Source organism: Gordonia sp. B8661-1 (genome assembly GCF_059427765.1).
Genome location: NZ_JCAHRL010000010.1, coordinates 56297 through 112170, shown reverse-complemented (window position 1 = coordinate 112170; position 55874 = coordinate 56297). Strand labels below are relative to the sequence as shown.

Below are 55874 nucleotides of genomic sequence, written 5' to 3'. Positions count from 1 at the left end.
CCGGTCACATTCGGCCCGCTCGCTCCGCTCCCGGCGCCGCGCCAGTCATCCGGCGTCGCATCACCGAGGCGGTACCGGACGACCACCCGATCGCCGATGAAGGGTTCCGGGTCAGCCATCGGCCAGTCAGTCGTCCTCGTCGTGGCCGAAGGGATCCTCGACCTCGCCGGGAGTCCAGCTCAGGCCAGGAACACCCCAGCCGGCCTTCTTGATGACCTTCTTCGCGGCCCGGGCGTTGCGACCGACGAGCACGTCGACGTACAGGAAACCGTCGAGATGTCCGACCTCGTGCTGGAGCATGCGTGCGAAGAACCCGTTGCCCTCGATGACGACCTCATTGCCGTCGCGGTCGGTGCCGGTGACGCGGGCCCAGTCGGCGCGTCCGGTCGGGAACTGTTCGCCCGGCACGGAGAGGCAGCCCTCGTCGTCGTCATCCGGGTCGGGCATCGTCTCGGGGATCTCGGAGGTCTCGAGAACCGGGTTGATGACCTCACCGCGGCGCCACGGTTCGCTGCGGCGGTCGGCCGGGCAGTCGTAGACGAACAGTCGTTTGCCCACACCGACCTGATTGCCGGCCAGTCCCACTCCGTGTGCGGCGTCCATGGTGTCGAACATGTCGTCGAGGAGGGTGACGATCTCCGGCGACGGCCGACCCTGCTCGTCGGTCTCGACCGGTTCGGTCGGACGATGGAGCACGGGTTCGCCGACGATGCAGATCGGGAGAATTGCCATGCCGCACAGATTACCCAGTGACGTGCGCCGTCCGGAGCGGGGACGTGGTGTGCCCCATGGTGAGCCGCGAGGAGGGATACGGCGCACTGTCGGCTCTTCGGGCGCGTCCTTCCCCCTCCGCCTTCGGTGATCGTGGTTAGATGATCAGCGAACCACACTGCTGTTATTTGTTTGCCGACCTGAATCGGCTGCACCCGGAAATGAGGGTTTCCGGGTGCGGACACGACAGGCATGGTGGGCCCGGACGACCGGGCGGCAGGCGGCAGCGGTGTGATGGGTACGAGGCGATCTTGAGGGAGCGAGATGGACGGCGCAGCTGCGCGAAGCCAGAAGCCGGGCGACAGCCCGCAACCCGCGGACCCCACACTCGATTCAACGAACTCGGCCGTCGATCCGCACGAGGTCGGACCGGATGGTCTGTCGCGTCGCGAACACGACATCCTCTCCTTCGAACGGCAGTGGTGGAAGTACGCGGGGGCGAAGGAAGAAGCGATCAAGGAACTCTTCGGATTGTCGGCCACCCGGTACTACCAGGTGCTGAACGCGCTGGTCGACCGGCCGGAGGCGCTCGCGGCCGACCCGATGCTGGTGAAGCGGCTCCGGCGCCTGCGCGCATCGCGGCAGAAGGCGCGCGCGGCACGGCGGCTCGGGTTCGAGATCACCTGAACCGAGCCGGGGCCCGTCCGGGGATGTGAGTTAAGGTTTCGGTGATGAATGCCGATCGCGAACCGAGCCGACTGCCGCTCCGGGCCGGGGCCATGCTCCTGCTCGCGGTGGCCATCGTCTGCATCGGTCTGGGCTGGCACAGCATCGCCTCCAGCGGCGATGATCCGGAGAAGCAGTTGAGCTCCGCCCAGCCCCCGACGACCTCCGCTCCTGCGACCGGGAGTCCGACCAGCTCCGAATCGGGCACGGCCTCCGGCGACTCCCCGAAATTGTGCGTGTACAACGCCGGTTCGGTCGGCGGTCTCGCCGGGGACGTGAGCGACGACCTGAAGGCGAAGGGCTACCAGATGTCGAAGCCCGGCAACCTCACGTCCAGCTCGATCACCGAGAACACGATCTTCTACGACAGCGGACAGAAGTCGCAGGCCGAGGACATCGCGAAGGCCCTCGGCGGCGACGCCAGCGTGGAGTCTCGCCCGGCGAGTTTCACCCGCTGCGCCGACGGCATCCCGGTCATCGTGGTCACGCGATGACCGGCATCCGGCGGTCGTCCCCATCGTCTTCGCACCAGCCACGCGCATGAGAATGCCGATCACCACAACTAGGAGTGACATGACCAGCACGAAGACCACCACGACCGTCCGGCGCACGCTCGTCGCCCTCGCCTCCGCGGGTCTCCTCGGTGGCGTCGTCGCCGGCTGTACTCCCAACGAGCCCGCCAGCGATACCCCCGGCACCACTCCGCCGGTGGCCACCGGCGATCAGGCTCCCGACGGTGCGGCCGACGACAATCCCGTCTCCGGCGGTGAGACCTCGGCTCCGAGCACGCCGGGAGCGACGGCGACCCTCGTCAACGCATCCGGTGCGGACATCGGCCAGGCGACCTTCACCCCCAGCGGATCGTCCGTGCGCGTCTCCGTGAAGGTGAACTCCGGCAGCGGCATCTCCGCGGGCTTCCACGGCATGCACCTGCACCAGAACGGCGTGTGCTCGGGCACCGGCGCCGAGGCCTTCACCAGCGCGGGCGGCCACCTGCAGGTCAACGGCAACACCGGCCATCCGTCGAGCGGTGACCTGGTCTCCCTCAACGTCCTCAAGGACGGCACCGGTGAGACCGTCACCACCACCGATTCGGTGAATATCGGTCAGATCACCGGGAAGTCGATCGTCATCCACTCGGGTCCGGACAACTTCGCCAACATCCCGACGCGCTACGCGCCGGCACCGGATGAGCAGACGATGAAGACCGGCGATGCCGGCTCCCGCGTCGCCTGCGGTGTCATCCAGGACGCGAAGTAGCCGGTTCCTCCGGTGACCGCCACACCGTGATCACCCGGATCGACCCCGCCCCGGTCTCGTGCTGACCCCGATCGAGTTCCACGGATCACCGGCGCCCACGCTGGGTGTCGAATGGGAATTCGCGTTGACCGACAAGGACACCGGCGACCTGTCGAACTCCGCGGCGGCGCTGTTCGAGCTGGTGTCCGAGCGGGTCCCCAGTCGTCGCGACAAGATCCACAAGGAGTTGCTGCGCAACACCGTGGAACTCGTGACGGGGGTCTGCCGCACCACCGGTGAGGCCATGGACGATCTGTCGGCCACCCTGGACGCGGTGCGTGGTCTCACCGACGAACTCGGTGTCGACCTCTACGGTGCGGGCACCCATCCGTTCGCCGAGTGGTCGACCCAGTTGCTCACCGAGGGCAGCAGATATGCCGAACTGATCGAGCGCACCCAGATGTGGGGCAGACAGATGCTGATCTGGGGTGTGCACGTGCACGTCGGAATCAGTCACCGCGACAAGGTGTTACCGATCATCGGTGCGCTGCTGAAGTATTACCCGCACCTGCTCGCGCTGTCGGCGTCGTCGCCCATGTGGTCGGGCCGCGACACCGGCTATGCCAGCAACCGGGCGATGATGTTCCAGCAGCTGCCCACCGCGGGCCTGCCCTTCCACTTCGAGCGGTGGGAGGAATTCGAGGGCTTCGTCCGCGATCAGAAGACCACCGGCATCATCGATCACCTCAACGAGATCCGTTGGGACATCCGGCCGTCCCCGCACCTGGGCACCATCGAGGTCCGCGTGTGCGACGGCGTCTCCAATCTCACCGAGCTCTCCGCGCTGGTCGCGTTCATCCACTGCCTGGTCGTGTACCTCGACCGCCGGTTGTCGGCGGGGGAGACGCTGCCGCAGATGGCGCCGTGGCTGGTGCAGGAGAACAAGTGGCGCGCCGCGCGTTACGGTCTGGACGCCATTGTGATCCTCGACGCCGAATGCAACGAGCGGCTCGTCTCCGATGACCTCGCCGACCTCCTGGTGACTCTCGAACCCATTGCCGCCGAGCTGGATTGCGTGGTGGAGCTGGCCAGGGTGCGCGACATCGTCGCCGACGGCGCGAGCTATCAGCGGCAGCGTGCCGTCTACACCGACACCGGCGACATGCGGGCCGTCGTCCACTCGGTGGTCGACGAACTGCTCTGAATGTCGTGATCTCGAGTAGGAGCCTCGCTGCGCTCGGCTCCTACTCGATCAGCGGATCGTCGCGTATCGAGACCTGAATCAGGCGACGCCCACACAGATTTCACGTGAGAGAGCCGCCGACCGGATTATCCAGTCGGCTGCTCTCTCCGGGGATTATTGTGTGGGACAACGACTGCGAACACCTCAGTCGCGGTCGCCGGACTCCATCTCGTCGCGCTCGATGAGCCCGTCCTGGGCGCGCTGCTCCTGATAGACGAGCCGGCCGATCCGGTGGGCGATCACCGGCGCGGTGATCAGCGCGAAGAGTCCGGCCAGAAGAAGCATGCCGACGTCGACGTTGCCGCGCAGCCGGATCATCGCACCGATCAGCATCAGCATCAGGCCGAAGGTCTGGGGCTTCGTCGACGCGTGCATGCGGCTCAGGGTGTCGGTGAAGCGCAGCATGCCGATCGCCGTGGTGAGCGCCATGACCGCACCGGTGATCAGCAGGACGGAGGCGATGATGTCGGGGATCATGTCTGATCGTCCCGGACTCGATAGCGGGCGATGGCGACCGATCCGATGAAGCTGACCAGGGAGAGCGCGACGATGGCCGGCACGACGGTCGAGTCGAGACTGTAGGCCGCCCAGGTGGCGAGGCCGCCCATGCAGAGCGCGATCAGGGTGTCGAGCGCGACCAGCCGGTCGAGCGTGGTCGGTCCGCGCAGTGCGCGAATGGTGGTGAGTAGCGCCGCGATCAGCAGCAGCCCGCCCACCGTGATCCAGACGTAGGTCATGACCCGCCTCCCGGTCCCGAACGATGTGCGGTCGAGTTCCGGGGCGCCTGCACGCGCTCCCGTTCGGCCTGGCTGACGTGGTGGTAGTCGTCGTCGATGCCGTGATACGGGCTCGGATGCCATTCGCTGTCACGTTCGAAGGCCCGGATGAATTCCCGCTCGACGAACTCGATCTGCTTGTGGAACGCGCGCACCCGCTTCTCGCTGCGCACGTCGAAGACGTGGACGTACAGCATGCGGCGGCGATGATCGATCTCCACGACCATGGTGCCCGGCACCAGGTTCAGATAGTCGACGGCCAGGGTCAGCACGAGGTCGGATTTGATGGCCACCCGCACCCGGATGACCGCACCGAGAGGTGGCCGTCCCGGACGGATCGCGGCCCACGCGACCTGGGCGCTCGACACGACGAAGTCCACCAGCAGACGTCCGAGCAGGACGCACACCGCGAGCGGGTGCACCCGTCCCTCGACCGGCACCCGTGGCAGCGGCAGCAGCGTGACCACCAGGATGGCGACCAGCAGCCCGGCCAGGACATTGGCCCAGGACACGGTGCCCCACAACAACACCCACACGAAGGTGAGCCAGGTGAGATGCCACAGGCGGACGGCCAGTTCACGGGAGTCGCCGGCCAGCCAGCGGGGCAGCTTGATGCGGTCGCGCAGCCACACCAGCCCGCTCACGAGATTCCAGAAGATGAACAGCAGGCTCACCCGCCACGCGGTCTTCAACCTGCGTTTGGGCGGACTCATCGGTCACCTCCCAGCACGGCCTCGATGTACACACCACGGTCCACGATGTCATTGGCGGCCCGATCGGTGAAGCCGATGATCGGGCCGGCCCAGATGGTGAGGACCAGTCCGGCGGCGACCATCGCGACCGTGGGGAGAACCATGCCGACGGGCATGCGTCCGACGTCGTCACGGTCGTCGTAGGCGATGTCGTCACGTTCGTCGATCAGCGCCGAGGGTGCACGGTCGGCCATGTCGCCCTCGGGGGCGTCGGCGCGGGGGCGCCAGAAGCCCTTGGTCCAGATACGGGCGACGACGTACAGCGTGAGCAGGCTGGTCACCACCGAACCGCCGACCAGCACCCAGGCGAGCACCGAGCCGTCCTGGACACCGGCCTCGATCAGGGCGACCTTGCCGATGAAGCCCGAGAAGGGTGGTATGCCACCGAGATTGAGTGCCGGTACGAGGAAGAGAACGGCCAGCACCGGTGACGCGATCAGACCGCCCAGACGCCGCAGGGACGCGGAGCCGGCCTGCCGTTCGATCAGGCCCACGACCAGGAACAGCGTGGTCTGCACCAGAATGTGGTGGGCCACATAGTAGATCGCGGCCGACATACCGAATTTCGAGGACAGCGCGATGCCGAAGACCATGTAGCCGATATGGCTGACGAGGGTGAACGAGAGTAGACGTTTGATGTCGGACTGCGCGATCGCACCGAAGATGCCGATCAGCATGGTGAGCAGACCGGCGATCATCAGCATGCGATCCATCGAGCCGCCGGGGAACAGCAGAGTGTGCGCCCGGATGATCGCGTACACACCGACTTTGGTGAGCAATCCGGCGAAGACCGCGGTGACCGGGGCCGGTGCGGTCGGGTAGGAGTCGGGCAGCCAGGTCGACAGCGGGAACACGGCCGCCTTGATGCCGAAGGCGACGAGCAGCACCGCGTACAGGGCGTTGCGGGTGCCGTCGGGTACATGGTCGAGGCGGGTGGCCATCTCGGCGAGGTTCAGCGTTCCGGTGGTCGCGTAGGCGAACGCGATGCCGCCCAGGAAGATCAGCGACGACACCATCGACACCATGACGTACGACGCCCCGGCGCGCACACGTTCCGCGCTCGCTCCCAGCGTCAGCAGTACGAAGCTCGCGGCCAGCAGCACCTCGAAGGACACGTACAGGTTGAACAGGTCACCGGCGAGGAAGGAGTTGCACACACCCGCCGTGAGGATCAGGTAGGTGGGCAGGAAGATGGACACCGGCTGTTGCTCGCTGCCGTCGCGGATACCCTGGCCGACCGCGTAGACGACGACGCACAGCAGCACGCTCGTCGAGACGACGAGCATCAGGGCGGCCAGCTGGTCCACGACCAGCGTGATGCCCAGCGGCCCATTGGGATATCCCTTGCCGCCCCATCCGCCGATGTTGACCGCGAAGGTGCCGTATTCGTTGGTCAGGTACAGCAGCATGCACGAGACGATGAACGCGATCGAGATGGCGCCGATGGCGATGAGTCGCTGGAAGCGGGGACTGCGGCCGCGCAGCAGGGTGAACGCGGCCGCGATGATCGGCACCAGCGTCGGCAGGACGATGAGCACCGTGATCCAGGACGGCTGCGGAACGATCCAGTCGGGCATCAGCGTGCCTCCCCGCTCGGATCGGTTGCGCCGGAGCTGTCCGTGTCATCGGAGTCGTCGTCGCTGTCGGAGACATCCTCGTCGTCGCTGTCGGAGACATCCTCGTCGCGTACGTCGGACGAGTTCTCGGGCATGAGGTCGGTTTCGATCTCGGCGGCATGCAGCAGGGCGTACTCCTCGGGCGTGAGCGGATTGCCCTGGTCGTCGAAGAGATCACCGGCGCTGGTGTCGGCCATCGTCACCGGGTCGTCGCTGCGGTCCCGGTCAGGTGCGTCGTACAGGGAACCGGACAGGATCTTCACGTCCTCGCTGTCGTCTTCGAGATCGTCGTCGTCGCGGTTGATCACGAACAGCCGGTAGACCAGGGACAGCACGAACGCGGCCACGCCCATGGTGATGACGATGGCGGTGAGCACCATGCCCTGGGCCAGCGGATCGGCGTCGGCACCGCGGTCCTGCGACGTGCTGCCCATGATCGGCGGATTGCCCATGCCGCCGGAGACCACGATGATCAGCAGGTTGATCGCGTTGCCGCACAACAGGAGTCCGAACAGCATCCGGATGAGGCTGCGTTCCATCAGCATGTACGCGCCGCAGGCGGCCATGACGCCGATGACGATCAGCAGTCCGAGGTTGACGCTCATCGAGGTGCCTCCCCCGCGGTCGGGCTGGCAGGTGCCGGGGAATTCGCGACCGTCGAGGTCTCCACGTCGAGGCGCGCGCCCAGGCTGCGCAGGATGTCGAGCACCAGTCCGACCACGATCAGATAGATGCCGAGGTCGAAGAACAGTGCGGTGACGAGCTTGATGTCACCGAGCACCGGCAGTGTCACCTCGAAGACCGCCGACGACAGTGCGGGGACGCCGAGGAACAGCGAGACCGTCGCGGTGATCGCCGAAATCGACAGTCCCGCACCGAGAATGCGGCCGGGTTCGATGGGCAGGGCCTCGCCGAGTTCGTAGCGACCGCCGGCCAGATAGCGCAGCACGAGAGCCATGCCCATGGTGAGGCCACCCGCGAAGCCGCCGCCCGGTGCGTTGTGCCCGGCATAGAAGAAGTAGACCGACAGCACCACCAGCGTCGGGAAGATCAGCCGGGTGGTCACCTCCAGGACCATCGACCGGTGCCGCGGGTCGCGGAAGTCGCTGCCGAGCAGCCACGTGGTGCGATCCGGTGGGATCGGATCGTCGTCGTCATCGGTGACGGCGTCGCGCAGGCGTGCCGCATCGGCGACACGTGGGGCAGCGCCGAATCGCCGGTTGCGGAACACCATCGACGCGACGCCCGTGGCGGCGACGATCAGCACCGAGACCTCGCCGAGGGTGTCCCACGCGCGGATGTCCACCAGCAGCACGTTGACCGCATTGGCGCCGTGTCCGAACTTGTAGGCGGCCTCCGGCAGGTCGACGTGCAGTGGCTGATCCGACCGGGCCGCCGCGGCGAACAGGCCGATGAGGACCAGCGAGGCGCCGAAGGCGGCGGCGATCGCGGCGCGCAACGGGCGGAAACCGGTGGCGTGCCGGGGTTCCGGCTCCGCGGGCAGTTTGCGCAGCACCAGCACGAAGATCACCAGTGTCAGTGTCTCCACCAGGAACTGGGTGAGCGCGAGGTCGGGGGCGCCGTAGAGCGCGAAGAGCATGCCGACGCCGTAACCGGTGAGTCCGACGACGAGGGTGGCGGCCAGACGGTTGCGCAACACGGTGGTGGCGATGGCCGCGAGCACCATGATCAGACCGATGACCACCTGCACCGGGGTGTCGAAACCGTTGATCTCCAGCCGGTTCCGCGATCCGAGGAACAGGGCGGCGATGGGCACCACGATGGCGGTGGTGAGGATGACGCCCTGGGTGATGGGGAGCGAACCGCGCTGCGTGTTCCGGGTCAGCAGGAGCGACACGGTGTCCGCACCACGCAGCGTCGCGTCGTAGATGCGGTCGGCGTTGACCAGTGGCCGGTACTGGAACAGCAGATTCCGGAGCCTGCGCACCAGCAGGAACAGCAGGGCGCCGCCGACCACGACGATCACGGAGAACAGCACCGGCAGTCCGAGACCGTGCCACATCGCGAGATGCTCGAGCTTGTGTCCGTAGGAGGGCAGGGTCGTGGCGTACGGCTCGAACAGCGAACCGATGGGGGGACTGGCGAATCCGGCGACCACACCGGCCACCGCGAGCACGACCGGCGCCGCGAGGAACATCGCGGTCGGCTTGTGCATCTTGGCGACCGCCGGACTCGGCTTGGTCCGCACCTTGCGTCCGAAGGCGCCCCAGAGGAAGCGGCACGTGTAGGCGAAGGTGATGACCGAACCGACGAGCAGCACGATGTCGATGGCGTGACCCTGCCACTCCGCGTAGGCGCCGGTGTCCCACACGGACGCGAAAGCCGTTTCCTTGCCGACGAACCCGATGGTGAACGGCAGGCCGGCCATGCTGGCGCCGGCAACCGCCGCGGTCAGGGCCAGCATGGGCGCCTTATGGCCCAGACGTGCGAGTTTTCGGACGTCGCGGGTTCCGGTGGAGTGGTCGATGATGCCCACCACCATGAACAGCGCCGCCTTGAACAGTGCGTGCGCGACGAGCATCGACAGACCGGCCATCGCCACGTTGGCGTCACCGATGCCGACCAGCACCGCCATGAAACCGAGCTGCGACACGGTGCCGAACGCCAGGATCAGTTTCAGGTCGAGTTCCCGCAGCGAACGCCAGCCGCCGAGGATCATCGTGACCATGCCGAGCACCACCACCGCGATGTGCCAGCTCGACGTGGTGGAGAAGGCCGGGGCGAGACGCGCGATCAGGTAGATGCCCGCCTTCACCATCGCGGCGGCATGCAGGTAGGCGCTGACCGGGGTGGGCGCGGCCATCGCGCCGGGCAGCCAGAAGTGGAACGGCACGATCGCGGATTTGCTGAGTGCGCCGATGAGGATGAGGACGACCGCCACGTCGACGTAGACGCCCGCCCCCGGCGGATTCGCCAGCAAATCGGAGAGGAGGTAGCTGCCGGTTCGCTCGCCCAGCATGATGATGCCCACCAGCATGGCGAGACCGCCCGCCGTGGTCACCAGCAGCGCCTGGGTCGCGGCGCGGCGCGAGGTGGCGCGGACCGCGTAGAAACCGACGAGCATGAACGACAGCACCGTGGTCAGTTCCCAGAACACGTACAGGACCAGCATGTTGTCGCTGATGACGAGTCCGAACATGGCCGCCGCGAAGGCGACCATCTCGCCGCCGAAGACGGCCACGCGGGGACGTGCCTCATCGAAGTAGTGCGCGCAATAGAAGAGCACGAGCGCACCGACGCCGAGGATGAGCACCGACAGAATCGCGGCGAGGGTGTCGAAGCGGGTGACGATGTCCATCTGCAGACCCGGCACCCAGCGCACGGTCTGCGTCGCCGGCGGTGCACCGTCCCGCGGCCAATTCGCGACGACCCAGACGAGTGCGCCCGCGGGCGCGAGAGCCAGGACATAGAAGCCGCGAGTACCCAACCAGCTGATGATCGCGGGTGCGACAAGAGCACAAATCGCGAGAGCTATCAGCACAGCGAGCAAGAGGGCACTCCGTCTTTCGGAACCGGGCGGGGTGTCATTCGGGGAGCATCCCCGGCGACTACTTTACCGTTGCACTCATGAGTCGTTTCGCCCGCCCGCTGCAGGTCGTCGCTGTTCTGTGTGCATTGGTGCTGGTGTTCGCCGGATGCGGGTCCGATGACGACAACCGTCCGCCGGGTGCGGAATTGCCGAAAGACTATCCGCTGACCCAGGTTCCGCTGATGGACGGAACGATCCTCAGTGCCACCGGCACCCGCGCCGACGGGTGGGGTGTCACCGTGCAGGCACAGGCCGGTTCCGGCAATCCCCTCGAGAACGCGGTCACCACCCTCACCGAGAGCGGATTCACCGAATCGCAGCGCACCGGCGAGGGCGCACAGAAGGTCGTGATGCTGACGGCCGCCAAGAACGGCAACACCTACTGGGTGCAGGTGGGGAGCACGCCGGGGGCGGCGGGTGGCGGATCGTCGGTGTTCTATCAGGTCAGCGTCGGCTGACCGGGCGCAAGCCGCTGGTCGAGTAGCGAGACCAAGGTCGTGGGGTTTCGATACGGCGCCTCGCTTCGCTCGGGGCCTACTCAACCATCGGTTGTGCGGCGTTCGGCGAACTCGCGAAGGTTCTCCACCTGTGCCGGGTCGAGTGACGGCCGCACCCGGCCGCGCGCCTCGGCGACGTCCTCGGCGGTGACCGTCGCCGTGTCGATGTCGCGACGCATCGCCGACAGGGCCGCCTCACGCAGCAGCGCCGAACAGTCGGCGGCCGAGTAACCGTCGAGTTCGGCGGCGAGCTCACCGAGATCCACGTCGTCGGCGAGCGGCACCGACCGGCCGGAGGTGCGCAGGATGTCCGCGCGGGCCTCGGCATCCGGCGGCGGCACGAAGACCAGTCGTTCCAGACGTCCGGGACGAAGCAGCGCCGGGTCGATCAGGTCGGGCCGGTTGGTGGCGCCGAGGACGACCACGTCACTGAGCGGTTCGACGCCGTCGAGTTCGGTGAGCAACGCCGCGACCACACGGTCGCCGACCCCGGAGTCGGTGGACTGTCCACGTCGTGGCGCCAGCGCGTCCACCTCGTCGAGGAAGATCAGCGACGGCGCGGATTCGCGGGCGCGGGCGAACAGGTCGCGGACCGCCTTCTCCGACGAACCCACCCACTTGTCCATCAGTTCGGCGCCCTTCACCGTGTGCACCGACAATCGGCCGGACGCCGCGAGTGCCCGCACCACGAAGGTCTTGCCGCATCCGGGCGGGCCGAACAGGAGCACACCGCGCGGCGGGTCGACGCCGAGCCGGGTGAAGGTGTCGGGATGCTGCAGCGGCCAGAGCACGGCTTCGGTGAGCGCCTGCTTGGTCTCCACCATGTCGCCGACGTCGTCGAGGGTGATGGAGCCGAGCGCCACCTCCGGCGAATCCATCCGCGACACCGGGCGGATGACCTCGAGCGCGCCGAGCAGGTCGTCGGTGCGCAGGGTCGGTTCGCTGTAGTCCGAGGCCGCGCGGCCCGCGGCCCGCAACGCGGCCTCGCGAGCCAGCGCGGCGAGGTCACCGGCCACGAAACCCGGTGTGCGCGAAGCGATCAGGTCGAGATCGAGCCGCCCGTCGGTGGGCACGCCGGCAAGGATTACCCCGAGCAGTCGCGACCGGGTGGCGGCGTCGGGCAGGCCGATGATCAGTTCGCGGTCGCAGATCGACGGGTCGCGCAATCGGTTGTCGAGGCGGACGGGTTCCGCGGTGGTCGCGATCAGCGCGATGCTGCCCTGATCGTCGCCGGTGCCCGAACCGGTGATAGCCGAGCGCAGTTCGTCGAGGATCAGGGCCGACACCGGTTCCGGTGCACCGTTTTCCCGGGGCGCCGGGAGCAGCGCGTCGACGTCGGTGATGAGGAGGACCCCGCCTGCGGGGCGCAGCCGCGCGATCGCCCCGGACACCGCGGCCAGCCGGGCGGAGGGTTCGAGCGCCCCGACCGTCGGGCCGTCGACGACGACCATCGGACGATCGGCGCAGACGGCACGTGCCAGTGTGGCCTTCCCGCCGCCCGCGGGTCCGGTGATGAGCACGCCGAGCCGTGGCTCGGCGCCCAGGGTGCGCAGGACTTCGGGCTGATCCAGGGTGATGGCCAGCCATTCGGTGAGCTTGCCGACCTGCGAATCGAGGCCGACGATCTCCGATACGGGCCGCACCGGCACCGTGGGTTGCTGCTCGGCCGCATCCGGGCCTGCGGCGACGTGCCCGGCCGTCTCGGCGCCGGACGGTTGTGCCGGGGTCAGGGAAGTCGCGCTGCCCGGGGGCGGCGGTGTGGGCGCGGAGCCGTCGGTCGGTGCCCACAGGGTGGCGGTGTTGGTCTGCACACTCACCGGGCCGGCGGGATCGGTCGCGGTGACCGTCAGCAGTTCGTTGGTCCACGTGATGCCGACCGACGCGGCGAGGGCGCGGGTGGCCGGGCCCGCGGCGAATTCGGGGCCCAGATCGCGGGGCAGCAGCGATACCGCGTCGCCCACCGACACCACCTTCCCGAGCAGTGCTCGCCGCAGCGTCGTCTCGTCGACGGAGCTGCTGGTGAGCGCCGACCCGGACACCGTGACCGTGGTGGCGCCGTGGACACGGACGGGCGCGAGGACCACCGTGGCGTCCTCGCGGATGCCTGCGTTGGCGAAGGTCAGGTCGTCGAGCAGGGCGATACCGGCCGGCACATCGGGGCCGGCGTCGGCGACCACGGCTGCGGTGACCCGGGCGCCGGTGATCGACACCGCATCCCATTCGCGCAATCCGAGGGCGGTGAGCACCTCGGGATGCACGCGGACGATGCCGCGCCGCGCCTCGGCCGCGGCCGGATTGACCCGAGCGGTCAGGGTGAGCTGCGTGGGGCTCGCCATCAGTGGTCACCCTTCGGTTGCTCGGTGTGCCGCACGACCATCGGCGCGGTGCGCGTCGTGTTGCCGTTGGGATTCGTGTCAGCAGCCGGGAGATCGTCGGGCACCGCCCCGTCCGTCGATGCGGTATCGGGTGCCGTGTCGTCCGGTGTCGCGTCGGTGAGGTCGGGATCCGGGACGATGCGTGCCGGAACACGCAGGCCCAGACGGGCCTGCGACTTCCCCGGCACCGGAATCCGTCGGCGCCGCGGCTGGGCGCGGGCGATCGCACGTCGCTGCGCACGCCGTTCCGCCGGCCGGTCCTCCCAGTGTTCGGGCCGGGACTGCACCCAGCGCTTGTTGCGCCACGCGAACGGGATGTGCGCGAGGTAGGCCACGATGCCGATCATCAGCAGCACATACGGGTAGGTGAAGAGCAACGCTCCGCCGATCACCACGAGAAGCAGGCCGATCGCGGCCGCGCGCCGCGACATGCTCGCGGTCTTCAGTGACGACGTCGGTACCCGGCTGATGGCCAGCATCGCGATGATCACCAGCCAGCCGCCGACGATCGGTAGCGATGTCCACCAGCCGTCGCCGAACTGCTGACTGAGCCCGATCGGCAGCAGCACCGCGACGGCCGCCGCGGGTGCGGGCACCCCGACGAAGAAGTCGCGTGTGTAACCGGGGGCGTCGTCGTCCTCGAGGAGGGTGTTGAAACGGGCCAGGCGCAGCACCACCGCGCAGGCGTAGACCAGCGTCAGGATCCAGCCGACGTCGTGACCGTCCATCAAGGACAGGTAGATGATCAGCGCGGGCACGACGCCGAAGTTGATGGCGTCGGCCAGCGAGTCGATCTCCGCGCCGATCTTCGAGGTGGCGCCCATTTTGCGGGCCACCCGGCCGTCGAGGCCGTCGAGTACGGCCGCGGTCACGACCAGAGCCATCGCGGCGTTCACGTTGCCGTTGGCCGCCACCCGGACCGCGGTCAGACCCGCGCAGATGGCCAGGATCGTCAGCGCCGACGGCACGAAGATCCGGGCTCCGGCGGCCTGTTTCGGTTCGTCGTCCCCGGCCACGGTGATCGCGGGCGGGACATGCCGCTCCACATTAGGCGACGACACCCGCCGTGGGGCATGCGTGCTCGGGCTGCGGTCGGAGCGGATGCGTTTGCGGATGGGGCGTGGTGCGCGCGGCATCGACATCACCCCAGTGTGGCGAAGACGGTTTCGGCACCCACCGCGCGCTGTCCGACCAGCACCTTCGGTGTGGTGCCCGCGGGCAGGTAGACGTCCACGCGGGAGCCGAACCGGATCAGGCCGTAGGTCTCGCCGATGGTGAGGGTGTCGCCGACGACCGGCTCGCAGACGATGCGGCGGGCGATGAGGCCGGCGATCTGTACGACCGCGATGTCCTGACCGGTGCCGGTGTGCAGGGTCATCGTGGTGCGTTCGTTGTCGCGGCTCGCCTCCGGGAGGTCCGCGGACAGGAACGCGCCCGGTGTGTGGGTCACCGAGGTCACCGTGCCGCTGATCGGCACCCGCTGCACGTGGACGTCGAAGATCGACAGGAATGTCGACACGCGGGGCAGCGGCGCGTCGCCGAGCCCGGCCTCGGCGGGCGGGACGGCCTCGTCGACCAGTGCGATCGTGCCGTCGGCCGGGGCGACGACCAGTCCCGGGGCGGTCGGGGGCACGCGGGACGGGTGCCGGAAGAAGGCGGCACACGCTCCGGCGGCGAGGAGGGCGGGCCGGGCGATCCACCGGTGCCGCCGGCCCAGCACGGCGACGGCGGCGGGTGCGGCGACGAAGGGCAGGCCCCCGCGGTGCAGTGGGGGGATCGTCTCGCGGGCCAGCTCCACGAGGTGGGCTGCGCCGCTGCTCCGCCTGTCAGCGGATGAATCCTCCGGGCGCGGACGCCTGGCCACCATCTACCTCCCCCAGTACCGATCCCGGTCGATCCGGGGTCCGCTACAGCTTAGAGCCGACGCGCGTGGGGTGTGGCAGGGCAGGCGGCAATCGGGTCACAGCACGATCACGTCGACCTCGGTGCCCGCGGGGATGGCCTCGACGTCGGCGGGGACGTCGATCAGCGCATCGGCGTGGGCGAGATAACGCAGGTGATGGGATGCGGGCGGGCCGATCGGCTCCACCCGGTCGCCGTCCAGTGTGCCGCGCAGGAACTGCCGTTTTCCGCCGGGTGAGCGGATGTCGGCGGTCAGACGCGCCCGGGTGCGGGCGCGGTCGGGTGACAGGCCCATCGCGGCGCGCAGCGGCGGACGGACGAAGACCTCGAAGGACACGAGTGAACTCACCGGGTTGCCGGGGAGGGTGACGATCGGCACGCGACGGCCGTCGGCGGCGACGTGATGGCCGCAGCCCTGCGGCATCCCGGGCTGCATGGCGACCTTGACGAACTCGACGTCACCGGTTCCGGTGAGCGCTTCCTTGACGACCTCGAAGGCGCCGGCGCTCACGCCGCCCGACGTGATGATCAGGTCGGCCGCGGCGGTGGCCTCGTCGAGGCGTGCGCGGAATGCCGCGACGTCGTCGGCGACGAAGTGCAGATGGGTGGCCACGGCGCCGGCCTCCTGTGCCGCGGCCGTCAGCATGGAGCCGTTGGATTCGTAGATCTGACCGTGCCGCAACGGTTTTCCGGGTTCGATGAGTTCCGAACCGGTGGACAGGACCACCACGCGCAGCCTCGGGTGGACCGGCACCTCGGTGATGCCCAGGGAGGCGAGCAGGCCCAGCTGCGCCGCGCCGAGCCGCGAACCGGCGGTGAGGACGGTCATACCGGCGGAGACATCGGAATCGGCTGTGCGGACGTGCTTTCCGGCCGGCACCGAGGCGACGATCGTCACCGTGTCGGGTGCCTGGGCCTCCGCTCCGGCGTCGGTGGACTCCACCGGCACCACCGCGTCGGCGCCGTCGGGCATGGGGGCGCCCGTCATGATGCGGTGTGCCGCACCGGGCTTCAGGTCCAGATGGTCGGTGCGCCCGGCGGGGATGTCGGCGTCGACCGGGAGGCGGACGGGGTTGTCGGTGCTCGCGTCGGCGACGTCGGCGGCGCGTACGGCGAAACCGTCCATCGCGGAATTGTCGAAGACCGGCAACCCGATGGGTGCGGTGACATCGGCCGCGACGACCTGCCCCAGTGCGTCGGTCGCGGTGCGATTCTCCACCGCGGGTGGCCCGAACAGGGCGGCGACGACGTTCTGATGTTCCGGCACCGATCGCATTCGCCCAGCATGCCATCCGGGTGCGCACGGCGTGCGATGCGCCGTCGGCGGGACTAAATTCGGACGGATGAGCTCGGGGATTCTGCTGGACATCGATGGGGTGCTGGTCACCTCGTGGCGTGCGCTGCCGGGTGCGGTCGATGCCGTGGCGGCGCTCGCCGAGCGGGGCGTGCCCCGGATGTTCCTGACCAACACCACATCGAAGACCCGTCAGCAGATCGCGGACGCACTCGACGCGGCGGGGTTCGCGGTGTCCGTCGACGAGATCCTCACGGCGGCCCGGCTCACCGCCCATCACGTGGCCTCGGCCCACCCGGGCAAACGCGTGTGGGTGATCAACGACGGTCCGATCGCCGAGGATCTCGGCGACCTGCCCCTGACCGACGATCCGGATGAGGCCGAGGTCATCGTGCTCGGCGGTGCCGGACCCGCGTTCGATCACGCGACGCTCTCGCGGGTGCTGCAGGCGATGCTCGACGGCGTGCCGGTGATCGCAATGCACCGGTCGATGACCTGGGCCACCGATGCGGGCCTCAGTGTCGACACCGGGGTCTATCTGCCCGGGCTCGAACAGGCGTCGGGGAAATCGATCCGCGTGATCGGCAAACCGTCGCCACTGGGTTTCCGGATGGCCGTGGAACTTCTCGGCGTGGATCCCACCCAGGTGGTGATGGTCGGTGACGATCTGCACAGCGACGTCCTCGGCGCGCAGGCCGCGTCGCTCACCGGGGTCCTCGTCCGCACCGGCAAGTATCGCGCCGAACTGCTCGACGCGCTGCGGCGCGACGAATTCGCCCCCTTCCCGGATCACATCATCGATTCGGTCGCGGATCTGCCGGCTCTGCTTGCGGCACTGGCCGACCAGCCATCCTGACGCGGCCGTACCCGGAACCGTCCATCACGCGTCGACGTCCCCGGAACGACATACGCCGTTGGTGCAGTTCGTGTTTCCCTGCCTTCGCCACGAGATCGGCCTCCGTGCACTGTTCGGAGGACTCGGCGGCACTTTCGTCGATAACCCCCGGCCGGATCTCGTCGGCCCGCTACGACGGAGCGTGAATCCTGCTCGTATACAGCGTGTTCGGGGTCCGTGAGCCGTCTGTCGCGGCGCGTCATTCCTCGATGCCAGCGAGGTTTCTTCCGTCCCGGTGCAGGAAACACATGCCCGATGAGCTCGCCGTGTTCCACCGCACGGACGGATTCGCGTAGCCGGCTACGCAGGCCGACGTTCCGGCAGCAGCAGACGCTGGTGGCAGCGGACGCCGAGGGGCCCGTCGGGTCGGGAAGTCCATGTCGCACAGCTGAAAGGAATGGCCATGACCGTCACAGAACCCGCCGAGGCCGCAGGCACCAGCGAGCCCACCATCGCAACCACCGAGATCGCCGACCGGTTCGCCACCGGGTCGGCGCCCCCGCTCGCCGACCCGTCGGCGCAGCCGTTGCCGGAGGTCGCACCCGAGCCGGAGTCGGCACTGCCTGTGCCCGACCAGAAGGCCGCACCCGGCGATGATCTCGCCACAGGACGTCCGCGCCCGGTCCCCCGCGGCGTCGGCTCCCATCTGGGCCTGCGGAAATTCCGCGACTACCTGGTCATCCCGCCGACGCTTCGCATTCCGGACGGCTACGGCGGGCACGCGCGTGCGAACGGTCATCGGACCGGTGACCCCACGGCGGTGCGCGTCGAGGCCCGGCCGGCCCGTGTGCGATTCCATCGAGACCTGCCGACGACCACGGCCTGGACGTACGAGGGTTCCATGCCCGGCCCGACCATCGAGGCCAGGCGGGGCAGTCCGGCGCGTATCGAATGGGTGAACGGTCTTGCGCATCAAGGGGAATCCGAACACCTGCCCTATGACGTGGTACGCATTCCGCCTCCCCCACGTGACGGGGCGGCCGAGGGTGCCATCGTCGCCGACGGGCGTGCCGCACTCACTCCCGGCGGTCGCGCCGAATCCCGTGGGGCCGGAGCGGATTCCTATCCCCGTCTCCCGAACACGGCCGAGTTGACCGCGGCCACCGTGGTGCACCTCCACGGAGCGCTCACCGACGGTCAGAACGATGGCTGGGCGCACAACGTCGCGGCTCCCGGTCACAGCACCCGCTGTGTCTATCCGAACAACCAGGAAGCGGCGACGCTCTGGTATCACGATCATGCGATGGGCGTGACGCGCTTCAATGTGCCTGCGGGACTTGCCGGTTTCTACCTGATCCGCGACGACAACGAGGACCGCCTGAAGCTTCCGTCCGGTCGCCACGAACTCCCACTGATGATCGCCGACCGCAACTTCGAGACGGGAACCGCGATCTCGGTCACCGGGGCCCCGGACTTCACCGGCCGGATGTTGTACAAGCAGGCCGGATTCACGACGTCGGTGAACCCGCCGACCGAGGACGGGATGTATCCGGAGGGGGAACTGCCCGTCAGCGGTCCGTTCACCATCGTCAACGGCACGGTGTGGCCGACGATGCCGGTCGAGCCACGGTGGTACCGGCTCCGAATCCTCAACGCGTGCAGTTCACGACGGCTGGTGCTCGCCCTGCACGACACCACCGATGAATCGGACGAGGCGGGCACTCCGATCCGCCCCGGAGAGCCGGGATACTCGGCGAATCGACGTCCCGCGATGGTCGCGATCGGTACCGACGGTGGCTTCCTCCCCGCTCCTGTCGGTCCGCTCGACACGCTCGCCATCGCGCCGGCCGAGCGGCTCGACGTCCTGATCAACTTCGCCGAATTCCGTGGCCGCACTCTGGAATTGCGTAACGAACTGGCTGTCATCGATGCTCTCCCGGGTGATGCCGACGCGTCGATCATGCAGTTCACCGTGTCCTCCCGGCCCTCGTCGGATCGATGGCGTCCGCCCGCGGTGCTGAACCCGGACTACGACCGCTACGTGCACCTGCCCAACGGGGATCTGCAGGTGGGCGACCGGATCATCCCGACACATGAGCACTACTGGATCGGCCTCATCCCCGCACAGGTCCGCAGCCGGAGCGCCCACCCCGAACTGTGGGAGCTGCAACCGGTGGATCCGGACGATCCCGATCAGCCGACCGAGGATGTCATCGAGGTCACCGAGTCCGACGGCTCGGTCGTCAGACTCCACGCCGTATCAAAGCTTTTCGACGATCTGAACACGATCATCATCTCGCGGGGCGCATGGGCGGTGTGGCATATCCTGCATCTCGGCGGACCAGCGCATCCGCTGCACATCCATATGACGCAGTTCCAGATGCTGCGGCGGCGCACCATGGATCTCGGCACCCCGGAGAACCCGGCGTTCGACCTGGCGACCGGAAGCACCCCGAAGCCGATCCCGATCCGCGCCGAGGGGCCGGTCATCGACCCGATCGCCGCGGGGATGAAGGACACCTGGCTGATCAACCCAGGGGAGTGGGTCAGTGTGCTCGGCGAATTCGACGGCGCCACCGGCAGTTTCATGTATCACTGCCACATCCTGGATCACGAGGACCACACGATGATGCGCCCCTTCGTCGTCCTGCCGCCCGACCTCCTGGCGTTCCACGGTGCACACGGGCGCGGGCACTCGCACTGACACGGTGGATTGTTGAGCGTTATCGCCGGGTGACCGTGCGAGCCCATTCGACCAGTGTCGGATCGGCGAGGCTCGTGGTGACGTAGTCGCCGTCGAGTGCCTTGCCGGGCTGCGATGGAACGGTGATCAGAAACGTTCCCGCGGCGCGGGCGGCTGCGACGCCCGTCGATGAATCCTCCAGTGCCACACCGTGGCGTGGATCGGCATCGAACATCTCGAACGCGCGCAGATACAGTTCGGGTGCCGGTTTCGGTTCGGTCACCTCATCGGCGGCGACGGAGACCCGGAACGTCGACCGGAGTCCGCTGCGGCCCAGTGCGGCATCGAGGAGGGCCCGTGGGCTGTTGGTGGCCACACCGAGGGGGACTCGCCCGTCCAGGAGTTCGACGAGTTCCGGTGCGCCGGGCAGTGGTTCGACGCCATCGGCAAGCTCGCGCTCCACGCGACGGGTGAGTTCGCCGACGAGCTCGGGGCCGGTACCGGGCTCACCGAAGTACTCGGCCATATCGTGGCACGCGGCCTTCAACGTGCGGCCGATCAGCAGATCCTTCTCGGCGGGACCGAAACCGAAGCCGTGATCGGCGAACAGCGACGCCTCGGCGCGTGACCAGCAGGTCTCCGTGTCGAGGAGTAACCCGTCGCAGTCGAAGACCACGGCGCTGACCTGTGCGGGAAGATCCCGCGCGCGTCCACTCTCCATCGTGGTGAATCCCCTTGTGTCCGTGCGTTAGTCCGAAAGGATGACGCCACTGACCGGTCTCGGCAACGTCACGGTACCGGAGGACTCCTGCCGCGGCGCTTCGTGGCAGGGGTTGACGAATCCAACCGTAAGCCGTAACTTACCGTTCGTGGGTACTTACCAAACAGAGGACGGGTGGTCCGCCCTGGCGGAACCGACCCGACGGCACATTTTGCAGCGTCTCATCGAGAAGCCCAGTGCGGTAGGTGAACTCGCGGATGCGATGCCGATCAGTCGGCCTGCGGTGTCGCAGCATCTGAAAGTGCTCAAGCAGGCCGGTCTGGTCGGCGACCGGGTCGCGGGTACCAGGCGGATCTATCACGCGAATCCCGCAGGCATGCAGGCACTTCGCGATGAGTTGGAGAGTTTTTGGGGCAGGGCGCTCGCCACCTACACCGAAGTGGTCGAGCGAGAATCGCAGACCGATCCCGAGGAGGGAACACCATGACGGAGAACAGCACAGTAATTCAGCCGGTCCGGGTCGACACGATCGTCGACGTACCGATCGAGCGGGCCTTCGAACTGTTCGTCACCAGATTCGACGACGTGAAGCCGAAGGAACACAACCTCATGCCGGTACCGATCGCGGAAACGGTCTTCGAACCGCGGGTCGGCGGCAACATCTACGACCGGGCCGAGGACGGCACCGAATGCCGGTGGTCGCGGGTACTCGCGTACGAGCCGCCGAACCGGCTGCTCTTCTCGTGGGACATCAACGGCCAATGGCAGATCGAGACCGACCCGGCGAAGACCAGCGAGGTCGAAGTGGTGTTCACCGCGGAATCCGACGGACGTACCCGGGTGCGGCTGGAGCATCGCAACTTCGACCGCCACGGAGACGGTGCGGCGGCGGTTCGCACCGGGGTCGAGTCCGACGGCGGGTGGCCCCTCTACCTCCGGCAGTACCGCGACACGGTCAACGGCTGACCCGAAAGAACTGCCGGCCGCATCCCGTTGGGGACGCGGCCGGCAGTCGTCGGACGTTGTGGCGACGTGTCAGGCGGCGCGGGCCGAGGACTCGGCGGCCCGCTTGATCTTGGACAGCGTCTCGGCCATCCCGAGGCGCAGTTCGGCCTCGAAGTTCGGGATGCCGCCCATGAACTTGTCGACGAGGAAGTTGGAGATCGCGGTGGTCTCGCCGTTGGCGGCCTCACGCTTCTCGGTAACGGTCACGCCGTTGGCGGACGGGGTGATCGTGTACGTCCAGACGGTGTGGTTCTCGGCGATGCGGAACGCCAGTTCCTTGTTCGGTTCGAAGCGCGTGACCTTGGCGGTGGTCGGCCACACGAGTGGCCCACGACGGTTGATGTTGATGGTGCGGGTGCCGACGCCGACCGCGCCGCCACGGATGATCATCTTCTTGCACTGGGGGCTCCACTCGCCCATCCGCTTGAGATCGGAGAGCACCGCCCACACCGCCTCGGCGGGTGCGTTGATCTCGATCGATTCCTCGATCAGTGCTTCGGCCATGACTGTTCCCCTGATGCTTGGCGATTTCGGATTCGTGTCGAATCTAAGGGCTTATTGTCGGAGCGTCAATAGCGCGCCGACAGTGGTACCGGGCGGTACCGGCGTGGTCACCGCCCCTCTGCGGGCGGTCAGACCAGGACGGCGACGGCGATCATCGCGCCGATGCCGATGAACACCGCACCGCAGATCCAGCCCGCCGGATGCTGGTCGTCGTCGAGGAGCAGCGAGCCGAGTTTGCCCGGGGTGAGCCAGTCGACGAGGACGAACGACCACATCATCACCGCGATCGCGAGGACCACGTACAGGGCGGTGTAGAGCAGGCCGCGCCACAGTTCGAGACCCGCGGAGTCGACGATGCCCGCGACCATCACCAGCGACAACCCGATCACCTCGGCGGTCGTCAGCATGACCGCGTTGCGATTGTGTTCGATCCACACGAAGCCGCGCAGACGGCCCGGGGTCACCAGGTCGAGAGCGACGAAACCGATGATGAGCAGCAGGATGCCGACGATGCTGTACGACGCGGCATCACCGAGGTTGTCGCGAAGCTGATTCATCCGGAGGTCTCCATTCTGTCCCCACCCGTCCCGGGTGATCGCTCTCGTGAGAAACACTAGCGATCACCCGGGATGCACCGGAGTGTTTGGGCGATCCGGCGCGCCGGGGACGGTCTCGGTCTCGATACGCGTCGGGCTCGCTGCGCTCGCTCGTCGCTACTCGACCGGCGATTGTCGACCGGCGTCGGGCGACTCTCGACCAGCCGGTGGCCATTCGACGATCGAGTAGGCACCGAGCGCCCATTGAGACCAGCGGGTGGCGTCTCGATGATCGAGTAGGCACCGAGCGCAGCGAGGCGCCGTATCGAGATCAGCCGACGGTGATCATGTCGTAGTCGCCGACCTGTGCGGCGAGGCTCGCGACATGGCTCTCGGCGTCGCCGAGAGTGTGGCTGATGGCCGTCAGACGGCTCATGTAGTGGGCGATCGGGTACTCGTTGGTCATGCCGATGCCGCCGTGCATCTGGATGGATTCCTGGCCGATCTTCCGGCCCGAACGCGCGATCTGCAGCTTGGCGCGCGAGGCAACCGTGGCGTCGGCGGTGCCGTCGGCCAGGGTCATCGTCGCGTACTGCGCCATGCTGCGGGCGAGTTCGAGCAGCACGTACAGATCCGCGGCCCGCTGGGTGAGGGTCTGGAAGTGCGCGAGGGTCACGCCGAACTGCTTGCGTGCCTTCAGGTACTCGACGGTCAGCTCCAGGGAGCGCTCCATCAGCCCGACGGCCTCATTGCACTGCGCGATCTGCGCGACGATCTCGGCCTCGGCGATGGCCGCGGTTGCGTCGCCGGAGCCGAGTCGGGTGGCGGCGGCGCCGTCGAAGACGATCTGGGCACCACGCCGACGATCCTGGGTCCGGTATGGGGTGCGGGTGACGCCGTCGGCGTCCGCGTCCACCAGGAAGAGCCCGATGTCGTCGCCGTCGCGGGCGGAGACGATCAGCTTATCCGCGCAATCGCCATGTCCGACAAGGGTCTTGGTGCCGGAGATGGTGCCGCCGGTGACGGTGGTGTCGACGGGGGAGAGGGGCCACCGGCTGCCGGCCTCATGATGGGCGAAGGCCACCAGCAGCTCGCCGGAGGCGACACCGCCGAGCAGTTCGGCGCGGGCGTCGCCCTCGGCTACGGCCGTCAGCAGGCTGGTCGGCACCAGCACCGCGTCGATGTACGGCTCGGGTGCCAGAGTGCGGCCCATCTCGATCAGCACGGCGGATGCCTCGATCGGCCCGGCGCCCGCGCCGCCGTCCTCTTCGGGCACGGTGAGGCCGAGAATGCCGATGTCGGCCAGCGACTTCCACACGTCGCGGTCCCAGCCGAGCGGGGTGTCGGTGACTGCACGCAGGGTCTCGATGTCGTATTTCTTGCTCAACAGATCGCGCGCGGTGTCGCGCAACATCGTCTGTTCGTCGGAGAGTTCGAAGTCCATGGAATGTCCTTGTGGGAGAAGGTTCGTCGGTGGGCGTGTCGCGGGCTACAGGCCCAGGACGGCCTTGTCGATGATCTGGCGCTGCACCTCGGACGATCCTCCGTAGATGGTCACCTTGCGGTAATTGAGGTAGGTCGGCGCGGTGAGCTGGGCCCAGACCGGGACCTCGATGTCGGCCGAGCCGTTCGGAGCGGCCGGATCGAGCTCGGCGACCGGCAGGGAATCCGGGCCGGCGATGTCGACGAGCAATTCCATTGCGGCCTGCTGCAATTCACTGCCGCGCAGCTTCAGCAGCGACGATGCCGGGTTGGGCTTGCCGTCGGCCGAGCCGGCGACGACCCGCAACTGGGTGAGTTCCAGCGCCAGCAGCTCGTTCTCGATCTCGGCGAGGCGCGCGGCGAACAGCGGATCCTCGAGGAGGGTGCCGGTCGCGGTCTTCGTTTCGGCAGCGAGCTTCTTGGCACGGGCCAGACGGGTCTTCGTGTAGCCGACGCGGGCGATGCCGCTGCGCTCGTTGCCGAGCAGGAACTTGGCCTGCGTCCAGCCGGTGTTCTCTTCGCCGACAAGGTTTTCCACAGGTACGCGGACGTCGTTGAAGAAGACCTCGTTGACCTCGTAGCCGCCGTCGATGAGCTGGATCGGACGCAACTCCACACCCGGGGTGTCCATCGGGAACAGCAGCATGCTGATGCCCGCCTGCTTCTTGACGTCCGGGTCGGTGCGCACCAGGCAGAAGATCCAGTCGGCGTACTGGCCGAGGGTCGTCCACGTCTTCTGGCCGTTGACCACGTAGTGGTCGCCGTCGCGGACCGCACGGGTCTTCAGCGATGCGAGGTCGGAACCGGCATCGGGCTCGGAAAAGCCCTGGCACCACCAGATGTCGAGGTTCGCGGTCTTCGCCAGGAAGCGTTCCTTCATCTCCGGCGAGCCGAACTGGGCGATGACCGGCCCGATCATGCCCGCGTTGAACGGCAGCAGATCGGGGACGAACGCGAGGCTCATCTCCTCGCGGTAGATGTGATGCTGGATCGGCGTCCAGTCCTTGCCGCCGTGTTCGGTCGGCCAGTGCGGGACGGCCAGCCCGTTCTCGTTCAGGATGCGCGTCGTGGTGACGATGTCATCCGGGTAGTTGAGTTTGCCTTCCGCATTGCGCTTGCGGATGTCTTCGGGGATCTCGGTGGTGAAGAAGGTGCGCAGTTCTTCGCGGAATGCCTCTTCTTCGGGACTGAATTTCAGCTGCATGGACTGAATGTAGCAGCTGACCGGAACGCTAACGCAACGATCTTTGCAATAATGGCGCGCATGACGATCGGGGAGTCCGAATACGGCCAATCCATGGCCGACCAGCAGGTACGTCCGCGGCCGGGCGGGCGGAGTGCCCGAGTACAGCTCGCCGTCTACCGGGCTGTCGGTGACCTGGTCGACGAGGGTGGCGGCAATGCTCTGACCATTCCGCAGATCGCCGAACGCGCGGGCGTGAATCCGACGAGTGTGTATCGGCGGTGGGGCACGGTGGATGCGCTACTCGGTGAGGTCGCGGTGTTCGTCCTGACCCGCGAGGAACGGATTCCGGATACCGGTGAGCTCTTCCGGGATCTGACGGAGTGGATCGCCGCTATCGCCGCGGACCTCGGCCTGCCGAACCGGCGCGCACATCTGCGTGCGATGGTGGCGGCCCGCACCGGAATCGTCGTGCAGTGTGCGTGCTGGGAATTCCGTCGCCGGCAGATCGAGGAGATGGTCGGCCGGGCCCGGGCGCGGGGAGAGCAGGTGCCCATCGAGGATCAGGTGCTCGACCACGTCATCGCACCCCTCTATCACCGTGCCGTCTTCGGGCTGCCCATCGACGGGGACCTGGCGATCGGCTTCGTCGCGGATGTGATGCGTATGGCCGCGCCGGAATCGGGCACGGTTACTCTGCCTGCATGAAGCATGTGCACGCATTTCGCGACGACTGTCTCGGGGAACTGGACGCGACCGGTGTCGCACAGGCCATCGCGGCCGGTGACTTCTCCGCGGATGAGGCGCTGACCGCCGCTCTGGGACGTCTCGATGCCGTCGAACCGGAACTGCACGGCGTCGTGGTCGACGACCGTGATCGCGCACGGCAGCGAGCAACCGAAAGTGCATTCCCCCCAGGGGTTTTCCGCGGTGTGCCCACTCTGATCAAGAACAACACGCTGTTCACCGGGATACCGACGCGGCACGGTTCGGCGGCGACCTCGGATCGTCCCGCGGATCGCAACGAGGCGTTCACCGACCAACTGCTGGCCACCGGCGTGAACATCGTCGGGGCATCCACGTTGCCGGCCTTCGGGCTGACGGCCACCACCGAATACGTCGACGGTGAGCCGACGCGGAATCCCTGGGACACCGACTACTCGTCCGGTGGATCGTCGGGCGGGTCGTCGGCGCTCGTCGCCGCGGGCGTGGTGCCGATCGCGCATGCGAACGACGGTGGCGGATCCATTCGGATCCCCGCCGCGGCCTGCGGGCTCGTCGGCCTTAAGCCCAGTCGTGGGCGGGTGGCCCAGGCTCTGGAGATGGAGTCCGCGCCCATCGATCTGGTGTCCAACGGCATCGTCTCCCGGTCGGTCCGCGACACCGCGAATTTCCTCGCCGACATCGAACGGCAGGGGCCGATGACCGATCTGCCGCCGGTGCGCCTCGTGGAGGGGCCGGGGCAGCGTCGGCTGCGCATCGGTGTCGTCACCGACACCATCACCGACAGTCCGCTCGACGCCGACACGCGAGCGACCGTCGATGCCGCCGCGGAATTGCTGAGCGGCCTGGGGCATCACGTGGAATCCATTCCGGTGCCGGTGAATCCGAGCTTTGTCTGGCAGTTCATCGACTATTGGGCGCTCATGGCGTTCTCCATCGACCACTTCGGCAAGCGGACCATCGACCCGGGATTCGACCGCTCGAAACTCGATGTCTTCACGCAGGGGCTGTCCACGAGCTTCCGGTCCCGGTTCTGGCGACTGCCCGCCACCCTCATCGGTTTGCGACGGGCGACCGCCCGCTACCGGAAGACCTTCGAGCGCTTCGACCTGGTGATGTCGCCGACCCTCGCGCACACCACCCCGCAGATCGGATACCTGGACCCGGCAGGCGATTTCGACGAGATCTTCGCGCGGCTGATGCGGTGGGTGGCCTTCACGCCGCTGAACAACGCGACCGGAACCCCCGCGATCACCCTGCCGATGGGCACCTCCGCCGACGGTCTGCCGATCGGCGTGCACCTCGGCTCCGACCTCGGGCAGGAACGTCTGCTGCTGGAGCTGGCCTTCGAAATCGAAGCGGCGCAACCGTTCGCGCGGATTCAGCACAGCTGAGGTTCATAACAAAAGTTGCCGTTTGCCGCGGATCGCGCGGCAAACGGCAACCTTTGTGGATCGACGAGCGTCGATCGGTGCGGTCGTCTAGTGGACGACTGCCTTCTCCGCACCGACTCCGGTGAGAGAACGAACTTCCATCTCCGCGTTGCGTTCCGGCGTTCCGCGCTCCGACGAGGTCAGGGTGCCGATGATGCCGAACAGGAAACCGATCGGGATGGAGATGATGCCCGGGTTGGCGAGCGGGAACCAGGCGAAGTCCGCGTCCGGGATCATCGCCGTCTTGCTGCCGGAGACCGCGGGAGAGAACACGATCAGGACGATCGTCGAGATCAGGCCGCCGTAGATGCTCCACAGTGCGCCGCGGGTGTTGAACCGCTTCCAGTACAGCGAGTACAGGATGGTCGGCAGGTTCGCGGCCGCCGCGATGGCGAAGGCCAGTGCCACCAGGAACGCGATGTTCTGCCCGTTGGCGAGGATCCCCAGGATGATGGCCATGATGCCGAGCACCACCACCGTGTAGCGCGACACGCGGACCTGGTCGGTCTCACTTGCCTTGCCGCGCTTGATGACACTGCCGTAGATGTCGTGGGCGAACGAGGCCGACGCGGTGATCGCCAGGCCGGCGACGACCGCGAGGATGGTCGCGAAGGCCACCGCGGAGATGATGCCGAGGAGCACCACACCGCCGATCTCGAAGGCCAGCAGCGGTGCCGCCGAGTTCTGCTTGCCCGCCGCGGCCATGATCTTGTCGGGTCCGACGATCGCGGCCGCACCGTAGCCCAGCACCAGGGTGAACAGGTAGAAGGCGCCGATCAGGGCGATGGCCCAGACCACCGACTTACGGGCCTCCTTGGCCGTCGGCACGGTGTAGAAGCGCATCAGGACGTGGGGCAGGCCCGCGGTACCGAGCACCAGCGCGATGGCCAGCGAGAGGAAGTTGATCTTCGACTCGGTGGAGCCGCCGTACTGTGCGCCCGGTGCCAGGACGTCACGGTTCGCGATGGCCTCGTCGGCCGAACCGCCGATGGCGTTCTGTGCCGTACCGAGGATGTCGGAGAGGTTGAACCCGAACTTCGCGAGCACGATGACGGTCATCAGCGCGGCACCCGCGATCAGCAGGACGGCCTTGATGATCTGCACCCAGGTGGTGCCCTTCATGCCGCCGATGAGCACGTACACGATCATCAGTGCACCGACGACCGCGATGACGATCGACTGTCCCACACGGCTTTCGATGTCGAGGAGCAGTGCGACGAGTCCACCCGCGCCGGCCATCTGGGCGAGCAGATAGAACAGCGACACCACGAGTGTGGAGATCGCCGCGGCCAGGCGCACCGGACGCTGCTTGAGGCGGAAGCTCAGCACGTCGGCCATCGTGAATTTGCCGGTGTTGCGCAACAATTCGGCCACCAGCAGCAGCGCGACGAGCCACGCGACGAGGAAGCCGATGGAGTACAGGAAGCCGTCGTAGCCGTAGACGGCGATGGCGCCGGCGATGCCGAGGAAGCTGGCGGCGGACAGGTAGTCGCCCGCGATGGCGATGCCGTTCTGCGGTCCGGAGAAGCCGCGGCCGCCGGTGAAGAAGTCGGCCGCCGACGAGTTGTTCTTGCTGGCCCGGATCACCACATACATGGTGACGGCGACGAAGGCCGCGAAGATGGCGATGTTGGCGACCGGGTTGCCCACTGCGGCAGCCAGATTCACCGTGGTGGTGCTGTTCATGCGTCGGTTCCTTCCATCTTCTCGCGGATCGCGGTCGCGCGGGGGTCGAGCACCCGGTTGGCGAACCGGACGTAGAGGCCGGTGATGACGAAGGTGGTGACGAACTGCAACAGGCCGAGAATCAGGCCGAGGTTGATGTTGCCCCACACCTTGGTGGCCATGAAGTCGTGCGCGAAGGCGCCGAGCAGCACGTAGATCGCGTACCAGATGAGGAAGAAGGCGCTCATCGGGAAGACGAAGGTGCGGAGGCGACGGCGCAGATCCTGGAATTCGGGACTGTGCTGTACCTCGACGAAGTCCGCGCCGGTGGGCGTATGCACGGACTCGGGTGGATGGTCGACCGTGGACACGGGCACTCCTCCTGGTTCTCGGACGGGCGGAAGTGACCGTCCTTTCTTCAGGGAGAGTAGAGAGGCGCAGGTCACACCGGGAAGCTGTGGGACAGCTCACACGCCGAAGCCCGCAGGCTGTGCGCCGGACGGTCGATTCAGGCCGACGAACGGTCGTCGGGAAGTCGTTCGACGCCGAGCCCCAGACGCTCGGGGACGTGCATCCGCGCGAAGATCCGGGCCACGTCCGGCGGCCGTGCCGACCGGGTGGCGAGACTGACCAGAATCATCGTCAGGAAGGACACCGGGACGGTGATCGCGGCCGGGTAGCCGATCAGCACCGACAACCAGCCGGCCCACAGGTCGGGGTCGACCAGGCCGGAGATGGCGACCGTCGCGGCGGCCCCGGACGTGATGCCGCCGACGATCAGTCCGGCGATCGCGCCGTAGGCGGTCAGACCACGCCACCAGATGCCCAGCATCAGCAGCGGGCACAGGGTGGAGGCGGCGACCGCGAACACCAGGCCGACGGTGCGGGACAGTTCGAGCGAGGACGCGGCCAGCGAGAGCAGGATGGGCACCGCTCCGCCGATCAGCGCGGCGGCCCGGAAGTCGCGGACCCGGCCGCGCAGGACGTCGGTCGCCAGCGCGCCGGCGATGCTGACGAGCAGCCCGGACGAGGTCGCGAGGAAGGCGGCGATCGCCCCCGCGGCCACCAGTGCGCCGAGCAGTTGTCCGCCCACGCCGCCGATGGCCGCGCTGGGCAGCAGCAGGACGGCGGCGTCCGCCGATCCGGTGATCAGCAGCTGCGGGACGTAGAGTCGGGCGAAGATGCCGAGCACGGTGGGGAACAGGTAGAAGAGCGACAGCAGCGCGATGACCGCGAGCGCGGTCCGTCGTGCCGACCGTCCGTCGGGGTTCGTGTAGAAGCGGACCAGCACATGCGGTAATCCCATGGTGCCCAGGAAGGTTGCCACGATCAGCGACAGCACCTGATACAGGGGATGGCTGTCGCCGAGGCCGCGGCCCGCGGTCAGCCAGTCCGCGCCGGTCGTCGGTGCGCGGTCGACCACCGGTGTCGCCGCGCCGGCCGCCAGCCGGAGGGTGGTGCCCGCGTCCAGCGAGTGCGTGCCCGGCCCCGGCAAGGGGGCGTCGACGACCGGCCGGTCGTCCATCGTGCCGGTCACCGTGACCCCCGCGGCATCGCTGACGGTGACCACGACGTCGGTGGTGATGTCGACGGTCGTGGCCCGGTCGACGCGCGGTGGTGCCGGGTCGCCCAGGGGTGCGGGATCGGCGGTGAAGACGGCGAGGAGGGCGAAGGCCGGTATCGCGATCGCGGTGAGCTTGAGCCAGTACTGGAAGGCCTGCACGAAGGTGATCGACCGCATCCCGCCGCCCACCACGTTGAGCACCACGATGGCGCCCACGGCGACCACCCCGGCCCAGACCGGCAGGCCGAGCAGGATGTTGAGAGTCAGTCCGGCGCCCTGGAATTGGGGAATCAGGTACAGCACGCACACCACGACCACCACCATCGTCGCGATGCGTCGCGCGGTCAGCGACCCGAGCCGGAACTCGGTGAAGTCGGGGACCGTGTAGGCGCCGGAGCGTCGCAGTGGCGCCGCGACGAACAGCAGCAGTCCCAGGTATCCGGCGGTGAAGCCGACCGGATACCACAGTGCGTCCGCGCCGTACTTCGCGACGAGGCCGGCGACGCCGAGAAAGGATGCGGCGGAGAGGTATTCGCCGGAGATGGCGGCCGCGTTCCAGCGCGAGCCCACGCTGCGGGAGGCGACCAGGAAGTCCGACGTGGTGCGTGAGAGCCGTCCGCCGTAGGCGCCGAGCGCCAGGGTGGCGAGGGCCGCGAGCGCCAGGGCGACGGCGGTCGGCCACTCGATGGTGCCGATCACCGGCATCCCGCGGTGATCGGCGGCTGCGGGTCAGGTGTCACTGTCGACCACGCCCAGGAAGTCGCGCTCGGCCTGTTCGGCGAGTCGCACGTAGAGTCGTCCGGCGATGTAGAGGATCGGATAGAGCAGCACGCCCAGCACGATCCAGTACAGCCGGATACCCGCGACCGTGACGTCGATGAGGCCGGGAAAGATGGTGCCCACCAACGGGATCGCGATGATCAGCGCGGTGACGCTGACGCCGATGCGCAGCGCGATGCCGAGTTGGGCGCGCATCAGGCCCCGCACCAGGGCGTCACCGACCTCGGTCTGTTCCTGGACCTCGACGCGCGTGCGGACCATGCGTGCACCCCGGCGCTGTGCCAGCACCACCCGTTCCCGGTGTCGCCGCTGTGCTGGCTGGTCGGCGTGCTGGTCGGGGTCGCGCCGCTGCGGCGCATGGTCGTTCACGACGGTTCGCTCCCGGATTTGAGGTCCCGCATGGGATCCCGGATGAGACGATCCTTGAGATCGCGCACTTGACGGCGGCTGACCGGCAACTCCACCGCCGGTGCGGCGCCGTTCTCGCGGATGCACACCACGGTCCCCGAACCGGCGGTACGCAGGCCGGTCACCATCGGCAGGGCCACCAGATACGAGCGGTGCACGCGGTGGAAGCCCTGGTCCTGCCATCGGGTTGCCAAGGTGGACAACGGAATCCGCACCAGATGTGAGCCCGTCGCAGAGTGCAGCCGCGCGTAGTCGCCGACTGCCTCGACCCAGGAGATGGAATCCCGCCGCACCAGTGAGGTGGTCCCCGAGAGTTCCACCGGGATCACCTCGTCCGGGCCGGGTGCGCCGGGGGCCGGGGCGGGGTGGGTTCGCGAGTCGGCGCCGGCACGCGCCGCGACGACCCGTTCGATCGCCTGCGCGAGCCGTTCGGTGCGCAGGGGTTTCAGCAGGTAGTCGACGGCGCCGACCTCGAAGGCGTCGACCGCTTTGTCATCATGCGCGGTCACGAACACCACGGTGGGAGGCTCGGCGTAGCGGGTGAGGACGCCCGCGAGTTCCAGACCCGACAGGCCGGGCATGTTGATGTCGAGGAAGATCGCGTCGACGCGGCGTTCGTTCAGTTCACGCAGGGCCTCGGTGGCGTCACCCGCGCCGTGCACCTCGGCCACCTCGGGCTGTTCGCCGAGGAGATAGCACAGTTCGTCGAGGGCGGGGCGCTCGTCGTCGACGGCCAGTACCACCAGCGACATGTCCTCGGACTCCTGACCTCAGGCGCGGATTCCCGCACGGAACTTCGGCACCCGCATACCGACCCGGGTGCCCGCATCGATGCCGGTTTCGACCACTAGACCGTAATCGTTGCCGAATGCCGCGCGCAGCCGATGATCGACATTGCTGAGACCGACCTGGGCACCGTCGGAGTCGGTGCGCTGCCGCGGATCGGAACCGTCGTCGAGCGCGTCGATGTCGCCGCTGCGCAACAGTTCCGGGTCCATGCCGACACCGTCGTCCTCGACCGTGATCACGCAGTCGTTGCCCTCGTCCCGCGCAACGATGGTGATGGTGCCGCCACCCTTGGCCGCCAGGCCGTGCCGCACGGCGTTCTCCACCAGTGGCTGCAGGGCGAGGAACGGCAGTACGACGTTGAGCACCTCGGGCGCGACCTGGAGTTTCACGTTCAGCGACGACCCGAAGCGTGCTCGTTCCAGCGTCAGGTAGCGGTCGATGTTGCGCAGTTCGTCGGAGAGCACGGTGTACTCGCCCGCCGCGCGGAAGGAGTAGCGGGTGAAGTCGGCGAAGTCGAGGATGAGTTCCCGGGCCCGATCGGGGTCGGTGCGGACGAAGGAGCCGATGGTGTTGAGCGCGTTGTAGATGAAGTGCGGGCTGATCTGTGCGCGCAGGGCGAGCACCTCGGCGCGGTCGAGCCGCGCCCGCGACAACTCCAGATCGGCCAGTTCGATCTGGCTGGACACATACCGAGCGACCTCGGCGATCGCGCCGAGCATGCCGGGTCCGGGCTCCTTCGTCGTCGCGACCACCAGGACGCCCAGCCCGGTGTCCTCGGTGATGAGGGGTTCGGCGATCAGGGTGCGGACCGCCGACTCCGGACCGCACGGGTCGTTCACCAATACCCGGCGCCGGTGCGCCTCGGCGTCGACGGCGGCACGGCCTGCGGACTCGGTGAGCCGATCTCCGGCCTGCTGGTCCTCCCGGATCGTCGGTGCGGCATCGGAGGCCAGAAGTGTGCCGTCGATGTCGTAGAGGGCGACCGCATCGGCCGCGGTCAGGGCACGCAGGTGGGGCAGTGCATCACGCGCCGACTCGGCCGTCAGGCCACCGCGCAGTGACCGCGCCGCCTGCGCCGCGGTGTGCAGGGCGAAGTGCACGGCGCGCTCGGTCGGGGTGGTGACCCCGCGACGCGTCCGCAGCAGCACCGCCACGACCACCACCGCGAGCACCACCAGGATCGCGAGTGCCACCGCGAGACTCGACATTCGTGCACCTCACTGCGTCATCGTTGGTCCGACCATGGTCGCAAACCGCGAGGCGATTCCCGCCGGAATCCGTGGCGGCGAACAATTTACTGTTCTGCAAAGGTGGTGCGACAGCGCGCAGTGCCGTTAGTCTAACTAAATGACACTGCCGTCTTTCCTTCGTAAATCCGCCATCGCGCTCGTCGCCGGACTCGGTGTGGCTCTTGCCATGCCCGCCGCGCAGGCGGATGCCCAGGCTCCCCTCAAGCCCATCGCCAAGCTCGACGCGAAGCGCTACCTCGGGGACTGGTACCAGATCGCGGCCTACCCGCAGTTCTTCAATCTGGTGTGCGCGAGGGACACCCGCGCCAACTACACACCGAAGCCCAACGGCGACATCCGTGTCATCAACAGCTGCACCACATGGCTCGGCACCCCGAACAAGATCGTCGGCAGTGCGCGCACCATCGACAAGAAGACCGGCGCCCAGCTCAAGGTCGTGTTCCCGTCCACGCCGAATCAGGGCTCGCCCAACGGCCCGGCGAACTACGTCGTCACCTATCTGGCCGACGACTACTCGCTGGCCATCGTCGGAAACCCCAGCCGCACTTCGGGGTTCGTCCTGTCTCGCACACCGTCGGTGTCGCCGAAGACCTGGCAGACGGTGCGGTCGACGATCGAGAAGCGCGGCTTCAACAGCTGCCTCTTCCTGACGACGCCGACCACCGGCGGCAACCCGAACCTGCAGCCGCTCTGCACGATCTGAGTCGCTCATGAGTGCTGATACGCAATCAGGTCATCAGCGATCGGGCAATCGGCGCTTCCGGCAAGCAGCCACGGTCGCCACACCGTTCCTCGGCGGTCCCGCGCGGATCGCCTGGGTCGGCGCCGGCACCCTCCTCGACCGGCGACGTGCCGGCCGACCACCGAAGCCGGTGCGCCGCACCCCTGTTCGGGATGAGTCGAGGCTCCGGTCGATCGCCCGTCTGGTGCTGTCGTCGTTTCTGGTCTTCGCCGGCGTCAGCCACCTGACGTGGGCGAAGAAGGAGTTCCACGCACAGGTTCCGGACTGGGTGCCGATGGACACCGACGATGTCGTCGTCGTATCCGGTGTCGCCGAGATCGGACTCGGTACCGCGCTGGCCTTCGTTCGTCGTCGACGCACGCTGGTCGGCCGCATCGTCGCGGCCTTCTTCATCGCCGTGTTCCCCGGGAACATCGCCCAATGGCGTGGGCACCGCGACGGTTTCGGCCTCGACACCGACGGGAAACGCTTCGCGCGACTGTTCTTCCAGCCGGTCCTGGTCGCCTGGGCGATCTGGTCGACCGCCGGTGCGAAGCGCCGCGGCTGAACCGGGTCAGTACACCGACCACTCGCTCTGCGCGTAACGCAGAATACGCGGATCCATCAATGTCGACGGCGGCATGGCGATGCGCTCGCGGTCGCGCGGGAACACCGCGGCGGCCGCGAGTTCGTCAGCGGTGAGGAAGCGCAGCGGCGACGGTGCATCCAGTCGCAGCGGCGGCGCGGTGTGCGCGACGAGGTGGAATCCCCAGTCGCCGAAGGACGGAACGTCGACGTGATACGGGGTGCCGTCGAAACCGGCCTCGCGCAGTGTGGAGTCGATGCACCAGAAGGACTTCGGTGCGAAATACGGTGAGCCGGACTGCACCACCGCGCGTCCGCCGTCCGCGAGGTGCGCCCGCACCAGGGCGTAGAACTCGACCGAGTAGAGCTTGGCGGTCGCCGACTCGTCCGGGTCCGGCATGTCGACGATGATCACGTCGTAGCGCTCGCGATGATCCCGCAGCCAATTGAAGGCGTCCGCGGCGACGACGTGGCTGCGTGGATCGTCCATCGCACCGCGATTGAGCGTGCGCAGCCGATCGTCGGTGCGCGCCAGCCGGATCATCTCCGGGTCGAGTTCCACGAGGGTGGCGGAGCCGACGTCGGGATAGCGCAGCACCTCCCGCAGCGCCAGACCGTCGCCGCCACCGAGAATCAGCACCGACGACCGGCTCCCCGCCATGGCGGGGTGGACGAGCGCCTCGTGGTAGCGATATTCGTCGATGGAGGAGAACTGCAGGTCCCCGTTGAGGAAGAGCCGGGTGTCCGGGCCGAGGCCGGTGCGGCGCTCGGTGATCACGATGTCCTGGTATGCGGTGCGCTCGGCCGCGACGACCGGATCGCGGAACATCGCCTGCCGCGCGGTCACCTCGAAGCGGGTGGACAGCACCAGTCCGGCGACGAGCGCGGCGACCACCGCCACCGAGGTCAGGCCGAGAGTGATCAGGCGGACGCGGGGCAGCGACCGCCGGAACACCACGAAGACCAGGAAGCAGCCGGCGACGGCATTCACGAGCCCGACGATCAGGGCGCCCCGTAACTGGCCGAAGATCGGCAGCAGCAGGAACGGGAAGCAGAGGCCGCCGATCAGCGCGCCGATGTAGTCGACGGCGAAGATGTCGGCGACCGCGCTGCCTGCGTCCTGCCGTCGAATACGTTGCAGCAGCACCATGAGGAGCGGGATCTCGGCTCCGATGAGCAGGCCGAGGACGAAGGCGACCGCCACCAGGGCCGGTGTGTACAGCGAAACGTAGGCGAACGCCGCGTACAGCATCATCACAGACAGTCCGCCGATGAGTGCGAGAGCCAGCTCGATGATCGCGAACGCCGTGACGGCGTGCCGCTGCAGGGGTTTGGCGGCCAGCGAGCCGACCCCCATCGCGAAGACCATGACGGACAGGACGATCGACGCCTGCGTCGCGGTGTTCCCGATGAGGAAGGAACCGAGCGACACCAGGGCGAGTTCGTACACCAGACCGCATGCGGCACAGATGAAGACGACGGTCAGCAGCCCGGCGCGCGCCCAGCGGTTCCGGGGTGCGACGTCGTCCGTCTCAGCGAGTGTGTCGGATGCGGTCTGCGTCAACTGATCGCGAAACCGATGATGACCGCGATGCCGATGTGCGCGGCACCGTGTACCCACACGGCCGGATGACTGTCCGGGTGGATGACGAGCTCACCCAGCTTGCCGGGGGTGGACGCGTCGATGACGAGGAAGCTGAGCACCATCACGACGAGACCGATGATCGAGTACACGATGGTGTAGAGCAGGCCTTCGCCCAGTTGACCTTCGCTGGCCCGGATGGATGCCGCCACGATGATGACGATCGAGATGAGGTTGGCCCCCACCAGGATTCCGGCGTTCCGGTTGCGGTCCATCCACAGCTGATGCCGCAGGTTGCCCGGCGTGAGTGCGTCGACCACGACGAACGACAGCAACATCAGCAGCAGTCCGACGCCGCCGTAAGCCGCAGCGCTGTAGCCGTTTTCGACGATTCTGGTGAGCACGATGTCCTCCGGTGATGTGTGGGTGGTGGTCAGGGTCGTCGGTGTGAGAAATGGTGGGCCGGAGTCACTTGCCGCCTCCGCCGGAACCTCCGCCGCGGTAATTGCTGCCACCGCCGCCGAAGTTGGGGATCGGCACCCAGAAGCCGCCGACATAGGAGTGGTAATGGTTGTAGCCGGACTGATAGTCCTTGCTCACCATCACGCGGGTCTTGTTGCCCGCCATGGGAAACAGGCCCACCAGATAGTCGCGGTACTGCAGGAACCGGGTACCCGCCACGTTGCCCGCGTTCCGTGAGTCGCCGCTGCGCCGATCTTCGGGGCGCTGGACGTCCACGAGCTTCGATTCGACGGATTCGGGTGACCCGTCGGCGACGTAAGCGGTCACGTTGGTCTCGTCCAGCGAGGGCTTCCGCTCATAATTGGCGGAGATGTACTTCCGCGCACTCGAGCCGTCCGGGTTCATCTTCACCGCGCATGAGCCGATGATGCCGAGCAGCGCGACGAGCGCGATCACGCCGATGATGATGTTGCGGACCCGGTTCAGGCCGCGGCGCGGATCGGGTTCGGGTTCGGGTTCGAAGTCGCCCGCGCCGTGACCTCCCGGCGGCGGCCCGAACGGTGGTGGCCCGAATGGCGGCGGACCGGGTGGAGGGGGAGGTCCGCCGGGCGGTGGTCCCGCGGGCGGTGGCAGTGGACTTCCGGGCGGGGGAAGGTTCCCCGACGGCGGTCCGGCAGGAGGCGGCGGACCCGATGGAGGAGGTCCGGCCGACGGTGGCGGACCCGGTGGAGGCGGTCCTGCCGGCGGTGGCGAACTCGGTGCGGGGTCGTCGTCGGGACCGGGACCTGGCGCGGGGTCACGTGGCCGATCGTCGGGCCCCTGAGGTGGCGTGGTCATCGTGTGGTCACCTCGGTGGGTTGTGCCGTGCGGTAAAGGAATTCGGATCGGGTCAGCACGACGTCGCCCGACTGCGGATAGGTGTGCCAGGTCTGCCAGCTCACCGCGGTGTCGGTCACGTCCGCCAATATCGCGGTCACCGCGAGCGGGTCGCCGGGAAAACAACCCGCAACCGCCGGACGTCCTGCTGCACTGTGCGTCTCGGCGTCGGCGAGAATCTCGCCGACGAGATCGGCGAACCGATCGCGCGGCTGATTCCGGACGACGGAGCAGAACCGGTAGCCGCGTCCGGTATGCGACGGCGGCAGCGGCGCATCGAGTTCCGGCAGGCAGGCGACCGTCTCGCTCAGGTGCCGCGGCGGACCCGCCGCGTCGTCGACATCGACGAGCACCTGATGGCTGGCCCCGAGGAGACGCAGCGACAGTCGCAGGCCGTCCGCCGCATGGTCGCGCAGGGCGAGTGCCTCGGCGGGTGATGCGGACAGCGAATAGCGGAGTTGATCGGCGCGGGTGTCGACGTAGGGCACCTGCAGCCGTGTGTGCGCTCCGGCCGGAACGGTGATCGGACTGCTCACGCTTCGGGCGCCGGATTCGACGGATAGATCCGGTAGTCGGTGCGCGCCAGCAGTTCTCCTCGCGCGCATTCCCATCCCGAACCGAAATCCTCGAAGGACAGCCGGTCGTCACCGCTGGAATAGTCGTGATAGCGGACGCTGCCCCGGGCGGACAGTCCCGTGGTGCCCGCGGAGGTGAACTCGGCCGAGCCGGCCTCGTCCGAGGTGTAACGCCGCCCCTCGAGTTCGATGGTCTGGGCACCCGGCTCCACGGTCACCCCGGAGATCTCCTGCCACAGAACCACTTCGAGGTCCGGATCATCCTCCACCGACAGCCACGCCTTGGTGCCGACGCCGGTGTCGAGGAAGTTCTCGGTCCAGACATAGCTGCCCTGGGTGAGGCGCAGGGTGCCACGGACCGCGTAGGTCTGGCCGCGGAGATCAACGAGGTCGCTCGGCTTGAGCTGACGGGGATCGCCGCGCACCGCGTCGTCGTCGGCGGAGGAGAACGGATCCCCCGGCCGGTAGGTCCGGTTCCGGAGGGCGTCGGCCTCCGCCTGTCGGGCTCGCCGATTGCCGAGGAAGTTGAAGACCACCACCACGGCGATGATGAGCAGCAGGGCGACGATCACGATGAGCAGGATGTCCACGACTCCGACGATATCGGGGATCGGCGCCCTGCGGCATAGCGGTCATCGGAACGGACGACATCCGTCGCTCGATCGCGACCGCGTCACATCCGGGACTGCCGTCCGTCGACTACGTCGTCAATGTTCGTGGGGACGTGAAGGTGAAGGTGCGTGGTTCCACGATCGGGTGGTCCGCCGAGCAGGCCAGGGCGCCGTACCGGGTGCTCGGCCCCGCTGCGGAAAGCACGGCGCGGCAACTGACGAAGCAGGGCAGCGCGCAGCTGAAGTCGGTCCTGCCGGGCGTATCGGTGACGTGGCCACAGGAGACGCACCGCTGATCATCGGTCGCGCCACGGTTTCGACAACGCTGAATCTAATCATTGTCGTGACGGCCGTGGTCGCGAACCCTGGACCCTCAGGGCGCACCCGCATCGATGTCGGGTGCGCGGACAACAGGTCGAAGGGTGAACATGGTCATCGCAGTCCAGGAGCGCGGGAGTGCGGCGCCGGTGGACGTCCCCGGAGCCGGTGCCGGCTCCACCGAGCGCACGGCCGAGCGGTCGGGTCCGGCTCGCAAACGGTGGTATCGGAGTTCGGCTCCGCTGCGGTTGCTGTCGCCGATCGCCCTGCTCGTGCTGTGGCAGATCGGCAGCACCACCGGGCTGCTGTCCGAACAGGTGCTGCCCGCGCCGTCGACGGTCGCCTCCGCGGGGCTCGAACTCATCCGCTCCGGTGAATTGGCGTCCGCGCTGCAGGCGTCCGGTCTTCGCGCACTGTACGGGTTCACACTCGGTGCGGTCGTCGGCATCGGCCTCGGCGTGCTCACCGGTCTGAGCAGGATCGGCGAGTTCGTCCTCGATCCGCCACTGCAGATGCTGCGGACGATCCCACTGTTCGGGTTGATCCCGTTGTTCATCATCTGGTTCGGCATCGACGATGCCCCGAAGGTGTACCTGATCGCGTTGGGTGTCGCATTCCCGTTGTACCTCAACACCTTTGCCGCGATCCGGCAGATCGATCCGAAGCTCGTCGAACTCGGTGAGGTACTCCATCTGACCCGCGGTGAACGGCTGCGCAACCTGGTGCTGCCGGGTGCGCTGCCGCAGATCCTCGTCGGCATGCGGCAGAGCCTCGGCATCGCGTGGCTGACGCTGATCGTCGCCGAGCAGATCAATGCGGGCTCCGGTCTGGGCTACATCGTCAACAACGCCCGTGATTTCCTGCGCACCGACATCGTGATCTTCGGCCTGATCGTCTACGGCCTGCTCGGTCTGATCACCGATGCGATCGTCCGATGGTTCGAGGTCCGCGCACTGCGCTGGCGTCCGGCGGGTGTCCGATGAGCGCGCCCCGGGTGAAAGCGGCGTCCGCGGCCCGGACGCACGGCCCGGTCGTCGAGATCACCGGACTGACGAAGTCCTTCGGCGACAACGAGCCGGTCCTGAACGGGATCGACCTGCGCGTGGACCGCGGCGAGATCGTCGCGCTCGTGGGCCGCAGCGGATCGGGCAAGTCGACGTTGCTGCGAACCATCGGCGGACTCGTCCCCGACCACGGCGGTGACGTCACCGTCGACGGTGCGCCGACGATCGTCTTCCAGGAGCCGCGCCTCATCCCGTGGCTGCGGACCACGCGCAACGTGGTGCTCGGTGATCCGCGCCGTAAGGAGCGTGCCGCCACCGAACGCGCCCGCGCCGCACTCGACGCGGTCGGTCTCGCCGATCGTGCGAACGCCTGGCCCCTGACGCTGTCGGGCGGCGAGGCGCAGCGCGCGGCACTGGCGCGGGCGCTCGTCGCCGAGCCGACGCTGCTCCTCCTCGACGAACCGTTCGGTGCGCTCGACGCGCTGACCCGGTTGTCGATGCACCGGCTGCTCCTCGAACTGTTCGACGAACACGATTTCGGTGTCCTGCTGGTCACCCACGACGTCTCGGAGGCCGTGACGCTCGCCGACCGCGTGCTCGTGCTCGATGACGGCCGGATCGCCGACGAGGTCGTCGTGGACCTGCCGCGTCCCCGTCGCGCGGCCGATCCCGAAGCGGCCACGTACGCCAACCGTCTGCTGCGCGCGCTGGGTGTGACCGAACCGGCCTTCTGAGCCACTGCCCGCGCGATCGGCCCGCTTGTCCCCACATGTGTGCCTTCTGTTCCGTATCCGTGATTCTCGAGAGAAAGATCCGTCCGTGAGATTCCGTTCCTTCCGTTCGGCAGGCCTCGGCCTGCTCGCCGCCGCCGTCCTGACCGTCTCCGCATGCGGTGGCGGCGACGACGCCGCGTCGACGGCCACCCCGACCGGCCCCGTGGACCTGTCCTCGGTGACCTTGAAGGTCGGCGATCAGCGGGCCATCTCCATCGAGGTGCTCATGAAGGCCTCGGGCAAGCTCGCGGGTGCGCCCTACAAGGTGGACTTCTCCACTTTCACCGCCGGGCCGCCGCTCGTCGAGGCCGCCAATGCGGGCGGCATCGACCTCGCCCAGGTCGGCAACACCCCCGCGGTCTTCGGCGCGGCCGCGAAGGCCAAGATCAAGATCGTCGGTGCACTGGATTCCACCGGCAAGGGCGACGCGATCCTCGTCGGCAAGGACTCCGGGGTGAAGGGCGTCAAGGACCTCAAGGGCAAGAAGGTCGCCGTCACCAAGGGCAGTTCGGCCAACGCGAACCTGCTGCTGCACCTGAAGAAGGCCGGCCTGTCGTTCGACGACATAACCCCCGTCTACCTCTCGCCCGGCGACGGGTACACCGCGCTGAGCAAGGGTGACGTCGACGCGTGGGCCGTCTGGGATCCGTATACGGCGATCGCCGAACAGGAGAAGGGCGCGCGATCCATCGCGGCCGCCGACACGGCGGGCAACGGCTACAACTTCTGGATCGCCTCGGACAAGGCACTCGGCGACGCGAGCAAGTCCGCGGCCATCGCCGACTTCCTCAAGCGCTACGCCGAGGCGACGACCTGGTCCGAGCAGCACCTCGACGAGTGGACGAACCAGTACGCCAAGCTGACCGACATCAGTGTCGACGCCTCCCGGGTCACCTGGACGCGATCGATCAAGCGCCCCACGCCGCTCAGCGACGAGATCATCGCCTCCGAGCAGGAGATCGCCGACGCGTTCACCGACGCGAAGATCTTCCCCGGGAAAGTGGACCTGAACTCGTTCGTCGACAAACGGTTCAGCCAGTAGCGATCACATGCCGCCGCGACCTTGCACTCTCCCTGGTCGAGTGCTAAAACGGAGGTTGGCACTCGCGGACCGTGAGTGCCAGGTCGGGACGGTGAGACCGGTACCGAATGACACACCGGTCGTCCGTCGCGGGCACCGAGTCCGGCCATAGATCACTAGTGTCACCCCCAATCGGAGGATCACTTACTCATGGCCAAGCAAATCGCGTTCGATGAAGAGGCCCGTCGCGGTCTCGAGCGGGGTCTCAACACCCTCGCCGACGCAGTCAAGGTGACGCTGGGACCCAAGGGTCGCAACGTCGTACTCGAGAAGAAGTGGGGCGCCCCCACGATCACCAACGATGGTGTGTCCATCGCCAAGGAGATCGAGCTGGAGGACCCGTACGAGAAGATCGGTGCCGAGCTCGTCAAGGAGGTCGCCAAGAAGACCGACGACGTCGCGGGCGACGGCACCACCACCGCAACCGTTCTCGCTCAGGCTCTCGTTCGTGAGGGTCTGCGCAACGTCGCTGCCGGCGCGAACCCGATGGGTCTCAAGCGCGGCATCGAGAAGGCCGTCTCGGCCGTCTCCGAGTCCCTCCTGAAGAGCGCCAAGGAGGTCGAGACCAAGGAGCAGATCGCTGCCACCGCGGGTATCTCGGCCGGCGACCACGCCATCGGCGAGCTCATCGCCGAGGCGATGGACAAGGTGGGCAAGGAAGGTGTCATCACCGTCGAGGAGTCGAACACCTTCGGCCTGCAGCTCGAACTCACCGAGGGCATGCGCTTCGACAAGGGCTACATCTCGGGTTACTTCGTCACCGACCCGGAGCGTCAGGAAGCGGTCCTCGAGGATCCGTACATCCTGCTCGTCGCGGGCAAGGTGACCAACGTCAAGGATCTGCTCCCGCTGCTGGAGAAGGTCATCCAGGCCGGTAAGCCGCTGCTGATCATCGCCGAGGACGTCGAGGGCGAAGCCCTCTCGACCCTGGTCGTGAACAAGATCCGCGGCACCTTCAAGTCCGTCGCCGTCAAGGCACCGGGCTTCGGTGACCGTCGCAAGGCCATGCTGGCCGACATCGCCATCCTCACCGGTGGCGAGGTCATCAGCGAAGAGGTCGGCCTGACCCTCGAGGGTGCCGGACTCGAGCAGCTCGGCCAGGCACGCAAGGTCGTCGTCAGCAAGGACGAGACCACCATCGTCGATGGTGCGGGCGATGCCGACGCGATCGCGGGCCGCGTGGCCCAGATCCGTCAGGAGATCGAGAACAGCGACTCCGACTACGACCGTGAGAAGCTGCAGGAGCGTCTGGCCAAGCTGGCCGGCGGTGTTGCGGTCATCAAGGCGGGCGCGGCCACCGAGGTCGAGCTCCGCGAGCGCAAGCACCGCATCGAGGACGCCGTCCGCAACGCGAAGGCTGCCGTCGAAGAGGGCATCGTCGCCGGCGGTGGCGTGGCCCTGCTGCAGTCCGAGCCCACCATCGAGAAGCTGTCGCTCGAGGGTGACGAGGCCACCGGCGCCAACATCGTGCGTGTTGCGCTCTCGGCCCCGGCCAAGCAGATCGCCGTCAACGCGGGCCTCGAGCCCGGCGTCGTCGCCGACAAGATCCTGCACTCGAAGAAGGGCACCGGCCTCAACGCCGCGACCGGCGAGTACGAGGACCTGCTCAAGGCCGGCATCAACGACCCGGTGAAGGTCACCCGCTCGGCGCTGCAGAATGCGGCTTCGATCGCGGCCCTGTTCCTCACCACCGAGGCCGTCGTCGCCGACAAGCCCGAGAAGAACGCCGCACCGGCCATGCCGGGCGGCGACGAGATGGGCGGAATGGGATTCTGATCTGATCAGAACCCGAGTCGCACAACGCAACTCACCGGAGGCCGGTCACCCCACGCGGGTGGCCGGCCTTCGGCGTTCTCGCTCACTCTTTCCGTTCCCGCTCAGCCCGGCGGCGGGAGCGGGAACGGAAAAGGTGAGCGAGAATCTCGACTCGGCGCACGCCGTCGATGGGCCCGACGACCAGGGTGAGAAGATCGACGGCATGAGTGATCTCGCTTCCGTCACCAACTTTCGCGACCTCGGTGGTCTGGCGGCGGTCGGTGGCGGGAGGGTCCGTGCCGGCGTGCTGTTCCGGTCGGCGGCGATCGACAAGATCACCGACGCCGACGGGGCGGCCGTCGTCGATCTGGGTGTGCGGACGATCTACGACCTGCGGTCGGGTGCCGAGGTGGGCAAGGCGCCGGACCCACGCCTGCCGGGAGTCGAGGCCGTCCATCTCGACGTACTCGCCGATGCACAGGCCATCGCGGTGCCGGCCGAACTGGGGGAGGCGCTCACTAATCCGGAGTCGGCGGCTCTCGCCAACGACAAACTCGGCGACGGTGCGGGTGTGCGTGCGCTGACCGAGTCGTATCGCGAACTCGTGCATCTGCCGAGCGCGCGGGCCTCGTATGCGCAACTGTTCCGGGGACTCACGGAACGCGACGGCGGGGCACTCTTCCACTGCACCGCGGGCAAGGACCGGACCGGTTGGGCGGCCGCTGCCCTGTTGTCGCTGCTCGGGGTGGATCGCGACGACGTCTACGCCGAGTATCTCCGCACCAACGACCTGTTCCTGCCGTCCGTGCAGCCGCTCCTCGACGGTTTCGCCGACGCCGGTGGTGACGTGGATCTGCTGCGACCGCTGCTGGGCGCACATCCGGAGTATCTGGATGCGGCTTTCGATGAGGTCGAGAGCCGCTTCGGCTCGATCGATAGGTACTTCGTCGACGGTTTGGAGCTCCCCCCGGACGTCCACGAGGCTCTTCGGTCACGCTTTCTGTCCTGATCAGGGCCGGTTTTCGCGCCCCGGAAACGCCCCGCACGAGATGCGTGCGAGTGAAAATAATGGTACGTCCCACCCACAATCACAAATTGGGATCCTTCATCGCAAACCACAATTCGGTCACAGTTGGGTCTCTACTGTGATGGTTGTCACCGCACGCAAATAGTGGTGATCCCGATCTCCCCTCCGCGGGGGAAGTGAAAGTAGGAGAGTTTCATGGGAAGCGTAGGCATTCTCGACCTCGTCGATTTCTTCTTCCAGACCCTGTCGCAGCTGGTCCCGCTCCTCAGCTGACGCATCATCGCCACGCAGGTTCGGCAGCGTCGGCGCACTGCGGGCAGCACGCAACACATCATCCCTTTCAGTAGCAACGGAGTAGAACCATGCTCTCAGGAATCATCGAAATCGTGTCCCAGATGACACAGCTCGTACTGATGATCGTTCCCGGATTCATCAGCGGATCCATCAACGGAATGTGACCCGACGTTCGTCGGATCACCGACGGTGCGGCCGCCCATGACGGGTGGCCGCACCGTTTTGTCGTCGCCGGTGGCGGCGGCATGCCGCCCGTCGCCCGAAGTAGAGGAACGTAACGAATGACCTTGTCTCGCAGAGCGTTCGCGGCATCGACGACAGTCGCCGCACTGGCGGTGCTGCTCGTGCTGTCGATGAACCCGTCCGTCGCGTCGGCACGGCCGCAGCTGGGCGCCGGGCCGGGCAAGCCACCCGCCGGAGTCGAGGAGATCAAGGTCTACTCCGCCGCGATGGGCCGCGACATCCCGCTGCGGATTCTGCGTCCCAAGGATCGGAGCAAGCGCCACCCGACGCTCTATCTGCTCAACGGCGCGGGCGGCGGTGAGGACGCCGCGAACTGGTTCGATCAGACCGACGTCCTGAAATTCTTCGCGACGAAGAACGTGAACGTCGTCGTGCCCATGCAGGGCGCGTTCAGCTACTACACGGACTGGCAGCGTGACGACAAGGTGCTCGGTCGCAACAAGTGGACCACGTTCCTGACCCGCGAACTTCCGTCGGTGGTGAACGCACGTCTGAATACCAACGGCGTCAACGCGATTGCCGGGATCTCGATGGCCGGGACCTCGGTGCTGTCGCTCGCGCAGGCCGCGCCGGGTCTGTATCGGGCCGTCGGTGCGTACAGCGGATGCGCGGAGACGAGTACCGAATTCGGTCAGCTCTACATCCGCATGGTCGTCGAGTCCCGGGGCAATGCGGACGCGACCAACATGTGGGGACCGTTCAACGGTCCCGGGTGGCGCGCCAACGACCCGGTCATCCGGGCGGCCCAGCTGCGCGGCGTGCGGATGTACATCAGCAACGGTTCGGGTCTGCCCGGCCCGCATGACACGTTCACGTCACGCACGGTCGATCGCGACGTGACGCAGTTCGTCAGCCAGTTGACGCTCGGCGGTCTCATCGAGGCGGCGACCAATCAGTGCACCGTCCGTCTCGCGGATCGCCTGAAGCAGTTGCGGATTCCGGCGACGTTTCACTTCGCCGAGGTCGGAACGCACTCCTGGGGCTACTGGCAGGACGAACTGCACCGATCCTGGTCGACGCTCGGTCCCGCGATCGGGCGGTGACGTCAGGCGTTGTCCCCCAAGGGGATAACGATCAGCGGAAGACGATGCAGGTGGTGGTCCCGTGCGCGACGAGCTTGCCGTCTGCGGAGTACACCTTGCCCTCGGCCGTGGCGGTGCGTCCGCCGACGTGGATCACCGAACCCTCGCCACGGAGTTCGTCCGCGTCGGTGGGCACGGTACGGATGTAGTTCACCTTGAGTTCGAGCGTGGTGTAGCCGACGCCAGCGGGCAGGGTGGTGTGGACGGCGCAGCCCATCACGGAATCGAGCAGCGTCGCGCAGATGCCGCCGTGGACGGAACCGAGCGGGTTCGCGAAGTCCGGTTGCGGTGTGACGCCGAAGCTCACCGAGCCCTCGTCGATGCGGATGGGGCGCATCCCGAGGAGCCGGCCGATGCTCGGGCGGGAGTCGCGGTCCGGGTCGTGCATCCATGCGCGCAACAGATCGAGGCCGGACATCGCAAGCGGATCGGTGGACTCGGGAGTGGAGGTCGTCATGACTATGTATGTTGGCATAGAAGAGCCAGATTATGAAGACCTGCATAGAGCATGCGGCTGGGTAATGTTGGCCTGATGAACGGGCGGACCGTGCTGTCGACGATGGGAGAGCCGCGATGACGACGTCGGATGCGAGCGTGGACGACGCGCGAGCCACCGTCACCTCCGGCGACGCGGACGGCCGTGGGCCGCGCGAGCGGATGGTCGTCCACGCCGCGGATCTGATCGGGCGCGACGGCGTCGCCGCCACCTCCATCGGCGACGTGATCGCCGCCAGTTCGGCTCCGCGCGGCTCCATCTACCACCACTTTCCCGGTGGGAAGACCCAGCTGATGACCGAGGCGGTCCGGTACGCCGGGGACTTCATCGCCGGCCGCATCCGCCGGGAGAGTTCGGCGACGCCCGCCGAGGCCGTCGCCGAGATCGGCGATGTGTGGCGGCGTCTGCTCATCAACACCGACTACGAGTTCGGCTGCCCCGTTCTCGCCGGAGGCCTGGCCCGTCGGTCCGAGCCCGCGGTCGCCGACGAGGCCGAGCAGATCTTCACGCGCTGGACCAGGCTCATCGCCGCGCGCCTCATCCATGAGGGCGTCGATGCCGACCGCGCGGACTCGCTGGCGAACGTCATCATCGCGGCCATCGAAGGTGCCGTCGGCCTGTGTCAGACCCGCCGCAGCGTCGAGCCCCTCGACCGGGTCATCGACGAACTGGCGCGGCTCTGCGATGCCGCGTCGGAGGACTGAGGCGGTCTGTTTCGGTGGCCCATGTCACCACCGTCGTTGTCATCGCGTAGGTTGTCATCTGAATACGGCTGTAATCGGCGCACGCGTGGCGTGCCGTCGGCGCCAAGGGAGGTCGGCACATGGCGCCGGTATACCGGCAGATCCTCGGATCGGATTTTGATCGTCTGCACCCGAATGTGGCGTGGCGCTACAGTATCGACTCCACCTCCGGGGTCGCGCAGGTCGCGTCCGGGATGTACGAATCGGTCTACATCACCTCCGCTCTGCCGCCGCCTTTCTTCTGGCATTACGCCAAGCGCAACGCCCTGCCCTCGAAGACCAGCCGCATGGTGCCGTTCACCCAGAACCAGTACTGCTACGTCGACGAACTCGGGCGCGAATGCCTCGCCGTGTTGCGCGCTTTCCAGTACACGAGCGGCACGCGCAATCTGAATTCGCTGCTGGTCTCCGGCACCACCGGTCTCGTCGACTACTTCGGCGACGGCCCGGAGTTGCTCTATCCGATCGAACCGTCGGTCACGAAGGCGGGCGAGTTGCTCCTCGAAAGTGGTCCGATGCGCTGGCTCAGCGGACCGAAGCTGGGGATGAAGGGCCTGTTCTCCGCGCAGATGAAGTACATCGAGGGCTGGGACGACGCGCGTCAGCGATTCCGCTGCGACGCGACCGTGCGCAACCCGGTGATCGGGGAGATCCTGCATTTCCGCGGCTGGTTCACGGCTGCCGATCAGGCGTGCACGATGCAGGACATCCCCGATGAGGCCTGGCCGATCAATCTCGTCGGCCGCGAGGACTGAGCGGGTCGCGCAGCCCGCGCGTGGTTCCACGCGTGATCGGTGCCCGGACGCGGTAGGTTCTTCGCTATGGCCGTCTCCGCGAAATCCGAGTTCGATATTGCTGCACCTCCGTCCGTCGTGATGGAGGTCCTGTTGGATGTGGAATCCCTGCCCGAATGGTCGGGTCCGCACAAGGAAGCCGAGATCCTCTCCGAGCATGAGGACGGCAGCCCCGATCAGGTCCGCGTGGTCGTCACCGCCGCAGGCATCTCCGACGAGCAGACCCTGTCCTACACCTGGACGGACACCAGTTGCACCTGGGATCTGGTCGAGGCGAATCAGCTGAGCGCACAGCACGGCGTGTACACGATCACCCCGAACGACGACGGCGGATCGCATGTCGAGTTCTCCCTCGAGGTCGACCTGAAGATCAAGATGCCCGGATTGATCGTGAAGCGTGCTCAGAAGATGGCTGTGGACACCGCGCGCAAGGGCCTGATCGCGGAGGTCGAGCGGCGTGCCGCCGACTGAATCCGTTTCAGCCGCACGTAGTTTGGCCACAGTTCGGTAACCGTTCGGTCACTGTGCCGGTGAACCGGTACGCTGGTCCGCGGTGCGCTCGCACCCCGCTCACGTCGTGTCTACAGGGAGGCCAAAACCAGTGCGTATCAAGAAGTTCGGAGTCCGATTGGCAGCCACGGCGTTCGGTGTCGGGGCCATGGCCTGGACTATCGGCTTCGCGGGTGATGCGTCGGCGGCCACCAATTGTGCTGCGGCAAACGGACATCAGGTCGAGCACGTCGTCGGCAACGGCGGCTGCGGCGCCAAGGCAGGCGCCGGTGCGTCGGCGACGGCCCAGGAGAGCAGTGGGCACGGGACCGCGATCGCCGTCTCCGATCGTGGCGGTCAGGCGCACGCCCGTAACCTGCAGCCCGGTTCGACCGCTCTCGCCGGCGCGAACACCCGGGGTAATGCCTATTCGGTGACCACCGGACCGGGCGCTTTCTCGATCGCACAGGCCCGCCACGGCAGCACCACCGTCGCGGTCGGCGGCTGGGGCGGTCAGGCGGTTGCCGGTCCGGCAGCGGGCGCTCGGGGCGCCGTCTGCCAGGGCGGTTTCGCCACCGCCTTCGACACCTACACCGGCAAGGCCTGCCTGCACACCGGATCGATCGATCTCCGCAACTGATCCGGACGAACTGATCCGGAAGACCCTGGTTCATTCGTCGGTCATGTGCTGTTTCCGGATTGTGCTTATCGTTGAGTGGTGACCGAACTGCATCCCGTCGACGCCGTCGACCCCATCAGCGACACCCCGGCCGACATCGGCCCGGATTTCAGCGTGCTGAACGGGCGTGAAGCCCTTCAGCACCTCGTCGACCTGCACGATACGACGCAATTCACGGTCAACGACGACGATGACGACGACCCGATCCTGCTGACGCTCCCGGAGCGCAACGTCGTCGACACCTGGCGTCAGGATTATCCGTACGAGGAACGGATGAGCCGGCGCGAGTACGAGGTCACCAAGCGGGGCCTGCAGATCGAGTTGCTGAAGCTGCAGAAGTGGTCCAAGCAGACCGGCCAGCGATTGCTGATGGTTTTCGAGGGGCGCGACGCGGCAGGCAAGGGCGGCACGATCAAGAGGTTCAACGAACACCTCAATCCGCGCGGTGCGCGCACCATCGCGCTGGAGAAGCCGAGCGAGCGGGAGGCCACCGAGTGGTACTTCCAGCGCTATGTGCAACACCTGCCCGCCGGTGGCGAGATGGTGTTCTTCGACCGCTCCTGGTACAACCGCGCCGGTGTCGAGCGGGTGATGAATTTCTGCACGCCCGAGCAGTACGACCGTTTCATGAAGCAGGTGCCCGCCTTCGAGAAGATGCTCGTCGACGACGGCATCCATCTCGTCAAGTTCTGGTTCTCGGTGACCGACCTCGAACAGCGCACGCGTTTCGCGATCCGGCAGATCGACCCGGTCCGGCAGTGGAAGCTGTCACCGATGGACCTTGCGTCCCTTGACAAGTGGGACGCCTACACCGAGGCCAAAGAGGCGATGTTCAGCTACACCGACACCGACCTCGCGCCGTGGACGGTCGTCAAGAGCAACGACAAGAAGCGCGCCCGCATCAACGCGATGCGGTATGTGCTCAGCCGGTTCGACTACGAGGGCAAGAACGAGCAGCTCGTCGGCGAGCCGGATCCCCTGATCGTCGGACGCGCGCGCGATCTGGTCGGGGAGTAGCTTCCGCGATCGGTACCCTTGTGCTGTGCGAACATTCGTCGGTGGGCTGCTGACACTGGTGGCGATGGTGGCCGTGGTGGTGGCGCTGCCGTCGCTGTGGGCGTCCGAGCGGGTGATCGACCGCGAGGGTTTCGCGGCGACGATCCAGCCGCTCGCGGCGGATCAGCAGGTCAAGGACTATCTCGCCGGTGAGGTGGCCGCCGCGGCCTCCGAACGAACCGGCATCACGCAGATCGGTGCCGCGGCCGAGCAGATCGCCCACGCCTACACCGACAGTCCGCAATTCGAGAAGGACTTCGACGACGTCGTGCGCCAGCAGCACGCCTGGCTGTTCGACGAACCGGCGCCGGGTGCCGACCGCCAGGTCATGAGCCTGGACATCACCGAGATGGTGAATCGGGCCATCGCGCAGGCCGGGATCTCGTTCCGGGTGCCCGGGCCCATCGTGATCCCTCTCGATCAGGGCGGCGGCACCGGACTCGAGGCCGGCGCCTATCACCGTCTGGGGCAACAGATCACGACGATCGGCCGATGGTCGGCCGCGATCGGGGTGATCGCCGGACTGCTGGCACTGGTGATCGCCCGCCGGAGAGGCACGGTTCTCGCCTCGTTGGGGATCGGTGCGCTGCTGTCGGCCGCCGTCTCGTGGCTCGGCGGCATCTGGGTCGCCGATCGCGCGAAACAGGAACTGTCACAGGCGCAGGAGGCGGGCCGCAAGGTCGCCGAGGTGATCGTCGACGGGGCGCTCGACAACCTGCAGCACACGGCACTCGTGGTGGGTGCCGTCGGGGCAGGCATGGTGATCGTCGGCGTGGTGATCCGGCTGATAGCCGGGCGTACCGTGCTGTCGTGAGTCGTGCCGCGGAGATCCGCCATCGGTTATGGACGGAATTCCGCGGCTCGCCGCTGACCTACGTCTGGCTCGCCGTTCTGCTGGCCACCACGATGGTGCAGCATTCGCTCTCCGCGCATCGGTTGGATCGCGTGCTGGGAGCACGGTCGACCAACCTGCACCATCTGACGGACGAACCGGTGCGCGTTCTGTGGACCAGCCTGTTCTGGATCGACGGGTCGTACTGGTTCCCCTACCTGGTCCTCTTTCTGGTGATCCATCGGCCGGCCGAACGATGGCTGGGGTCGATGCGCTGGCTCCTCGTCGGTTTCGGTGGTCATGTCGTCGCGACCTACCTCAGCCAGGGGATCCTGGCGATCGCGATCCGCGCCGGGGACTCGCGGACGACGTTGGTGAACGTCCTCGACGTCGGAGTCAGTTACTTCCTCGCCGCGATCGCCGGGATACTGCTGTACCACATCGCTTTTCCGTGGCGCTGGGTCTACCTGGCGGGCCTCGTGGTGATCTTCGTGTCGCCACTGGTCGTCGACGCGAACTTCGTGGCGATCGGGCACGCGATCGCGATGGTGTTCGGCGTGGCCGCCTACCCCGTGGCGCGTGCCCGGCGGGCCACACCCTGGGACCCGATCGCAGCGGTCAGGACCCTCGGTCGGCGGTTCCGGCGGGCGCACGATGGTCCCCATCCGGCCTGACCATCCGACGAACTGCGGGTATCGGGCCGATCACGGTACGCGTTTCTTCGGTCGGCGAAGGATGTTGACTAGTAAGGTTCGGAATGCGCGGCTCGGGGGACCGCGGAAAGTATTGGGTCGGGCTAAGAGAAGAGGTTGTCGTGGTCGGAACCATTATCAGCGCACTGGTCGTCGGTATCATCATCGGTGCCCTTGCACGCCTGGTCATGCCGGGTAAGCAGGACATCGGCATCATCATGACCATCGTCCTGGGCATCCTGGGATCGGTCATCGGATCGTGGCTGACGTACCAGCTGGGCTACAACAACAGCAATGGTGGCTGGGAGGTCATCCCGTTCATCGTCGGCATCATCGTGGCGATCGTGCTGATCGCCGCCTACCTGGCGATCCGGGGACGCACCGTACGGCGGTAAACCCACCGCACGGCAGTCACCCGATTTCGATCGGTGAACCTGTGGCGCATCCTGACATCACGACGATGTCAGGGTGCGCCATAGGAATTCATAGGCCAGAGCGGACTTGAAGGCGGCCTGCTTGTTGTCGGCCGCGCCGCCGTGGCCACCTTCGATGTTCTCGTAGTACGACACGTCATGTCCGAGGTCCTCCAGGCGGGCAACGAGTTTGCGTGCATGGCCGGGATGGACACGGTCGTCGCGGGTCGAGGTCGTCACCAGCAGTGACGGGTAGTCGGCGTCGGCCTCCAGATTCTGGTACGGGGAGAACGGCTTCATGTAGGCCCACTGCTCCGGATCGTCGGGATCGCCGTATTCGGCCATCCATGACGCACCCGCCAGCAGCAGGTGATAGCGCTGCATGTCGATGAGCGGAACCTGACATACCAACGCGCCGAACAGTTCCGGGTAGCGCGTCAGCATCACGCCCATGAGTAGTCCACCATTCGATCCGCCCTGGGCGGCGAGTTGCGTCGGGGTCGTGAAGCCCTCGTCCACCAGAGCGCGCGCCACCGCGGCGAAGTCCTCGTACACCTTGTGCCGGTCGGCCTTCATCGCCTGCGTGTGCCACGTCGGACCGTATTCGCCACCGCCCCGGATATTGGCCAGCACGTAAATGCCGCCGGGCTGCACCCAGTTCCGGCCGACCACGGACATGTACCCGGGGGTCAGCGAGTTCTCGAAGCCGCCGTAGCCGTACAGCAGTGTCGGCCCCGATGTCACATCCGAACGCCGCACCACGAAGTACGGGATCTGCGTTCCGTCATCCGATGTGGCGAAATATTGTTCGGCGATCACGTCGGTGGCGTCGAAGGCCTCCGGGGCCTGTTTGATGACCTCGGGCGCCGAACCGCTCTCCCCGTACAGGAGGCTCGGCGGGATGGTGAACGAACTCGTCGACCAGAAGACCTCGTCGCCCTCATCCGGATCCGTGGACAGCACGCTGGTGGTCGCCAGCTCCGGGAGTCCGGGCATCTCAACGGGTTTCCAGGTGCCCAGCTCCAATCCCGTTGTGCGCGTCTGGACATCGTGCAGGGTGGTGAGGATGAGATGGGATCGGGTGACACTGTAATCGGCGAGGCTGGTGTGCTCGTCCGGGGTGAAGAGCACCGTCGCGTCGCGATCTCCGGACATGTACGACGGATAGTCGAACACCAGGAGCGATCCGGCCGGGTACGTCGTGTCATCGAGATTCCACTCCGAACGCGGGATCACGAACAGCCAGTCGTGCCACACGCCGGATGCGGAGTCGGTGGGGACGTCGATCCGGACGAATTCCCCGTCCCGCAGCACCGAGCGCTCGGAGTTGTAGAAATCCGTTGCGCGGGTGGCGTAGTGGCGTTCGTAGCCTTCGGTGTCGTCGTACACGACGCCCACGGACACGTCGCTCACCTCACCGGTGAACACCGTGGGCGCCTCCTCCGGCGACGTGCCGCGGGTCCACTTCTTGATGACGCGCGGATAACCGGATGCGGTCATCGAACCGTGGCCGTCCGGCTGCTCACCGAAATCCGTTCCGACATAGACGGTGTCGCGGTCTATCCAGCCCACGGACGACTTGTTCTCCGGGAGATTGAAGCCATCGGTCACCCAGGTGCGGGTCTCGATGTCGAATTCGCGCACCACCGTCGCGTCGGCACCGCCGCGCGACAACGACACGAGTGCATGCCGGTACTCGGGCCGAAGAACGGTCGCACCACCCCACACCCAGTTCTCGTCCTCGGCGTCGGCCAGTTCGTCGATGTCCAGGATCACGTCCCAGTCGGGGGAATCGGTCCGATAGGAGTCCAGCGTCGTCCGGCGCCACAGGCCGCGCGGATTCGTGGCGTCCCGCCAGAAGTTGTACAGGTAGTCGCCCCGGCGGCCCACATAGGGAATGCGGTCGTCGGTGTCGAGGATCGCCAGGGTATCGGCCTCGAACCGGGCGAACCGGTCGCTGGTGGTCAGATCCGCGACCGTCGGATCGTTGTGTGCCCGCACCCAGTCCAGGGCGCGGTCGCCGGTGACATCTTCGAGCCAGAGGAACGGGTCGTCGGACTGTTCGATGTCGCTCATGGGCGGTGCGTCTCCCTGTCGGTGCGGGTGGATAGCGTCGCCTCGATCGTAGTGAATGTCGGTGTGCCACCGTCCGCGGCGCGATGAGTTCCGGGCGTGGGGACGGTCGGAACGGGTATGGGATCAGATCGCAGGGGAAGGCCGGATGCGGCGACGGTGTGGCCGGTGGTGGCCGCGGAACGACGGCGTCTCGTCGCCGATCTTCGGCGGGTGTCACCCGACGTCTGGGACACTCCGTCGCTGTGCGACGGCTGGGATGTGCACGATGTCGCCGCTCATCTCGTCGATGTGGCGCGGACGACGTGGCCGGGATTCATGCGGCGGATGATCGCGGCACGGTTCGACTTCGATCGGGACAACGACGCCGGCGTCC

General features: G+C 67.3%; 59 protein-coding genes (2 of these 59 running past the window's edge). 29 read left to right on the top strand and 30 right to left on the bottom strand.

Annotated elements, in window-relative coordinates:
• Positions 1-119, bottom strand: partial view of an N-acetylglutamate synthase, CG3035 family gene (locus AC4JJG_RS18620; protein WP_495398707.1) — the start only. Its footprint begins 937 nt before the window's first position; 119 of the gene's 1056 nt are visible here — the first part of the coding sequence; its start codon is at positions 117-119; the stop codon falls past the left edge of the window.
• A gap of 7 nt (positions 120-126) precedes the next feature.
• Complete coding sequence (locus AC4JJG_RS18615; protein WP_495398708.1) at positions 127-732, bottom strand: peptide deformylase; 606 nt, start codon at positions 730-732, stop codon at positions 127-129.
• Positions 733-1035: 303 nt separating this feature from the next.
• Between AC4JJG_RS18615 and napA the strand changes: the two genes are divergently transcribed.
• The 4 genes from napA to AC4JJG_RS18595 all read left to right on the top strand — a co-directional run bounded on the left by napA (position 1036) and on the right by AC4JJG_RS18595 (position 3880).
• Positions 1036-1398, top strand: coding sequence for a nucleoid-associated protein NapA (gene napA / locus AC4JJG_RS18610; protein ID WP_495398709.1), 363 nt, complete (start codon positions 1036-1038; stop codon positions 1396-1398).
• Positions 1399-1442: 44 nt separating this feature from the next.
• The gene (locus tag AC4JJG_RS18605) at positions 1443-1931 is read left to right on the top strand and encodes a LytR C-terminal domain-containing protein (RefSeq protein WP_495398710.1); all 489 of its coding nucleotides are present in this window, start codon (positions 1443-1445) and stop codon (positions 1929-1931) included.
• Between the two features lie 79 nt (positions 1932-2010).
• Positions 2011-2697, top strand: a complete 687-nt coding sequence (locus tag AC4JJG_RS18600) for a superoxide dismutase family protein (RefSeq protein ID WP_495398711.1) — start codon at positions 2011-2013, stop codon at positions 2695-2697.
• 61 nt (positions 2698-2758) lie between these two features.
• The gene (locus AC4JJG_RS18595) at positions 2759-3880 is read left to right on the top strand and encodes a glutamate--cysteine ligase (RefSeq protein WP_495399590.1); all 1122 of its coding nucleotides are present in this window, start codon (positions 2759-2761) and stop codon (positions 3878-3880) included.
• Positions 3881-4063: 183 nt separating this feature from the next.
• Here the strand turns inward: AC4JJG_RS18595 and mnhG are convergent, their stop codons facing one another.
• From mnhG to AC4JJG_RS18565, 6 genes are read right to left on the bottom strand one after another with little or no spacing between them, the layout of a single operon-like run.
• On the bottom strand, positions 4064-4396 hold the full coding sequence (gene mnhG / locus AC4JJG_RS18590) for a monovalent cation/H(+) antiporter subunit G (RefSeq protein WP_495398712.1): 333 nt from the start codon (positions 4394-4396) through the stop codon (positions 4064-4066).
• Entirely contained in the window at positions 4393-4656 is a 264-nt protein-coding gene (locus AC4JJG_RS18585; protein ID WP_495398713.1) for a monovalent cation/H+ antiporter complex subunit F, read from the bottom strand. The genes mnhG and AC4JJG_RS18585 overlap by 4 nt, the downstream gene beginning before the upstream one ends.
• Positions 4653-5408, bottom strand: a complete 756-nt coding sequence (locus tag AC4JJG_RS18580) for a Na+/H+ antiporter subunit E (protein WP_495398714.1) — start codon at positions 5406-5408, stop codon at positions 4653-4655. The genes AC4JJG_RS18585 and AC4JJG_RS18580 overlap by 4 nt, the downstream gene beginning before the upstream one ends.
• The gene (locus AC4JJG_RS18575; protein WP_495399591.1) at positions 5405-7012 is read right to left on the bottom strand and encodes a Na+/H+ antiporter subunit D; all 1608 of its coding nucleotides are present in this window, start codon (positions 7010-7012) and stop codon (positions 5405-5407) included. The genes AC4JJG_RS18580 and AC4JJG_RS18575 overlap by 4 nt, the downstream gene beginning before the upstream one ends.
• Before the next feature lie 11 nt (positions 7013-7023).
• Positions 7024-7668, bottom strand: a complete 645-nt coding sequence (locus AC4JJG_RS18570) for a Na(+)/H(+) antiporter subunit C (RefSeq protein WP_495398715.1) — start codon at positions 7666-7668, stop codon at positions 7024-7026.
• Complete coding sequence (locus AC4JJG_RS18565) at positions 7665-10574, bottom strand: Na+/H+ antiporter subunit A (protein WP_495398716.1); 2910 nt, start codon at positions 10572-10574, stop codon at positions 7665-7667. Before AC4JJG_RS18565 ends, AC4JJG_RS18570 begins: the two co-directional genes overlap by 4 nt.
• Before the next feature lie 77 nt (positions 10575-10651).
• Here AC4JJG_RS18565 and AC4JJG_RS18560 point away from each other — a divergent pair, with 77 nt between their 5' ends.
• Entirely contained in the window at positions 10652-11071 is a 420-nt protein-coding gene (locus tag AC4JJG_RS18560; protein WP_495398717.1) for a hypothetical protein, read from the top strand.
• Between the two features lie 80 nt (positions 11072-11151).
• Here AC4JJG_RS18560 and AC4JJG_RS18555 read toward each other — a convergent pair whose 3' ends face one another.
• The 4 genes from AC4JJG_RS18555 to moeA form a co-directional block, all read right to left on the bottom strand.
• Complete coding sequence (locus AC4JJG_RS18555) at positions 11152-13446, bottom strand: AAA family ATPase (protein ID WP_495398718.1); 2295 nt, start codon at positions 13444-13446, stop codon at positions 11152-11154.
• Positions 13446-14627 (bottom strand): CDP-diacylglycerol--serine O-phosphatidyltransferase, encoded by a 1182-nt coding sequence (gene pssA, locus AC4JJG_RS18550; protein ID WP_495398719.1) that lies wholly within the window; start codon positions 14625-14627, stop codon positions 13446-13448. Before pssA ends, AC4JJG_RS18555 begins: the two co-directional genes overlap by 1 nt.
• Positions 14627-15349, bottom strand: a complete 723-nt coding sequence (locus AC4JJG_RS18545) for a phosphatidylserine decarboxylase (protein WP_495398720.1) — start codon at positions 15347-15349, stop codon at positions 14627-14629. Before AC4JJG_RS18545 ends, pssA begins: the two co-directional genes overlap by 1 nt.
• Before the next feature lie 96 nt (positions 15350-15445).
• Positions 15446-16663 carry a molybdopterin molybdotransferase MoeA gene (gene moeA, locus AC4JJG_RS18540; RefSeq protein WP_495398721.1) on the bottom strand — a complete coding sequence of 406 codons (1218 nt, stop codon included), beginning with the start codon at positions 16661-16663 and terminating at the stop codon, positions 15446-15448.
• A gap of 67 nt (positions 16664-16730) precedes the next feature.
• On the opposite strand from moeA, the gene AC4JJG_RS18535 reads away from it, so the two are divergent.
• A complete protein-coding gene (locus AC4JJG_RS18535) occupies positions 16731-17537 on the top strand; it encodes an HAD-IIA family hydrolase (protein ID WP_495398722.1) in 807 nt (268 codons plus the stop codon).
• Between the two features lie 442 nt (positions 17538-17979).
• On the top strand, positions 17980-20220 hold the full coding sequence (locus AC4JJG_RS18530; RefSeq protein WP_495398723.1) for a multicopper oxidase family protein: 2241 nt from the start codon (positions 17980-17982) through the stop codon (positions 20218-20220).
• A gap of 19 nt (positions 20221-20239) precedes the next feature.
• Here AC4JJG_RS18530 and AC4JJG_RS18525 read toward each other — a convergent pair whose 3' ends face one another.
• Positions 20240-20920, bottom strand: coding sequence for an HAD family hydrolase (locus AC4JJG_RS18525; RefSeq protein ID WP_495398724.1), 681 nt, complete (start codon positions 20918-20920; stop codon positions 20240-20242).
• 148 nt (positions 20921-21068) lie between these two features.
• On the opposite strand from AC4JJG_RS18525, the gene AC4JJG_RS18520 reads away from it, so the two are divergent.
• Entirely contained in the window at positions 21069-21407 is a 339-nt protein-coding gene (locus AC4JJG_RS18520; RefSeq protein ID WP_495399592.1) for an ArsR/SmtB family transcription factor, read from the top strand.
• Positions 21404-21886 carry an SRPBCC family protein gene (locus AC4JJG_RS18515; protein WP_495398725.1) on the top strand — a complete coding sequence of 161 codons (483 nt, stop codon included), beginning with the start codon at positions 21404-21406 and terminating at the stop codon, positions 21884-21886. Before AC4JJG_RS18520 ends, AC4JJG_RS18515 begins: the two co-directional genes overlap by 4 nt.
• Positions 21887-21955: 69 nt before the next feature.
• On the opposite strand, the gene AC4JJG_RS18510 is transcribed toward AC4JJG_RS18515, so the two are convergent.
• The 4 genes from AC4JJG_RS18510 to AC4JJG_RS18495 form a co-directional block, all read right to left on the bottom strand.
• Positions 21956-22429, bottom strand: coding sequence for an SRPBCC family protein (locus AC4JJG_RS18510; protein ID WP_495398726.1), 474 nt, complete (start codon positions 22427-22429; stop codon positions 21956-21958).
• Positions 22430-22557: 128 nt separating this feature from the next.
• A complete protein-coding gene (locus AC4JJG_RS18505; protein WP_495398727.1) occupies positions 22558-22986 on the bottom strand; it encodes a DUF350 domain-containing protein in 429 nt (142 codons plus the stop codon).
• Positions 22987-23296: 310 nt separating this feature from the next.
• The gene (locus AC4JJG_RS18500) at positions 23297-24409 is read right to left on the bottom strand and encodes an acyl-CoA dehydrogenase family protein (protein WP_495398728.1); all 1113 of its coding nucleotides are present in this window, start codon (positions 24407-24409) and stop codon (positions 23297-23299) included.
• Between the two features lie 45 nt (positions 24410-24454).
• Positions 24455-25651, bottom strand: coding sequence for an acyl-CoA dehydrogenase family protein (locus AC4JJG_RS18495; RefSeq protein WP_495398729.1), 1197 nt, complete (start codon positions 25649-25651; stop codon positions 24455-24457).
• Between the two features lie 60 nt (positions 25652-25711).
• Between AC4JJG_RS18495 and AC4JJG_RS18490 the strand changes: the two genes are divergently transcribed.
• Entirely contained in the window at positions 25712-26338 is a 627-nt protein-coding gene (locus AC4JJG_RS18490; protein WP_495398730.1) for a TetR/AcrR family transcriptional regulator, read from the top strand.
• Positions 26335-27747: an amidase gene (locus AC4JJG_RS18485; protein ID WP_495398731.1), complete on the top strand. Its 1413-nt coding sequence runs from the start codon at positions 26335-26337 to the stop codon at positions 27745-27747. Before AC4JJG_RS18490 ends, AC4JJG_RS18485 begins: the two co-directional genes overlap by 4 nt.
• Before the next feature lie 87 nt (positions 27748-27834).
• On the opposite strand, the gene AC4JJG_RS18480 is transcribed toward AC4JJG_RS18485, so the two are convergent.
• The 6 genes from AC4JJG_RS18480 to AC4JJG_RS18455 form a co-directional block, all read right to left on the bottom strand.
• A complete protein-coding gene (locus tag AC4JJG_RS18480; protein WP_495398732.1) occupies positions 27835-29472 on the bottom strand; it encodes a monocarboxylic acid transporter in 1638 nt (545 codons plus the stop codon).
• The gene (locus tag AC4JJG_RS18475) at positions 29469-29822 is read right to left on the bottom strand and encodes a DUF485 domain-containing protein (RefSeq protein ID WP_495398733.1); all 354 of its coding nucleotides are present in this window, start codon (positions 29820-29822) and stop codon (positions 29469-29471) included. The genes AC4JJG_RS18480 and AC4JJG_RS18475 overlap by 4 nt, the downstream gene beginning before the upstream one ends.
• A gap of 137 nt (positions 29823-29959) precedes the next feature.
• Positions 29960-31720 (bottom strand): sodium/solute symporter, encoded by a 1761-nt coding sequence (locus AC4JJG_RS18470; RefSeq protein ID WP_495398734.1) that lies wholly within the window; start codon positions 31718-31720, stop codon positions 29960-29962.
• A 24-nt stretch (positions 31721-31744) separates the two neighbouring features.
• On the bottom strand, positions 31745-32056 hold the full coding sequence (locus AC4JJG_RS18465; RefSeq protein WP_495399593.1) for a hypothetical protein: 312 nt from the start codon (positions 32054-32056) through the stop codon (positions 31745-31747).
• 104 nt (positions 32057-32160) lie between these two features.
• A complete protein-coding gene (locus tag AC4JJG_RS18460) occupies positions 32161-32955 on the bottom strand; it encodes a LytR/AlgR family response regulator transcription factor (RefSeq protein WP_495398735.1) in 795 nt (264 codons plus the stop codon).
• 18 nt (positions 32956-32973) lie between these two features.
• Complete coding sequence (locus tag AC4JJG_RS18455) at positions 32974-34200, bottom strand: sensor histidine kinase (RefSeq protein ID WP_495398736.1); 1227 nt, start codon at positions 34198-34200, stop codon at positions 32974-32976.
• A gap of 139 nt (positions 34201-34339) precedes the next feature.
• Here AC4JJG_RS18455 and AC4JJG_RS18450 point away from each other — a divergent pair, with 139 nt between their 5' ends.
• Entirely contained in the window at positions 34340-34945 is a 606-nt protein-coding gene (locus AC4JJG_RS18450; protein ID WP_495398737.1) for a lipocalin family protein, read from the top strand.
• 169 nt (positions 34946-35114) lie between these two features.
• Complete coding sequence (locus AC4JJG_RS18445; protein WP_495399594.1) at positions 35115-35531, top strand: DoxX family protein; 417 nt, start codon at positions 35115-35117, stop codon at positions 35529-35531.
• Between the two features lie 6 nt (positions 35532-35537).
• Here AC4JJG_RS18445 and AC4JJG_RS18440 read toward each other — a convergent pair whose 3' ends face one another.
• The 5 genes from AC4JJG_RS18440 to AC4JJG_RS18420 form a co-directional block, all read right to left on the bottom strand.
• The gene (locus AC4JJG_RS18440; protein ID WP_495398738.1) at positions 35538-37112 is read right to left on the bottom strand and encodes a polyamine aminopropyltransferase; all 1575 of its coding nucleotides are present in this window, start codon (positions 37110-37112) and stop codon (positions 35538-35540) included.
• Complete coding sequence (locus AC4JJG_RS18435; protein WP_495399595.1) at positions 37109-37534, bottom strand: DUF350 domain-containing protein; 426 nt, start codon at positions 37532-37534, stop codon at positions 37109-37111. The genes AC4JJG_RS18440 and AC4JJG_RS18435 overlap by 4 nt, the downstream gene beginning before the upstream one ends.
• Positions 37535-37598: 64 nt before the next feature.
• On the bottom strand, positions 37599-38048 hold the full coding sequence (locus tag AC4JJG_RS18430) for a DUF4247 domain-containing protein (RefSeq protein WP_495398739.1): 450 nt from the start codon (positions 38046-38048) through the stop codon (positions 37599-37601).
• A gap of 377 nt (positions 38049-38425) precedes the next feature.
• Positions 38426-39004 carry a DUF2617 family protein gene (locus AC4JJG_RS18425; RefSeq protein ID WP_495398740.1) on the bottom strand — a complete coding sequence of 193 codons (579 nt, stop codon included), beginning with the start codon at positions 39002-39004 and terminating at the stop codon, positions 38426-38428.
• Positions 39001-39633 (bottom strand): DUF4178 domain-containing protein, encoded by a 633-nt coding sequence (locus AC4JJG_RS18420; protein ID WP_495398741.1) that lies wholly within the window; start codon positions 39631-39633, stop codon positions 39001-39003. Before AC4JJG_RS18420 ends, AC4JJG_RS18425 begins: the two co-directional genes overlap by 4 nt.
• A gap of 146 nt (positions 39634-39779) precedes the next feature.
• Here AC4JJG_RS18420 and AC4JJG_RS18415 point away from each other — a divergent pair, with 146 nt between their 5' ends.
• The 7 genes from AC4JJG_RS18415 (at position 39780) to AC4JJG_RS18385 (ending at position 47192) form a co-directional block, all read left to right on the top strand.
• Positions 39780-39950 carry a hypothetical protein gene (locus tag AC4JJG_RS18415; protein ID WP_495398742.1) on the top strand — a complete coding sequence of 57 codons (171 nt, stop codon included), beginning with the start codon at positions 39780-39782 and terminating at the stop codon, positions 39948-39950.
• 132 nt (positions 39951-40082) lie between these two features.
• Positions 40083-40955 carry an ABC transporter permease gene (locus tag AC4JJG_RS18410; protein ID WP_495398743.1) on the top strand — a complete coding sequence of 291 codons (873 nt, stop codon included), beginning with the start codon at positions 40083-40085 and terminating at the stop codon, positions 40953-40955.
• On the top strand, positions 40952-41710 hold the full coding sequence (locus tag AC4JJG_RS18405; RefSeq protein ID WP_495398744.1) for an ABC transporter ATP-binding protein: 759 nt from the start codon (positions 40952-40954) through the stop codon (positions 41708-41710). Before AC4JJG_RS18410 ends, AC4JJG_RS18405 begins: the two co-directional genes overlap by 4 nt.
• Positions 41711-41795: 85 nt before the next feature.
• Complete coding sequence (locus AC4JJG_RS18400; protein ID WP_495398745.1) at positions 41796-42791, top strand: ABC transporter substrate-binding protein; 996 nt, start codon at positions 41796-41798, stop codon at positions 42789-42791.
• 189 nt (positions 42792-42980) lie between these two features.
• Positions 42981-44606 carry a chaperonin GroEL gene (groL, locus tag AC4JJG_RS18395; RefSeq protein ID WP_495398746.1) on the top strand — a complete coding sequence of 542 codons (1626 nt, stop codon included), beginning with the start codon at positions 42981-42983 and terminating at the stop codon, positions 44604-44606.
• 133 nt (positions 44607-44739) lie between these two features.
• Positions 44740-45594: a tyrosine-protein phosphatase gene (locus tag AC4JJG_RS18390; protein ID WP_495398747.1), complete on the top strand. Its 855-nt coding sequence runs from the start codon at positions 44740-44742 to the stop codon at positions 45592-45594.
• Between the two features lie 593 nt (positions 45595-46187).
• A complete protein-coding gene (locus tag AC4JJG_RS18385; RefSeq protein ID WP_495398748.1) occupies positions 46188-47192 on the top strand; it encodes an alpha/beta hydrolase in 1005 nt (334 codons plus the stop codon).
• A gap of 31 nt (positions 47193-47223) precedes the next feature.
• Here the strand turns inward: AC4JJG_RS18385 and AC4JJG_RS18380 are convergent, their stop codons facing one another.
• Entirely contained in the window at positions 47224-47706 is a 483-nt protein-coding gene (locus tag AC4JJG_RS18380) for a PaaI family thioesterase (protein WP_495398749.1), read from the bottom strand.
• A 98-nt stretch (positions 47707-47804) separates the two neighbouring features.
• Here AC4JJG_RS18380 and AC4JJG_RS18375 point away from each other — a divergent pair, with 98 nt between their 5' ends.
• The 8 genes from AC4JJG_RS18375 (at position 47805) to AC4JJG_RS18340 (ending at position 53407) form a co-directional block, all read left to right on the top strand.
• Positions 47805-48431, top strand: a complete 627-nt coding sequence (locus tag AC4JJG_RS18375) for a TetR/AcrR family transcriptional regulator (protein ID WP_495398750.1) — start codon at positions 47805-47807, stop codon at positions 48429-48431.
• 119 nt (positions 48432-48550) lie between these two features.
• Positions 48551-49225 (top strand): DUF4166 domain-containing protein, encoded by a 675-nt coding sequence (locus tag AC4JJG_RS18370; protein ID WP_495398751.1) that lies wholly within the window; start codon positions 48551-48553, stop codon positions 49223-49225.
• Positions 49226-49291: 66 nt separating this feature from the next.
• Positions 49292-49735, top strand: a complete 444-nt coding sequence (locus AC4JJG_RS18365; protein ID WP_495398752.1) for an SRPBCC family protein — start codon at positions 49292-49294, stop codon at positions 49733-49735.
• A 130-nt stretch (positions 49736-49865) separates the two neighbouring features.
• Positions 49866-50393 (top strand): DUF6764 family protein, encoded by a 528-nt coding sequence (locus AC4JJG_RS18360; protein ID WP_495398753.1) that lies wholly within the window; start codon positions 49866-49868, stop codon positions 50391-50393.
• Positions 50394-50471: 78 nt separating this feature from the next.
• Entirely contained in the window at positions 50472-51449 is a 978-nt protein-coding gene (gene ppk2 / locus AC4JJG_RS18355) for a polyphosphate kinase 2 (protein WP_495398754.1), read from the top strand.
• A 25-nt stretch (positions 51450-51474) separates the two neighbouring features.
• Positions 51475-52302, top strand: a complete 828-nt coding sequence (locus AC4JJG_RS18350) for a hypothetical protein (protein WP_495398755.1) — start codon at positions 51475-51477, stop codon at positions 52300-52302.
• Entirely contained in the window at positions 52299-52994 is a 696-nt protein-coding gene (locus AC4JJG_RS18345; protein ID WP_495398756.1) for a rhomboid-like protein, read from the top strand. Before AC4JJG_RS18350 ends, AC4JJG_RS18345 begins: the two co-directional genes overlap by 4 nt.
• Positions 52995-53134: 140 nt before the next feature.
• The gene (locus tag AC4JJG_RS18340; protein ID WP_495398757.1) at positions 53135-53407 is read left to right on the top strand and encodes a GlsB/YeaQ/YmgE family stress response membrane protein; all 273 of its coding nucleotides are present in this window, start codon (positions 53135-53137) and stop codon (positions 53405-53407) included.
• Between the two features lie 57 nt (positions 53408-53464).
• On the opposite strand, the gene AC4JJG_RS18335 is transcribed toward AC4JJG_RS18340, so the two are convergent.
• A complete protein-coding gene (locus AC4JJG_RS18335) occupies positions 53465-55501 on the bottom strand; it encodes a prolyl oligopeptidase family serine peptidase (protein ID WP_495398758.1) in 2037 nt (678 codons plus the stop codon).
• A 117-nt stretch (positions 55502-55618) separates the two neighbouring features.
• Here AC4JJG_RS18335 and AC4JJG_RS18330 point away from each other — a divergent pair, with 117 nt between their 5' ends.
• Positions 55619-55874: the start of a maleylpyruvate isomerase family mycothiol-dependent enzyme gene (locus AC4JJG_RS18330; RefSeq protein WP_495398759.1), read on the top strand. Its footprint extends 395 nt past the window's final position; only the first 256 of its 651 coding nucleotides appear in the window; it begins with the start codon at positions 55619-55621; its stop codon lies off the right edge, out of view.

What these genes read in the sequence shown, in the direction of transcription:
- AC4JJG_RS18375 (WP_495398750.1), top strand. Translation starts at nt 47,805, where the DNA reads ATGACGACGTCGGATGCGAGCGTGGACGACGCGCGAGCCACCGTCACC.
- AC4JJG_RS18460 (WP_495398735.1), bottom strand. Translation starts at nt 32,955, where the DNA reads ATGTCGCTGGTGGTACTGGCCGTCGACGACGAGCGCCCCGCCCTCGAC.
- groL (WP_495398746.1), top strand. Translation starts at nt 42,981, where the DNA reads ATGGCCAAGCAAATCGCGTTCGATGAAGAGGCCCGTCGCGGTCTCGAG.
- AC4JJG_RS18605 (WP_495398710.1), top strand. Translation starts at nt 1,443, where the DNA reads ATGAATGCCGATCGCGAACCGAGCCGACTGCCGCTCCGGGCCGGGGCC.
- AC4JJG_RS18525 (WP_495398724.1), bottom strand. Translation starts at nt 20,920, where the DNA reads ATGGAGAGTGGACGCGCGCGGGATCTTCCCGCACAGGTCAGCGCCGTG.
- AC4JJG_RS18600 (WP_495398711.1), top strand. Translation starts at nt 2,011, where the DNA reads ATGACCAGCACGAAGACCACCACGACCGTCCGGCGCACGCTCGTCGCC.
- moeA (WP_495398721.1), bottom strand. Translation starts at nt 16,663, where the DNA reads ATGCGATCGGTGCCGGAACATCAGAACGTCGTCGCCGCCCTGTTCGGG.
- AC4JJG_RS18335 (WP_495398758.1), bottom strand. Translation starts at nt 55,501, where the DNA reads ATGAGCGACATCGAACAGTCCGACGACCCGTTCCTCTGGCTCGAAGAT.
- AC4JJG_RS18535 (WP_495398722.1), top strand. Translation starts at nt 16,731, where the DNA reads ATGAGCTCGGGGATTCTGCTGGACATCGATGGGGTGCTGGTCACCTCG.
- AC4JJG_RS18405 (WP_495398744.1), top strand. Translation starts at nt 40,952, where the DNA reads ATGAGCGCGCCCCGGGTGAAAGCGGCGTCCGCGGCCCGGACGCACGGC.
- AC4JJG_RS18455 (WP_495398736.1), bottom strand. Translation starts at nt 34,200, where the DNA reads ATGTCGAGTCTCGCGGTGGCACTCGCGATCCTGGTGGTGCTCGCGGTG.
- AC4JJG_RS18385 (WP_495398748.1), top strand. Translation starts at nt 46,188, where the DNA reads ATGACCTTGTCTCGCAGAGCGTTCGCGGCATCGACGACAGTCGCCGCA.
- AC4JJG_RS18410 (WP_495398743.1), top strand. Translation starts at nt 40,083, where the DNA reads ATGGTCATCGCAGTCCAGGAGCGCGGGAGTGCGGCGCCGGTGGACGTC.
- AC4JJG_RS18585 (WP_495398713.1), bottom strand. Translation starts at nt 4,656, where the DNA reads ATGACCTACGTCTGGATCACGGTGGGCGGGCTGCTGCTGATCGCGGCG.
- AC4JJG_RS18365 (WP_495398752.1), top strand. Translation starts at nt 49,292, where the DNA reads ATGGCCGTCTCCGCGAAATCCGAGTTCGATATTGCTGCACCTCCGTCC.
- AC4JJG_RS18515 (WP_495398725.1), top strand. Translation starts at nt 21,404, where the DNA reads ATGACGGAGAACAGCACAGTAATTCAGCCGGTCCGGGTCGACACGATC.
- AC4JJG_RS18530 (WP_495398723.1), top strand. Translation starts at nt 17,980, where the DNA reads ATGACCGTCACAGAACCCGCCGAGGCCGCAGGCACCAGCGAGCCCACC.
- AC4JJG_RS18560 (WP_495398717.1), top strand. Translation starts at nt 10,652, where the DNA reads ATGAGTCGTTTCGCCCGCCCGCTGCAGGTCGTCGCTGTTCTGTGTGCA.
- AC4JJG_RS18500 (WP_495398728.1), bottom strand. Translation starts at nt 24,409, where the DNA reads ATGGACTTCGAACTCTCCGACGAACAGACGATGTTGCGCGACACCGCG.
- AC4JJG_RS18570 (WP_495398715.1), bottom strand. Translation starts at nt 7,668, where the DNA reads ATGAGCGTCAACCTCGGACTGCTGATCGTCATCGGCGTCATGGCCGCC.
- AC4JJG_RS18555 (WP_495398718.1), bottom strand. Translation starts at nt 13,446, where the DNA reads ATGGCGAGCCCCACGCAGCTCACCCTGACCGCTCGGGTCAATCCGGCC.
- napA (WP_495398709.1), top strand. Translation starts at nt 1,036, where the DNA reads ATGGACGGCGCAGCTGCGCGAAGCCAGAAGCCGGGCGACAGCCCGCAA.
- AC4JJG_RS18480 (WP_495398732.1), bottom strand. Translation starts at nt 29,472, where the DNA reads ATGAACAGCACCACCACGGTGAATCTGGCTGCCGCAGTGGGCAACCCG.
- AC4JJG_RS18580 (WP_495398714.1), bottom strand. Translation starts at nt 5,408, where the DNA reads ATGAGTCCGCCCAAACGCAGGTTGAAGACCGCGTGGCGGGTGAGCCTG.
- AC4JJG_RS18380 (WP_495398749.1), bottom strand. Translation starts at nt 47,706, where the DNA reads ATGCCAACATACATAGTCATGACGACCTCCACTCCCGAGTCCACCGAT.
- AC4JJG_RS18495 (WP_495398729.1), bottom strand. Translation starts at nt 25,651, where the DNA reads ATGCAGCTGAAATTCAGTCCCGAAGAAGAGGCATTCCGCGAAGAACTG.
- AC4JJG_RS18370 (WP_495398751.1), top strand. Translation starts at nt 48,551, where the DNA reads ATGGCGCCGGTATACCGGCAGATCCTCGGATCGGATTTTGATCGTCTG.
- AC4JJG_RS18510 (WP_495398726.1), bottom strand. Translation starts at nt 22,429, where the DNA reads ATGGCCGAAGCACTGATCGAGGAATCGATCGAGATCAACGCACCCGCC.
- AC4JJG_RS18490 (WP_495398730.1), top strand. Translation starts at nt 25,712, where the DNA reads ATGACGATCGGGGAGTCCGAATACGGCCAATCCATGGCCGACCAGCAG.
- AC4JJG_RS18450 (WP_495398737.1), top strand. Translation starts at nt 34,340, where the DNA reads ATGACACTGCCGTCTTTCCTTCGTAAATCCGCCATCGCGCTCGTCGCC.
- mnhG (WP_495398712.1), bottom strand. Translation starts at nt 4,396, where the DNA reads ATGATCCCCGACATCATCGCCTCCGTCCTGCTGATCACCGGTGCGGTC.
- AC4JJG_RS18465 (WP_495399593.1), bottom strand. Translation starts at nt 32,056, where the DNA reads ATGGTCCGCACGCGCGTCGAGGTCCAGGAACAGACCGAGGTCGGTGAC.
- AC4JJG_RS18485 (WP_495398731.1), top strand. Translation starts at nt 26,335, where the DNA reads ATGAAGCATGTGCACGCATTTCGCGACGACTGTCTCGGGGAACTGGAC.
- AC4JJG_RS18505 (WP_495398727.1), bottom strand. Translation starts at nt 22,986, where the DNA reads ATGAATCAGCTTCGCGACAACCTCGGTGATGCCGCGTCGTACAGCATC.
- AC4JJG_RS18470 (WP_495398734.1), bottom strand. Translation starts at nt 31,720, where the DNA reads ATGCCGGTGATCGGCACCATCGAGTGGCCGACCGCCGTCGCCCTGGCG.
- AC4JJG_RS18615 (WP_495398708.1), bottom strand. Translation starts at nt 732, where the DNA reads ATGGCAATTCTCCCGATCTGCATCGTCGGCGAACCCGTGCTCCATCGT.
- pssA (WP_495398719.1), bottom strand. Translation starts at nt 14,627, where the DNA reads ATGTCGATGCCGCGCGCACCACGCCCCATCCGCAAACGCATCCGCTCC.